General features: G+C 67.0%; 58 protein-coding genes, 4 tRNA genes and 2 pseudogenes (2 of these 64 cut by a window edge). 45 read left to right on the top strand and 19 right to left on the bottom strand.

The genetic code is table 11. From position 1 onward, the window contains the following. The 4 genes from LA521A_RS11205 to asnS all read right to left on the bottom strand — a co-directional run. A protein-coding gene (locus tag LA521A_RS11205; RefSeq protein WP_281778984.1) for an FMN-binding negative transcriptional regulator crosses the window boundary here: on the bottom strand, positions 1-289 show its beginning. The gene continues 347 nt to the left of window position 1, outside the view; 289 of the gene's 636 nt are visible here — the first part of the coding sequence; the start codon lies at positions 287-289; its stop codon lies off the left edge, out of view. 9 nt (positions 290-298) lie between these two features. Beyond that, on the bottom strand, positions 299-607 hold the full coding sequence (locus LA521A_RS11200) for a hypothetical protein (protein ID WP_281778983.1): 309 nt from the start codon (positions 605-607) through the stop codon (positions 299-301). Continuing rightward, complete coding sequence (locus tag LA521A_RS11195) at positions 604-909, bottom strand: hypothetical protein (protein ID WP_281778982.1); 306 nt, start codon at positions 907-909, stop codon at positions 604-606. Before LA521A_RS11195 ends, LA521A_RS11200 begins: the two co-directional genes overlap by 4 nt. A gap of 93 nt (positions 910-1002) precedes the next feature. Next, the gene (asnS, locus tag LA521A_RS11190; RefSeq protein WP_281778981.1) at positions 1003-2397 is read right to left on the bottom strand and encodes an asparagine--tRNA ligase; all 1395 of its coding nucleotides are present in this window, start codon (positions 2395-2397) and stop codon (positions 1003-1005) included. A gap of 118 nt (positions 2398-2515) precedes the next feature. Between asnS and LA521A_RS11185 the strand changes: the two genes are divergently transcribed. Both LA521A_RS11185 and LA521A_RS11180 read left to right on the top strand, forming a co-directional pair. Next, positions 2516-2854 carry a HesB/IscA family protein gene (locus tag LA521A_RS11185; protein ID WP_281778980.1) on the top strand — a complete coding sequence of 113 codons (339 nt, stop codon included), beginning with the start codon at positions 2516-2518 and terminating at the stop codon, positions 2852-2854. 137 nt (positions 2855-2991) lie between these two features. After that, the gene (locus LA521A_RS11180; RefSeq protein ID WP_281778979.1) at positions 2992-4548 is read left to right on the top strand and encodes a fumarate hydratase; all 1557 of its coding nucleotides are present in this window, start codon (positions 2992-2994) and stop codon (positions 4546-4548) included. Positions 4549-4967: 419 nt separating this feature from the next. On the opposite strand, the gene LA521A_RS11175 is transcribed toward LA521A_RS11180, so the two are convergent. From LA521A_RS11175 to LA521A_RS11160, 4 genes are all read right to left on the bottom strand, one after another. Further along, positions 4968-5918 carry a patatin-like phospholipase family protein gene (locus LA521A_RS11175; RefSeq protein ID WP_281778978.1) on the bottom strand — a complete coding sequence of 317 codons (951 nt, stop codon included), beginning with the start codon at positions 5916-5918 and terminating at the stop codon, positions 4968-4970. Between the two features lie 102 nt (positions 5919-6020). Continuing rightward, complete coding sequence (locus LA521A_RS11170) at positions 6021-7136, bottom strand: sterol desaturase family protein (protein ID WP_281778977.1); 1116 nt, start codon at positions 7134-7136, stop codon at positions 6021-6023. 42 nt (positions 7137-7178) lie between these two features. Continuing rightward, entirely contained in the window at positions 7179-8357 is a 1179-nt protein-coding gene (locus LA521A_RS11165; RefSeq protein WP_425494509.1) for a phospholipase A, read from the bottom strand. Positions 8358-8436: 79 nt separating this feature from the next. After that, on the bottom strand, positions 8437-8922 hold the full coding sequence (locus tag LA521A_RS11160) for a DUF456 domain-containing protein (RefSeq protein ID WP_281778976.1): 486 nt from the start codon (positions 8920-8922) through the stop codon (positions 8437-8439). 216 nt (positions 8923-9138) lie between these two features. Between LA521A_RS11160 and LA521A_RS11155 the strand changes: the two genes are divergently transcribed. Next, a complete protein-coding gene (locus LA521A_RS11155; protein WP_115841680.1) occupies positions 9139-9348 on the top strand; it encodes a cold-shock protein in 210 nt (69 codons plus the stop codon). A 201-nt stretch (positions 9349-9549) separates the two neighbouring features. On the opposite strand, the gene LA521A_RS11150 is transcribed toward LA521A_RS11155, so the two are convergent. Both LA521A_RS11150 and LA521A_RS11145 read right to left on the bottom strand, forming a co-directional pair. Continuing rightward, positions 9550-10035 (bottom strand): glycine zipper 2TM domain-containing protein, encoded by a 486-nt coding sequence (locus tag LA521A_RS11150; protein WP_281778975.1) that lies wholly within the window; start codon positions 10033-10035, stop codon positions 9550-9552. Between the two features lie 160 nt (positions 10036-10195). After that, positions 10196-10630, bottom strand: a complete 435-nt coding sequence (locus LA521A_RS11145) for a hypothetical protein (protein WP_281778974.1) — start codon at positions 10628-10630, stop codon at positions 10196-10198. Positions 10631-10709: 79 nt separating this feature from the next. Here LA521A_RS11145 and LA521A_RS11140 point away from each other — a divergent pair, with 79 nt between their 5' ends. Further along, positions 10710-11567, top strand: a complete 858-nt coding sequence (locus LA521A_RS11140; protein WP_281778973.1) for a tRNA threonylcarbamoyladenosine dehydratase — start codon at positions 10710-10712, stop codon at positions 11565-11567. Here the strand turns inward: LA521A_RS11140 and LA521A_RS11135 are convergent. Further along, entirely contained in the window at positions 11564-12331 is a 768-nt protein-coding gene (locus LA521A_RS11135; RefSeq protein ID WP_281778972.1) for a TatD family hydrolase, read from the bottom strand. The genes LA521A_RS11140 and LA521A_RS11135 overlap by 4 nt on opposite strands. A gap of 3 nt (positions 12332-12334) precedes the next feature. Then, a complete protein-coding gene (locus tag LA521A_RS11130; RefSeq protein WP_281778971.1) occupies positions 12335-12547 on the bottom strand; it encodes a DUF6116 family protein in 213 nt (70 codons plus the stop codon). 200 nt (positions 12548-12747) lie between these two features. On the opposite strand from LA521A_RS11130, the gene LA521A_RS11125 reads away from it, so the two are divergent. From LA521A_RS11125 to asnB, 6 genes are all read left to right on the top strand, one after another. Continuing rightward, on the top strand, positions 12748-13518 hold the full coding sequence (locus tag LA521A_RS11125) for a glycine zipper 2TM domain-containing protein (RefSeq protein ID WP_425494596.1): 771 nt from the start codon (positions 12748-12750) through the stop codon (positions 13516-13518). Positions 13519-13691: 173 nt separating this feature from the next. Continuing rightward, positions 13692-14855: an acyl-CoA dehydrogenase family protein gene (locus LA521A_RS11120; protein WP_281778969.1), complete on the top strand. Its 1164-nt coding sequence runs from the start codon at positions 13692-13694 to the stop codon at positions 14853-14855. Between the two features lie 13 nt (positions 14856-14868). After that, positions 14869-15426 carry a GNAT family N-acetyltransferase gene (locus LA521A_RS11115; RefSeq protein WP_281778968.1) on the top strand — a complete coding sequence of 186 codons (558 nt, stop codon included), beginning with the start codon at positions 14869-14871 and terminating at the stop codon, positions 15424-15426. Continuing rightward, complete coding sequence (locus tag LA521A_RS11110; protein WP_281778967.1) at positions 15423-16064, top strand: glutathione S-transferase family protein; 642 nt, start codon at positions 15423-15425, stop codon at positions 16062-16064. The genes LA521A_RS11115 and LA521A_RS11110 overlap by 4 nt, the downstream gene beginning before the upstream one ends. A 49-nt stretch (positions 16065-16113) precedes the next feature. Further along, positions 16114-18381 carry a thiamine pyrophosphate-dependent enzyme gene (locus LA521A_RS11105; protein ID WP_281778966.1) on the top strand — a complete coding sequence of 756 codons (2268 nt, stop codon included), beginning with the start codon at positions 16114-16116 and terminating at the stop codon, positions 18379-18381. A 3-nt stretch (positions 18382-18384) separates the two neighbouring features. After that, a complete protein-coding gene (gene asnB, locus LA521A_RS11100) occupies positions 18385-20328 on the top strand; it encodes an asparagine synthase (glutamine-hydrolyzing) (RefSeq protein ID WP_281778965.1) in 1944 nt (647 codons plus the stop codon). Between the two features lie 102 nt (positions 20329-20430). On the opposite strand, the gene ygfZ is transcribed toward asnB, so the two are convergent. Further along, positions 20431-21300: a CAF17-like 4Fe-4S cluster assembly/insertion protein YgfZ gene (gene ygfZ, locus LA521A_RS11095; protein ID WP_425494508.1), complete on the bottom strand. Its 870-nt coding sequence runs from the start codon at positions 21298-21300 to the stop codon at positions 20431-20433. Between the two features lie 30 nt (positions 21301-21330). Between ygfZ and LA521A_RS11090 the strand changes: the two genes are divergently transcribed. The 33 genes and pseudogenes from LA521A_RS11090 to LA521A_RS10935 all read left to right on the top strand — a co-directional run bounded on the left by LA521A_RS11090 (position 21331) and on the right by LA521A_RS10935 (position 49651). Beyond that, a complete protein-coding gene (locus LA521A_RS11090) occupies positions 21331-21486 on the top strand; it encodes a DUF1674 domain-containing protein (protein ID WP_206860848.1) in 156 nt (51 codons plus the stop codon). A gap of 88 nt (positions 21487-21574) precedes the next feature. After that, positions 21575-21982, top strand: coding sequence for a succinate dehydrogenase, cytochrome b556 subunit (gene sdhC / locus LA521A_RS11085; RefSeq protein ID WP_281778963.1), 408 nt, complete (start codon positions 21575-21577; stop codon positions 21980-21982). Continuing rightward, on the top strand, positions 21979-22377 hold the full coding sequence (gene sdhD / locus LA521A_RS11080; RefSeq protein WP_281778962.1) for a succinate dehydrogenase, hydrophobic membrane anchor protein: 399 nt from the start codon (positions 21979-21981) through the stop codon (positions 22375-22377). Before sdhC ends, sdhD begins: the two co-directional genes overlap by 4 nt. A gap of 4 nt (positions 22378-22381) precedes the next feature. Then, positions 22382-24172, top strand: coding sequence for a succinate dehydrogenase flavoprotein subunit (gene sdhA, locus LA521A_RS11075; RefSeq protein ID WP_281778961.1), 1791 nt, complete (start codon positions 22382-22384; stop codon positions 24170-24172). Positions 24173-24187: 15 nt separating this feature from the next. Continuing rightward, the gene (locus LA521A_RS11070; RefSeq protein ID WP_281778960.1) at positions 24188-24970 is read left to right on the top strand and encodes a succinate dehydrogenase iron-sulfur subunit; all 783 of its coding nucleotides are present in this window, start codon (positions 24188-24190) and stop codon (positions 24968-24970) included. Between the two features lie 69 nt (positions 24971-25039). After that, positions 25040-25471 (top strand): MAPEG family protein, encoded by a 432-nt coding sequence (locus LA521A_RS11065; RefSeq protein WP_281778959.1) that lies wholly within the window; start codon positions 25040-25042, stop codon positions 25469-25471. Continuing rightward, entirely contained in the window at positions 25468-25722 is a 255-nt protein-coding gene (locus tag LA521A_RS11060) for an FAD assembly factor SdhE (protein WP_281778958.1), read from the top strand. The genes LA521A_RS11065 and LA521A_RS11060 overlap by 4 nt, the downstream gene beginning before the upstream one ends. Then, positions 25673-26122 (top strand): protein YgfX, encoded by a 450-nt coding sequence (locus LA521A_RS11055; protein WP_281778957.1) that lies wholly within the window; start codon positions 25673-25675, stop codon positions 26120-26122. Before LA521A_RS11060 ends, LA521A_RS11055 begins: the two co-directional genes overlap by 50 nt. Before the next feature lie 6 nt (positions 26123-26128). Continuing rightward, positions 26129-27373: a lipoprotein-releasing ABC transporter permease subunit gene (locus LA521A_RS11050; protein WP_281778956.1), complete on the top strand. Its 1245-nt coding sequence runs from the start codon at positions 26129-26131 to the stop codon at positions 27371-27373. Further along, the gene (lolD, locus tag LA521A_RS11045; protein ID WP_281778955.1) at positions 27366-28088 is read left to right on the top strand and encodes a lipoprotein-releasing ABC transporter ATP-binding protein LolD; all 723 of its coding nucleotides are present in this window, start codon (positions 27366-27368) and stop codon (positions 28086-28088) included. The genes LA521A_RS11050 and lolD overlap by 8 nt, the downstream gene beginning before the upstream one ends. A gap of 3 nt (positions 28089-28091) precedes the next feature. Continuing rightward, positions 28092-30594 (top strand): annotated as a pseudogene (locus LA521A_RS11040) (DNA internalization-related competence protein ComEC/Rec2); the annotation flags it as partial. Continuing rightward, positions 30488-31123: a MotA/TolQ/ExbB proton channel family protein gene (locus LA521A_RS11035; protein WP_281778953.1), complete on the top strand. Its 636-nt coding sequence runs from the start codon at positions 30488-30490 to the stop codon at positions 31121-31123. The pseudogene LA521A_RS11040 and the gene LA521A_RS11035, both read left to right, overlap by 107 nt. A gap of 13 nt (positions 31124-31136) precedes the next feature. After that, entirely contained in the window at positions 31137-31580 is a 444-nt protein-coding gene (locus tag LA521A_RS11030) for an ExbD/TolR family protein (protein ID WP_281778952.1), read from the top strand. Further along, positions 31577-33325: a lipid A export permease/ATP-binding protein MsbA gene (gene msbA / locus LA521A_RS11025; RefSeq protein ID WP_281778951.1), complete on the top strand. Its 1749-nt coding sequence runs from the start codon at positions 31577-31579 to the stop codon at positions 33323-33325. The genes LA521A_RS11030 and msbA overlap by 4 nt, the downstream gene beginning before the upstream one ends. Before the next feature lie 67 nt (positions 33326-33392). After that, entirely contained in the window at positions 33393-34436 is a 1044-nt protein-coding gene (lpxK, locus tag LA521A_RS11020; protein WP_281778950.1) for a tetraacyldisaccharide 4'-kinase, read from the top strand. Further along, complete coding sequence (gene kdsB, locus LA521A_RS11015) at positions 34433-35212, top strand: 3-deoxy-manno-octulosonate cytidylyltransferase (RefSeq protein ID WP_281778949.1); 780 nt, start codon at positions 34433-34435, stop codon at positions 35210-35212. The genes lpxK and kdsB overlap by 4 nt, the downstream gene beginning before the upstream one ends. Next, positions 35205-35699 (top strand): low molecular weight protein-tyrosine-phosphatase, encoded by a 495-nt coding sequence (locus LA521A_RS11010; protein ID WP_281778948.1) that lies wholly within the window; start codon positions 35205-35207, stop codon positions 35697-35699. Before kdsB ends, LA521A_RS11010 begins: the two co-directional genes overlap by 8 nt. Positions 35700-35897: 198 nt before the next feature. After that, positions 35898-37802, top strand: coding sequence for an excinuclease ABC subunit UvrC (gene uvrC / locus LA521A_RS11005; RefSeq protein ID WP_281778947.1), 1905 nt, complete (start codon positions 35898-35900; stop codon positions 37800-37802). Then, on the top strand, positions 37799-38365 hold the full coding sequence (gene pgsA / locus LA521A_RS11000; protein WP_281778946.1) for a CDP-diacylglycerol--glycerol-3-phosphate 3-phosphatidyltransferase: 567 nt from the start codon (positions 37799-37801) through the stop codon (positions 38363-38365). Before uvrC ends, pgsA begins: the two co-directional genes overlap by 4 nt. 152 nt (positions 38366-38517) lie before the next feature. After that, positions 38518-38593, top strand: a tRNA-Gly gene (locus LA521A_RS10995). Positions 38594-38695: 102 nt separating this feature from the next. Then, positions 38696-38769, top strand: a tRNA-Cys gene (locus LA521A_RS10990). Between the two features lie 95 nt (positions 38770-38864). Beyond that, positions 38865-38951 (top strand) — tRNA-Leu (locus tag LA521A_RS10985). A 189-nt stretch (positions 38952-39140) separates the two neighbouring features. After that, the gene (locus tag LA521A_RS10980; protein ID WP_281778945.1) at positions 39141-39737 is read left to right on the top strand and encodes a hypothetical protein; all 597 of its coding nucleotides are present in this window, start codon (positions 39141-39143) and stop codon (positions 39735-39737) included. Continuing rightward, positions 39662-40657 (top strand): tyrosine-protein phosphatase, encoded by a 996-nt coding sequence (locus LA521A_RS10975; RefSeq protein WP_281778944.1) that lies wholly within the window; start codon positions 39662-39664, stop codon positions 40655-40657. Before LA521A_RS10980 ends, LA521A_RS10975 begins: the two co-directional genes overlap by 76 nt. Before the next feature lie 113 nt (positions 40658-40770). Continuing rightward, the gene (locus tag LA521A_RS10970) at positions 40771-41427 is read left to right on the top strand and encodes a polysaccharide biosynthesis/export family protein (RefSeq protein ID WP_425494595.1); all 657 of its coding nucleotides are present in this window, start codon (positions 40771-40773) and stop codon (positions 41425-41427) included. Then, positions 41409-42803: pseudogene (locus LA521A_RS19025) on the top strand (GumC family protein); the annotation flags it as partial. The gene LA521A_RS10970 and the pseudogene LA521A_RS19025, both read left to right, overlap by 19 nt. 9 nt (positions 42804-42812) lie before the next feature. Beyond that, positions 42813-43571: a CpsD/CapB family tyrosine-protein kinase gene (locus LA521A_RS19020; RefSeq protein WP_425494594.1), complete on the top strand. Its 759-nt coding sequence runs from the start codon at positions 42813-42815 to the stop codon at positions 43569-43571. Positions 43572-43797: 226 nt separating this feature from the next. Then, positions 43798-44757 (top strand): hypothetical protein, encoded by a 960-nt coding sequence (locus tag LA521A_RS10960; protein WP_281778941.1) that lies wholly within the window; start codon positions 43798-43800, stop codon positions 44755-44757. Between the two features lie 58 nt (positions 44758-44815). After that, positions 44816-45196, top strand: a complete 381-nt coding sequence (locus tag LA521A_RS10955; RefSeq protein WP_281778940.1) for a hypothetical protein — start codon at positions 44816-44818, stop codon at positions 45194-45196. A 17-nt stretch (positions 45197-45213) separates the two neighbouring features. After that, positions 45214-45966 carry a hypothetical protein gene (locus tag LA521A_RS10950; RefSeq protein WP_281778939.1) on the top strand — a complete coding sequence of 251 codons (753 nt, stop codon included), beginning with the start codon at positions 45214-45216 and terminating at the stop codon, positions 45964-45966. After that, positions 45903-46583, top strand: a complete 681-nt coding sequence (locus LA521A_RS10945) for an O-antigen ligase family protein (RefSeq protein WP_281778938.1) — start codon at positions 45903-45905, stop codon at positions 46581-46583. The genes LA521A_RS10950 and LA521A_RS10945 overlap by 64 nt, the downstream gene beginning before the upstream one ends. A gap of 60 nt (positions 46584-46643) precedes the next feature. Continuing rightward, positions 46644-48023, top strand: coding sequence for an undecaprenyl-phosphate glucose phosphotransferase (locus tag LA521A_RS10940; RefSeq protein WP_281778937.1), 1380 nt, complete (start codon positions 46644-46646; stop codon positions 48021-48023). Positions 48024-48376: 353 nt separating this feature from the next. Then, positions 48377-49651, top strand: a complete 1275-nt coding sequence (locus LA521A_RS10935; RefSeq protein ID WP_281778936.1) for a nucleotide sugar dehydrogenase — start codon at positions 48377-48379, stop codon at positions 49649-49651. Between the two features lie 4 nt (positions 49652-49655). Here the strand turns inward: LA521A_RS10935 and arsC are convergent, their stop codons facing one another. After that, the gene (gene arsC, locus LA521A_RS10930; protein ID WP_281778935.1) at positions 49656-50009 is read right to left on the bottom strand and encodes an arsenate reductase (glutaredoxin); all 354 of its coding nucleotides are present in this window, start codon (positions 50007-50009) and stop codon (positions 49656-49658) included. A gap of 66 nt (positions 50010-50075) precedes the next feature. Continuing rightward, positions 50076-50150, bottom strand: a tRNA-Val gene (locus LA521A_RS10925). Between the two features lie 164 nt (positions 50151-50314). Here LA521A_RS10925 and LA521A_RS10920 point away from each other — a divergent pair. After that, positions 50315-50926 (top strand): response regulator transcription factor, encoded by a 612-nt coding sequence (locus LA521A_RS10920; RefSeq protein ID WP_281778934.1) that lies wholly within the window; start codon positions 50315-50317, stop codon positions 50924-50926. A 13-nt stretch (positions 50927-50939) separates the two neighbouring features. On the opposite strand, the gene LA521A_RS10915 is transcribed toward LA521A_RS10920, so the two are convergent. The 3 genes from LA521A_RS10915 to LA521A_RS10905 form a co-directional block, all read right to left on the bottom strand. Beyond that, on the bottom strand, positions 50940-51794 hold the full coding sequence (locus LA521A_RS10915) for a tetratricopeptide repeat protein (RefSeq protein WP_281778933.1): 855 nt from the start codon (positions 51792-51794) through the stop codon (positions 50940-50942). A 276-nt stretch (positions 51795-52070) separates the two neighbouring features. Then, a complete protein-coding gene (locus tag LA521A_RS10910; protein WP_281778932.1) occupies positions 52071-52697 on the bottom strand; it encodes a TetR/AcrR family transcriptional regulator in 627 nt (208 codons plus the stop codon). Positions 52698-52725: 28 nt separating this feature from the next. Beyond that, positions 52726-52983 carry an acyl-CoA-binding protein gene (locus LA521A_RS10905; protein ID WP_281778931.1) on the bottom strand — a complete coding sequence of 86 codons (258 nt, stop codon included), beginning with the start codon at positions 52981-52983 and terminating at the stop codon, positions 52726-52728. A gap of 155 nt (positions 52984-53138) precedes the next feature. Between LA521A_RS10905 and LA521A_RS10900 the strand changes: the two genes are divergently transcribed. Continuing rightward, on the top strand, positions 53139-55133 hold the full coding sequence (locus LA521A_RS10900) for an SDR family oxidoreductase (RefSeq protein ID WP_281778930.1): 1995 nt from the start codon (positions 53139-53141) through the stop codon (positions 55131-55133). Positions 55134-55296: 163 nt separating this feature from the next. Here the strand turns inward: LA521A_RS10900 and LA521A_RS10895 are convergent, their stop codons facing one another. Beyond that, positions 55297-55682 carry the 3' portion of a restriction endonuclease gene (locus LA521A_RS10895; protein WP_281778929.1) on the bottom strand. It continues 595 nt past the right edge of the window, so 386 of the gene's 981 nt are visible here — the last part of the coding sequence; its start codon lies beyond the right edge, outside the window; its stop codon occupies positions 55297-55299.

The raw sequence follows: 55682 nt of genomic DNA, 5'->3' as shown, positions 1-55682 counted from the left end.
TCGGCACGCGCGCGGCTTCTTCCTTGTCGGGATACCAGCCCGGCGACACGTAGGCGTGCGGGCCGTGGAAGATCGCCAGCGCGGGGCCGGCATGCGTCGCCTGCGGATTGGGGCGCGCCCAGTGGCCGATCAGTTCGACGTCGTTCCCGTGGCGTCGATACAGCACGGGGAGGTGGCTGACGGTGGGCTCGCCGTCGCGCACCGTGACCAGGGTGATGAAGCGGTCGCGTTGCGCCAACCGGTCCAGCGCTTCGAGATCGTGTTCGGCGAAGGCGCGGGGCAGGTACATGGCGGTCCGTCAGTGGCGCGAGGGAAGTTGCTGGACCATCTGCGGGCGCAGCACGTCGAGGCTTTCGCCGCTGGGCGGCATGAGTTCATCCAGCACGAAGCCGCGATTGCGCGCGTCGTCGTCGTCGAGGCCGTCCAGCGCGACGAACTCCGCGTCCATCAATGCCGCGCGGGCGCTGTCCTCGCTGTCGTACGGCTGGCTGATGCCATCGCTGTCGAGCACTTCGGCGGTGCCGGCTTCCAGCACGCGCAGGCGCGCCCAGATCAGCGTGCGGCCGATCGTCGCGATCCACCACTGGTCGTTGACGTTGTCGTTCATCCGATCACCACCGCGAGGATCCAGAGCAGGGCGGCGCAGACCAGGCCGCCGATGATGGTCAGCAGCGAGATCCGCGCAGGAGTCGCCAGACCGTTGAGGTTGCCGTCGTTCGCCGACAGATACCCGCGACGCAGCAGCCAGCCCCACGCCGAAGGCCGCGCGAACGCACCATCGCCCAGCTGCGACTGCAACTGCGGATGGCGGTCGCGGATGTGCACCAGCGACAGCGGCCAGAAGATCACGAACGCGCAGAAGCCGGCGATGGCGATGGCGACGAAGAGCAGGGAGAAGAAAAGGATCATGGACTGCCGTGATTCGTGATTCGTAATTCGCGATTCGAAAGGCGGGGTGTGCGGTTACGAATGCGCCATCCGGATCGCGAATCACCGTTTCGATCAGAACTCCGCATGCCCCGGCGCACGCGGGTACGGGATCGCGTCGCGGATGTTGGAAAGGCCGCACACGTAGACCACCAGGCGTTCGAAACCCAGGCCAAAACCGGCGTGCGGCACCGTGCCGTAGCGCCGGAAATCGCGGTACCAGCCGTAGTGCGCCGGATCCAGGCCGAACTGCGCCATGCGCGCGTCGAGCATGTCCAGGCGCTCTTCGCGCTGGCTGCCGCCGATGATCTCGCCGATGCCCGGCGCCAGCACGTCCATCGCGGCGACGGTCTTGCCGTCGTCGTTCAGGCGCATGTAGAAGGCCTTGATGTGCTCGGGGTAGTTGGTGACCACGACGGGGCGGCCGACGTGCTCTTCCGTAAGCCAGCGCTCGTGCTCGGTCTGCAGGTCCAGGCCCCATTCGACCGGGAAGTCGAACTTCCTGTCCGCCTTCTGCAGCAGCTTGATCGCGTCGGTGTATTCGATGCGCTCGAACGGCGCGTTGACGAACGACTCCAGGCGCGTGATCGCGTCCTTCTGCACGCGTTCGGCGATGAAGGCCATGTCGTCCCCGCGCTCGGCAAGCACGGCGCGGAACATGTACTTGAGGAATTCCTCGGCCACGCGCGCGTCCTCGGCGAGGTCGGCGAACGCGATTTCCGGCTCGATCATCCAGAACTCGGCCAGGTGGCGCGTGGTGTTGCTGTTCTCGGCGCGGAAGGTCGGACCGAAGGTGTAGACCTTGCTCAGCGACAGCGCGTAGGCCTCGACGTTGAGCTGGCCCGACACGGTCAGGAAGGTTTCCTTGCCGAAGAAGTCGCGGCTGAAGTCGATGTCGCCCTTCTCGTCGCGCGGCAGGTTCGCCATGTCCAGCGTGGACACGCGGAACATCTGGCCGGCGCCCTCGGCGTCGGAGGTCGTCACGATCGGCGTGGAGATCCAGTAGAAGCCGTTCTCGTGGAAGTAGCGGTGCGCGGCCTTGGCCAGGCAGTCGCGGATGCGCGTGACGGCGCCGAACAGGTTGGTGCGCGGGCGCAGGTGGGCGACTTCGCGCAGGAATTCCGGCGTCATCGGCTTGGGCTGGATCGGGTAGGTCAGCGGGTCCTCGACCCAGCCGACCACTTCCACCGCGCTGGCCTGGATCTCGAACGACTGGCCCTTGCCCTGCGAGGCGACGAGGGTGCCGGTGGCGATCACCGCGCAGCTGGTGGTGAGGCGCTTGACCTCGTCGAAATTGGCCAGGCTGTCGTTCGCAACGACCTGGATCGGCGCGAAGCACGACCCATCGGTCACGTGGATGAAGGCGAGCCCGGCCGTGCCGCGCACCGTGCGCACCCAGCCACGGACCGTGACTTCGCCACCCGCCGGGATCTTGCCCGCGAGCGCCTGTTCGACGCTGACCACCGTCATGCCTTGAATCCTTGCCGCTTCGGGCCAATGTGGGGAAAGGCCGGAGTTTACCGAACGTCCGGCATCGCGTCGCTATAATCCCTTGTCGTAACTCATTGATGTCAGCCCGGAGTTGTCCATGGCCGTCACCCTTGCCCCCGCCGCCCTCGAGCGCGTCCAGCGCTATCTCGTCGAATCCCCCGACGCGATCGGCCTGCGCTTCGGCGTGACCCGCACGGGGTGTTCGGGCTGGCAGTACAAGGCCGATCTGGCGCGCTCGCAGGGCGCCGACGACACGATTTTCGAGCAGGAAGGCGTGCGCATTTATGTCGACGCGCTCAGCCTGCCGCTGGTGGACGGCACCCAGATCGACCTGGTGAAGCAGCGCCTGGGCGAGCAGTTCCTCTTCCGCAACCCGAACGTTACCGCCGAATGCGGCTGCGGCGAGAGCTTCACGACCAAGGCCGACGCGGCCTGATCGCACATCGCGGGCCGCCGGACGCAGCGTTCCGGCCGCGCAGCCCGCGCCGGCAAAGCCTCAGCGGGGCCCGCCCGGGCCCGACCGGCTAGAATGGCGGTTCCGCCGCCCGCACGCCCGCCGAGAGCACGCCCGCCGTGAGCAACACCGCAAGCCAGCCGTTCGTCGCCAGCCAGCCCGTCTCGATCCGCCAGGAAGACCTGATCCAGTCGATCGCCGACGGCCTGCAGTACATCAGCTACTACCACCCGGTCGATTACATCAAGAACCTCGCCAAAGCGTACGAGCGCGAGGAATCGCCGGCGGCGAAGGACGCCATCGCCCAGATCCTGATCAACTCGCGCATGTGCGCCGAGGGCCATCGCCCGATCTGCCAGGACACGGGCATCGTCACGGTGTTCCTCGAAGTCGGCATGAACGTGCGCTGGGACGACGCGACGATGTCGGTCGAGGACATGGTCCACGAAGGCGTGCGCCGCGCGTACAACCATCCGGACAACAAGCTGCGCGCGTCGGTGCTCGCCGACCCCGCCGGCAAGCGCACCAACACGAAGGACAACACGCCGGGCGTGGTCAACGTGAAGATCGTGCCGGGCAACCGCGTCGACGTGATCGTCGCGGCGAAGGGCGGCGGTTCGGAGGCCAAGTCGAAGTTCGCGATGCTCAACCCGTCCGACTCCATCGTCGACTGGGTGCTCAAGACCGTGCCGACGATGGGCGCTGGCTGGTGCCCGCCGGGCATGCTCGGCATCGGCATCGGCGGCACCGCCGAGAAGGCGATGCTGCTTGCGAAGGAATCGCTGATGGAGCCGATCGACATCACCGAACTGCAGGCGCGTGGCCCCGGCAATCGCGCCGAGGAACTGCGCCTGGAGCTGTACGAGAAGGTCAACGCGCTCGGCATCGGCGCGCAGGGCCTGGGCGGCCTGACCACGGTGCTCGACATCAAGGTCAAGGATTACCCGACCCATGCGGCGAACCTGCCGGTGGCGATGATCCCGAACTGCGCCGCGACGCGCCACGCGCATTTCACGCTCGACGGGAGCGGCCCGGTGATGCTCGATGCGCCGTCGCTCGCCGACTGGCCGGAGCTGACCTACGACGCGTCGAAGGGCCGTCGCGTCAACCTCGATACGCTGACGAAGGACGACGTCGCCAGCTGGAAGCCGGGCGAAGTGCTGCTGCTCAACGGCAAGCTGCTGACCGGTCGCGACGCCGCGCACAAGCGCATGGTCGACATGCTCAACAAGGGCGAGCCGCTGCCGGTCGACCTGCGCGGGCGTTTCATCTACTACGTCGGCCCGGTCGATCCGGTGCGCGACGAGGTCGTCGGCCCTGCCGGTCCGACCACCGCCACGCGCATGGACAAGTTCACCGAGCAGGTGCTCGCGCAGACCGGCCTGTTGGGCATGGTCGGCAAGGCCGAGCGCGGCCCGGCGGCGATCGACGCCATCCGCAAGCACCAATCGGCCTACCTGATGGCGGTCGGCGGCGCGGCGTACCTGGTGTCGAAGGCGATCAAGGCGGCGAAGGTGGTCGGCTTCGCGGACCTCGGCATGGAAGCGATCTACGAATTCGAAGTGCAGGACATGCCGGTGACGGTCGCCGTGGATTCGACCGGCGAGTCGGTGCACAAGACGGGTCCGCGCGAGTGGCAGGCGCGGATCGGGAAGATTCCGGTGGTGGTGGAGTAAGCGCCACACATCGCGCTGTCGCTGGGTGAGGCAGTGAGCCCCTCTCCCTCCGGGAGAGGGGTTGGGGTGAGGGGCGGGGCGTGCGAGCCGGTTGGCGCTCGCGGTGTCAGGCCCTGTAGTTGCAAGCCGACCAGCAGAATGAAAATGGGTTCCAGCTTTCGCTGGATGACGGCGTGGCGTGACAGCCGGCCGTGCCGAGGTTTAGCCCCTCTCCCTCCGGGAGAGGGGTTGGGGTGAGGGTCGGTTCGTGCGAGCCGGTTGGCGCTCGCGGTGTCAGGCTCTGTAGTTGCGAGCCGACCAGCAGAATGAAAATGGGTTCCAGCTTTCGCTGGAATGACGGTGTACTTGGGCAGGGCGGCGTGTGCCCGCCTGGGTCCCGGCTTTCGCCGGGATGACGGTTCATTCCGTGATACGCCTGCTCACACCCGCGCCACCAGCCCCGCCAGCGTCTTGCGCGTCTCCTCGTGCAGCAGGTAATCCGTCGCCATCGCCTCCAGCGCCGCGATGTTGGTTTCGCTGACGTCGTCCAGGTCGTCCAGACCGGTCATCAGTTCCGCCTGCAGGCGGAAGTAGCCGTCGCCGATGAGGTGCCGTGCGATGTAGTCCACCGCATCGGTGTTGCCGTCGAACAGCACGTCGATGATCGGGATCGCCCATTCGATCGCGCCCCATTCCTGCGCGGATTTCAGATCGATCGGGCGGCTGCGTTCACCGGTGCCGACGGACAGCACCACGAGGTTCTGCGCGCTGTCGACACGTGCGTCCTTGCGCATGGCTTCGGCGATCGCGCACGCGGTGGGATTGTTGGCGACCACGCCGCCATCGATCATCGCCCGCGCACGGCCTTCCACCGTCATCGCGTGCGCCGGGAAATACGTCGGCGCGGCGGACGACGCGCGGCAGACTTCCCACATCCGCAGCTCCGCGTGCTCGGGCTTGAAGCTTTTGAACACGATCGGCTTGCGCGCGATGGTGTCGTAACTGGTGATCAGCAGCGGGATCTTCGACTGGCCCAGCCGCGTGTCGCCGAACACGGCCTGGAGCACTTCCTCCAGACCCTTCCCGTCGTAGCGCGGCGCCGAGACGCCCTGCGTGAACAGGCGCCCCGCGCGCGACCACAGCCGCTGCGCCATGCCGGGAAAGATCATGTGCCGGTGCTGCCGGTACAGCTGGGCGAGTTGCGTCGGCGAGAGCCCGACGGCGAGCCCGCAGCCGACGATGGCCCCGGTCGAACTGCCCGCGAGCAGGTCGAACGACTTCAGCAGCCCCGGCTTGCTAGCGCGAACCAGCGCGTCCTCGACGCCGGCCAGCCAGAGGCAGCTGACCAGGCCGCGGATGCCGCCTCCGTCGAGCGAAAGGATGCGTCGCATGTCCATCGTGGCGTCTCCGTCCGGATGAGCTCCATGGGAAGGCCATGATGGAACAGCCGCATCGCGCAGATTGCGACGCCGGCCACGCTGCCGCGCAGCGGTTTACGCGACGTGGTCGTCGAAGGTCTTGCGCGAACGAAACGGCATCAGGTGCTGGCGCACGATGCCGCGGGGCACCGTCTCGAGCTTCATCACCCCGTATTCCGACGGCCATGCATGGTCCGGCGGCAGCTTGAACGTGCCCATCAGCATGTCCACCAGCGGCAGGTGGATCGCGTAGTTCACGTCGATGTAATCGGCATGCCGCGCGTGGTGCCAGTGGTGGTAACGCGGCAGCACCATCACGTACTCCAGCCATCCGAAGCGCAGCCCGACGTTCGCGTGCGCGAGCACCGCCTGCAGGCCGACCAGGATCACGTACGCGTTCACCGCCGACTGCGAGAACCCCAACACCAGCAGCGGCAGCATGACGGCGCTGCGCGTCAGCAGGATCTCCACCAGATGGATGCGCGAACCGGCCAGCCAGTCCATCTCGCGGCTGGAGTGGTGCACCGCGTGAAAGCGCCAGAGCCAGGGCGTGTTGTGGTACGCCCGATGCAGCAGCGCCTGCGCGAGGTCCGCCACGAATACCGCCAGCAGGAACTGCACCCACGTAGGCATCGACTGGATCAGCACCTTCAGCGCGGGAAACGCGGTGAGCGCCGCCACCGTCGAGGTCGATGCCGTCACCAGGATCAGGATGAACTGCACGAGCACGTGGCTCATGAAGAAATACGCCAGGTCGGTGCGCCAGCCCGCACGCAGTGGCGAGATCGCGCGCTGCCCGAGGTAACGCTCCAGCGGCACGAACACCAGCGCGGAGAAGAACAGCGAAATGACGAACCAGTCAAGCCCGAGCGAGTAGGGCGTCTTGCCGATCGCATCGAACGTCACGTTCGTCCCGCCCAACAGCACCGCGACCGTGGCGCTTCCCACGCCGATGAGCGCCACGCGCTTGTTGCGATCGCGCAGGATCGCGACGGTGCCCATGCAGAACGCCGCCACCAGTCCGGCCAGCAGCAGGTGGCGCGCGAACTGTTCGGTGTAGGCGGTGCGGAACTCCTTGCTGGTGAGCAGCTCGGGGAAGTGGAAGCACAGCACCGCGAACAGGCTCAGCAACCCGACCAGCGCGGCGGAGTAGGCGAAGAAGGAACGGTGGCGGCGGGTGGTGGCGATCATGGACGTCCTGTCGGGTTGGGCCGCATGGAGGATAACCGCTGGTCAGTACCACTCCAGGAGCGAAACTCCCAGGCCGATGTAGGTCGCCCGGTGGTTGTAGTCGATCAGGCTCTCGCCGTAGCCGTCGAAGATCTGCACGTGGCCGCGCAGGCTGTTGTGGATCGGGAAGCCCCAGTCGAGCTGCACCGCGCCGTGCGAGCGGTCGCCGCCGCGCAGCGAATGCCGGCCCATGATCGAGAACTGGTGCCGCCCGCGCACGTACACCAGCGTCGCGTCGCCGCGACCGACGAAATCCTCGATGTCCCGGTTGTTGTCGTCGCTGGCGCTTTCCTTGACGCGCCACCACGGGCGCACGGTCAGCGCCCAGTTCTCGCGGTCCAGTCCGATCATGCCGATCACGCGGTTCCAGCTGCGCGACAGCGGATCGGCGCGGCCGTTGGACTGGTGGTTCACGCCGATGCCGAGCAGGCGTCCGTTCCATCCGCCCAGGTGGTAGTTGTTGCGGAAAGTCAGCATGACTTCCGGTTCGTAATTGGTTTCTCGGAACGGGCGCGAGGTGTCCGGGCTGTAGACCTGCCAGCGGGACGACTGCGTGTAGGCCATCCACAGGTCGCCGTTGTCGCCGAAGATGTTCTCCCACGCCTTGGTCTTGAAGCTGAGCTGGAACTTCGCTTCGAGGTCGTCGATTTCCAGCGGCGTGGCGACCGTGTTGTTGGGATTGGGCGAGGAGGGCGTCTGGTTGGCGTTACTGCTCCAGAACGCCGGCAGCAGGTACATCGGCTTGTACGCGCGGAAATTCCACGTGCCGAGTTTGGAGTCCTTCGCCACTTCCCAGCGGCTGTCGAGCAGCGATCCCTTGCCGGCGTTCGCGATCGCCCGGTCCAGCGTGTCCTCCATCGGGTACACGTCGCTCGCCGGCGCCGGTGCCTCCTGCGGAACGGGAACGACCTCTTCGGCGAGTTCGAGGTTCTTCTGGATCGCCTTGGCTTCCTTCGCGGCGATGTCCGCGCCGCGGGTGTCGCGTGCCGCGCGGCCGAGGGCGGCGTCGTAACAGGCGAGACGTTCGACGTCCGAGCCGATGGAGACGCAGGCTTCCGGCGTCGCCGGAGCCGGGGCTTGCTGTGCGAGTGCCGACAGCGGCGCCATGGCGACCAGCGCCAGCGCGGCACGAGAGGCGAGGAAAAGCGGAACGCGCGGGACTTCGTGCCTGTGGGAGGGCATGGGGAGCTCGCTAGTTATAGAAGGGGGGGGCGCAAAGCCAGTGTCGCATCGCAACACGGGACGGTCGTGAAGTGTGCGGCTAGAGGAACCAGGCCAGCGCGAACAGGCCGAGCATCGCGAAGGCGAGCCCCAGCTTGAGGACCACGCCGAGGACGATCCCGAGCCACGTGCCGAAGCCGACCTTGGTCGCCTTCCTTACCTCGCGGCCGTGAATCAGTTCGCCGGCGAGCGCGCCCAGGAACGGCCCGGTGAACAGCCCGATCGGCCCGAAGAACAGGCCCCCGAACGTGCCGACCATCGCCCCGGCGATGGCGAGCCGGCTCGCGCCCACGCGCTTGGCGCCGACGGCGGTGGCGAAGAAGTCGATGACGACCGACAAGGCCGTCAGCAGGCCGAGCACCACCAGCGGAAACCAGCCGACCTGCTGGAAGTCCCCGGCCCAGGCGGCCAGCAGCATGCCGGCGAAAACCAGGGGCAGCCCGGGGAGGGCGGGGAGGACCGTTCCGGCGATGCCGACCAGGATCAGGACCCCCGCGAGGACGTACCAAAGCACCTGCAAATCCATTCGTTTATACCCCTTGCCGACGTCCACTTTGCACGGATTGCATTTTCACCCAGCGCGGGTTACGTTGCGGGCGCTGTGTTTGCCAGGGCCATTGTGAATCGTGGCCCGATGCGGTTGATCATCGATCCGCTACATCGTTGCACCTCGCTTCCTCCTTGCAACCAGCACGTGGTGCGCCACGTTTTCAACCAGCAACGTTTCAAGGAGTAAGTGCCAATGTCAGGTCGTGAAACTGGTACCGTCAAGTGGTTCAACGATGCTAAGGGCTTCGGCTTCATCAGCCGCGAGAACGGTGAAGATGTGTTCGTGCACTTCCGTGCCATCCAGACGCAGGGCTTCAAGAGCCTGAAGGAAGGCCAGAAGGTTACCTTCACCGTCGTGCAGGGCCAGAAGGGCCTGCAGGCCGACGCCGTCCAGCCGCTCTGATCATCGAGCGCTGCAGTCGCGACCTGTCGCGACAGGCATGAAAAACCCGGCTCCGGCCGGGTTTTTCTTTTTCCGCCTTCGGTAATCGGGCGCCGGTTATTACGCGCGTATCGAATCGAACGGAAATCTGCCTGCAGCATTTGTGCAAAGAAAACGGCCCGCACGCGCGGGCCGTTTCGATTTTGCATTTACCCGTAGGTATTACTGCGCGTGCACCTTGCCGTCATACACGCGGACGTACGAGCCTTCGCGCACGTTGCCGAGGTCGCGCTGGGTGACCACGGTGGTGCGGCCATCGTTCATGCGGACATAGACGTTGTACGAGGCGCCGGTCGTGTTCTTCTGGATCGCGTTGCCCGCGACCGCGCCGCCCACCGCGCCGGCCGCCGTGGCGATGTTCTGGTTGCCCTTGCTGCCTCCGGTGTGGCGGGAGATTTCGTGGCCGGCGACCGCGCCGACGATGCCGCCGAGCACCGCGCCGGTGGCGCTGGGAGCGCTGCTGCCGGTGGTGACCTGTTCGATGCGGGTCACGGTGCCGCAGTCGTAGCACTGGGCGGGAGCGGAGCTGTAACCGCCGCCGCCGTAACTGGGCGACGTGCTGTAGCCCGGCGACGAGGTGGCGCAGCCGGCGAGTGCGATCGTGGCGGCAGCGGCGACACCGAGCAGACGGACGTTCTGGATCTTCATGCGCGACTCCTTTCTGGAGGTTGGGATGGCCAGGCCGCCTTCGGCCCGTCGCCATGGCGCAGACGCTAGACGCGGCGCGGTGAACCAAGGGTCAATGTCGGCACTTCACGCTACGTCGCTTTCCGGATCGTTCAGTGAGCGTCGCGCGAACGCAACGCCGTCAACGGAAATCCTGGTGACATCCCTTGCACGACTCGCCGATGTCCGCGACCGTCGTGCTTACACCGGCGCAGTTGAGCGGCGGACTGGCCACGGCGGCATCCAGTCGAGCCCGCATGCGGCTGGCGTGCTGCGCGAAGCGCTGATCGTCGGCGAGGTCGGGGAACGCCGGCTCCAGGTCGTCGGCCATGATGCGCAACGCCTTGAGGTTGGGCAGCACGTCGGTCGCGGCGCAACGGTTCTGCTCGACCTTCTTCTTCAGCTGGTTCAGATGCCAGCCCTGCACGTGCATCACGCTTTCGTGGAAGTGGTCCTTGCGCGCGTCGATCGCGCGCATCGCCATCACCGTGGCGACCACGCCGACCACCAGGCCGAGCAGGAACAGGAACAGGTAACGCGACGCGTGACTGCGCGAACCGCTGGGCTGGGTATTCATGCCTGGCCTCCGTTGAAAACCGCGGCACCATACCATGCGGCCACGGGGCCTCCGTGCGCGCGGCGATTACAATGTCGCGATGAGCACGATTGCCGCAGTCCCGCAGACCATTCCCGAACACACGCTCGATCCGGCCTGGCTGGAGCGTTTCGCCGGCGTGGATCGCCTGTACGGGACAGGCACGGTCGCGCACCTTGCGGGCTGCCGCGTGGCGGTGATCGGCATGGGCGGCGTGGGCTCGTGGGTGGCCGAAGCGCTGGCACGAACGGGCGTCGGGCACCTGACGCTGATCGACGCCGACGATCTGTGCGTATCGAACACGAACCGCCAGCTACCGGCGCTGGCCGGGCAATACGGCCGGGTGAAAGTGGAGGCGATGGCCGAACGCAGCCGCGCCATCAATCCGCAGATCACGGTGGAAGCCATCGCCAGTTTCGTCACGCCGTCGAACCTGGAGGAAATGCTCGATCGCGGTTTCGACCTGGTGATCGACGCCTGCGACAGCTTCCGCACCAAGGTCGTCATGGCCGCCTGGTGTCGACGCCGCAAGTTGCCGCTGATCGTGGTCGGTTCGGCGGGCGGCCGCACGGATGTGACGCTGGTGCGCGTGCGCGATCTCTCGCGCACCGAGCACGACGCGATGCTCGCGCTGGTACGCAAGAAGCTGCGCAGCGAATTCAATTTCCCGAAGAACGCCGACCGGTACTTCGGCATCTCGGCGATCTACTCGCTGGAGAACGTCAAGTACCCGCAGCCCGACGGCACGGTGTGCGGCATCCGGCCGCAGGTGTCGGGCGACGCCGCGCTGAAGCTCGACTGCGGCGCCGGGCTCGGCGCGGCCACGCACATTACCGGCACGTTCGCGTTCGCCGCGGTGGGGCGCGCGCTGGAACTGCTGCTCAAGCGCAAGGGCACTGCGAAGGCGCAGGGCGCTTAGCCGAGCGCGAACAGCCGCTCGGCATTGGCCGTCGTCGCGCGCGCCACTTCGTCCGGATCGACGCCGCGCAACCCGGCGATCGTGTGCAGCACGCGCGTCATGTTCGCCGGCTCGTTGCGCTGGCCGCGGTGGTCGGCGTCGGGCTGGTCCGGCGCGTCGGTTTCCAGCACCAGGAAGTCCAGCGGCATGCTTGCGGCGAGCTTTCGCAGGCGGTTGGCGCGCTCGTAGGTCACCGGCCCGCCGAGGCCCAGCAGGAAACCCTGCTTCCACAATTGCTGCGCCTGTTCCTGGCTGCCGGAAAAGCTGTGCACCACGCCGCGCAGCCCGCCGATGCGACGAATGGAAGCGATCACCGCATCCACCGCGCGACGGGCGTGCACGACGACCGGCAGGTCGAATTCGCGCGCGATCTTCAGCTGGCCGTCGAACACCTGCTGCTGGCGTTGGGGATCGAGCCCCTCCACGAAGTAGTCCAGCCCGCATTCGCCGATGGCCACGGGCCGCTCGCGCTCGATCCAGTCGCGCAGTTCGTCCAGGTGCGCGTCCTCGTGGCGGTCCAGCAGCAGCGGATGCATGCCGTACGCCGCGTACAGGCCGTCGTCGCCCGCGCAGACCTCGCGCAGCTTCGGCCAGGTGGCGGCGTCGATCGCCGGCACGATCTGCCGCGTGACGCCCGCCGCGCGCGCGCGCGCGATCACCTCATCGCGGTCCCGGTCGAACTCGTCGACGTCGAGGTGGCAATGGGTGTCGACCAGCCGATGCATGCGTCAGCGCTGCGCCGGTGGGGGCAGAGGATCCTTGCGCTTCTTCCAGCTCGCCAGCAGCAGCGTGCCCATGCCCAGCAGCAGTTCGTCGGCCAGCGGAATGAAGTCGGGGATCAGGAGGTCGGCGAAGAACAGCGCCCCGGTGATCAGGAACAGCCGGGGGAAGCTGAGCCGGGACAGGAAGCCGAGGATCGGCGCGGTAAGTGGGGAAGGCATGGCAGATCCTGTTTGACCGTGGTCCCAGAGACGACAACAAGCGTGCCTAAACCAGTTCACAGTTTCGACAGCTTGATGTTAAAAAATCGGCGGCCGTTCAGGTTCCCAGTGCTCGAATGGCGCCATCCAACAACGCGGGCACGTCCCGCCGCAGAGGCCCTGAGATGAACAAGAACATGCTCGCCGTTGCCCTGGCTTCGCTGCTCGTCGGCGGTGTCGCAGTGGCCGCATTCAACAGCTTCAGCAACAAGGGCACCACCCCGGCCACGACGGCCGAGGGCCAGCTCCTGCCGGGCCAGGACGGCGACGCCGTCGCCGACGGCGCCATCGACGCCAACAAGGTCGAGTACGCCGACGTCACCAACGTCAAGTCCATCACCGAGAAGGAAAAGCTGTACGCGACGGTGATCGGTTCGGATGCCATCCGCGAGACCAGCACCACCTCCACCCCGCGCGAAGTCTGCGAGGACGTGGTCGTGCAGGAGCGCGCCCCGGAACGCGACGGCAACGTCGGCGGCACCGTGGCCGGCGCCGTGATCGGCGGCCTGCTCGGCAACCAGGTCGGCGGCGGTAACGGCAAGAAGGCCGCGACGGTCGGCGGCGCGGTGGCCGGTGGCTTCATCGGCAACCAGATCGACAAGCGCCACGTCGGCGGCAAGGTCACCAGCCGCACCGAACGCCAGTGCCACACCGTTGCTTCGACCTCCGAGTCCTCGCGTGTCGTCGGCTACAACGTGACCTACCGCAATCCGGATGGCACGACCGGCACCATGCGCACCGACAGCAAGCCGGGCAGCCGCATCCTGCTGGGCGACGAAGACAAGGTCGTCGGTTACGACGTGACCTACCGCTACAACGGAAGCGAACAGACCATCCGCATGGACGAGCGTCCGGTCGCCGGCCGACTGCCGGTCATCGACGGCCAGGTCGTCACGCAGACCGCGTCCGCTTCGGCGCCGACCCGCGGCTGAGCCTTGCCGAGCCGGTAGCGCTCACATCCAACGCAGCACCCCGCGGGGCCGGAGCGATCCGGCCCCGTTTTTCTTTTTGCGGCGAAAACCCCGTCGCTGCAAGCGTTTACGCGGCCTTACCCGGGCCGCGAGGCCCCCGTACAATGGCGGTCTTCCCTCAAGTCGAGTGCGCCATGGCCCTGCATCCGTACGACCTTTACGACGTTCGCTCGCTGCTCACCGAAGAAGAGCGCGCCGTACAGGACACGGTGGCCCGGTTCACGGACGAACGCGTGATCCCGATCATCGGCGATGCCTTCGACCAGGGGCGCTTTCCGAAGGAACTGGTCGGCGAGATCGCCGAACTCGGCCTGCTGGGCTCCTCGCTGCCCGAAAAGTACGGCTGCGCCGGCCTCAACGCCGTCAGCTACGGCCTGATCTGCCAGGAACTGGAGCGCGGCGACAGTGGCATCCGCAGCTTCGTCAGCGTGCAGTCCTCGCTGTGCATGTACCCGATCTACGCCTACGGCAGCGAAGAGCAGCGCCAGCGCTGGCTGCCTGACATGGCCGCCGGCAAGGTCATCGGCTGCTTCGGCCTGACCGAGCCGCACGGCGGTTCCGATCCGGCCAACATGAAGACCAACGCGCGCCGCGACGGCGGCGACTGGATCCTCAACGGCTCCAAGATGTGGATCACCAACGGCAACCTGGCCGACATCGCCATCGTGTGGGCGCAGACCGACGAAGGCATCCAGGGCTTCATCGTCGAGAAGGGCATGCCGGGTTTCGCCGCGCAGGAAATCAAGCACAAGATGAGCCTGCGCGCGTCGGTCACCAGCTCGCTGTTCTTCGACAACGTGCGTGTGCCCGATGCGAACCGCCTGCCGAACGTGAAGGGCCTCAAGGGCCCGCTGGGCTGCCTGACGCAGGCGCGCTACGGCATCACGTGGGGCCCGATCGGCGCCGCCATCGCGTGCCTGGACGAAGTGCTGGGTTACACGAAGGAACGCATCCTGTTCGACCGCCCTGTCGCGGCGACGCAGAGCGCGCAGATCAAGATGGCCGAGATGGCGCGCCGCATCACGCTCGCGCAGCTGCTGGTCGTGCAGCTGGGCCGCCTGAAGGACGCCGGCACGATGCAGCCGGCGCAGGTCTCGCTGGCGAAGTGGAACAACTGCCGCATGGCCATCGACATCGCGCGCGAGTGCCGCGACCTGCTCGGCGGCGCGGGCATCACGACCGAGCACGCGGCCATCCGCCACGCGCTGAACCTGGAATCGGTCATCACCTACGAAGGCACGGAAACCGTGCACCAGCTGGTGATCGGCCGCGAGCTCACCGGCATCAACGCGTTCTGATCCGGAGCCGGCGATGAAGCTGGGTCCGACACTGGAAACGCAACGCCTGATCCTCCGCCCGCCACAGGCGGAGGATTTCGAGGCATGGGCTGCGTTCAAGGCCGACGAGGAAACCTGCCGCCACATCGGCGGTACCGAACCGCGTCCCGCCGCGTGGCGCAGCTTCGCCGCGATGATCGGCGTGTGGCACCTGAAGGGTTTCGCGATGTTCTCGGTGATCGAGAAGGCGAGCGGGCAATGGGTCGGCCGTGTCGGCCCTTGGCAGCCGGAAGGCTGGCCGGGCACTGAGGTGGGCTGGAGCATCGTGCGCGATCGCTGGGGCCGCGGTTACGGGCCGGAAGCGGCGATCGTCACCATCGACTGGGCCTTCGACGCGCTCGGCTGGGACGAGGTGATCCACACCATCGCCCCGGAAAACACCAACTCGAAAGTCGTCGCCGCCAAGCTCGGTTCGACGCTGCTGCGCATGGGTCGGCTGCCGGCGCCATTCGACACGAAGGACATCGAAGTCTGGGGGCAGTCGCGCGAACAGTGGTTCGCCCGACGCGAACGCGAGGGAGTGAAGCGATGATCACCGTCTACGGCTATTCCAGTTCCGGCAACTGCCACAAGCTGCGCCTGCTGCTCACCCAGCTGGAACGCGAGTTCAAGTGGGTCGAGGTCGACAGCACCGCCGGCGCGACGCGCACGCCCGAGTACCTCGCGAAGAACCCCAACGGCAAGGTGCCGATGATCGAAACCGACGACGGTCGCGTCCTGACCGAGTCGAACGCGATCCTGTGCTGGCTCGCCGAAGGCACGCCGTTCTGGGCCGGCGACGCGTTCGCCCGCGCGCAGGTGCTGAGCTGGTTGTTCTTCGAGCAGTACAGCCACGAACCGTACATTGCGGTGGCGCGCTTCATCCGCGGCTGGACGCAGCTGGATTCGCCGCGCCGCGCATCGCTGCCGCAGCTGCGCGAACGCGGCAACCAGGCGCTGGCCGTCATGGAGCAGCACCTGAAGTCGAACGCGTGGTTCAGCGGCGAAGCCTACGGCATCGCCGACATCGCGCTGTTCGCCTACACCGCCGTCGCCGACGAAGGCGGTTTCGACCTGTCCGCCTATCCCGGCGTGCAGGCGTGGATCGAACGCGTGCGCCAGACTCCGCATTTCGTCGCGATGCCCGCACCTCCGATCGAAGTCCAGTCGCGCCTCGCGCTGCGGGACTGATCCGCCATCACGAACACCCCGCGTCCCCGACGCGGACACCGGAATCGCCATGTCCCTGATCCCCAATCCCATCCCCGCGCGCATGAAAGGCCTCAACCGGGCCGAGATCTGCGACGTCAACTTCGTCGAATTCGTGAAGGCGTGGGACGGTCGCGTCAACGCGCGTCCCGCCGCCGACGCGCCGATCCTCGCCGGCAGCGAGCTCGATGCGCAGGGCTTCCGCGAACTGTTCGAATCGCAGCTGATCAGCCGTCACCTCGACCTGATGGCGCGCGTGCTGCGCGTGCAGAACAAGGTCTTCTACACCATCGGTTCCAGCGGGCACGAAGGCAACGCGATGGTCGCGCGCCTGACGCGCCATACCGATCCGGCGTTCCTGCATTACCGCTCCGGCGGCTTCATGGCCGAGCGCTTCCGCAAGTTGCCGGGCATGGATCCGGTGATGGACTCCGCCCTGAGTTTCGCCGCGAGCGCGGAAGATCCCGCGTCCGGCGGCCGCCACAAGGTGTGGGGCAGCAAGCCGTTGTGGGTGCTGCCGCAGACTTCGACGATCGCCTCGCACCTGCCGAAGGCGCTGGGCACGGCGGTCGCGATCGAAGCAGGCAAGCGCCTCAACCATGCGCTGCCGATTCCCGCCGACAGCATCGCGATCTGCTCCTTCGGCGACGCATCGGCCAACCACGCCACCGCGCAGACGGCCTTCAACGCCGCCGCGTGGACCGCCTACCAGAAGTTGCCCGCACCGGTGCTGTTCGTGTGCGAGGACAACGGCATCGGCATCTCGGTGAAGACGCCGGGCGGCTGGATCGCCAACCGCTTCCGCAACATGGACGGGCTGGATTACTTCGCCGCCGACGGCCTGGACCTGGCGAACGGTTACGCCGACGTGCAGCGCGCCGTCGAGCATTGCCGCACCACGCGCCGCCCGACGTTCCTGCACCTGCGTACCACGCGCATCATGGGCCACGCCGGCACCGACTTCGAAATCGAATGGCGTTCGATCGAGGAACTGTGCGCGGTGGAAGCGACCGATCCGCTGCTGCGTTCGGCGGCGATCGCGCTGGAATCGGGCCTGATGTCGAAGGACGACGTGCTGGCGCTTTACGAAGCCACGCGCAAGAAGTGTTTTGCAGCGGCCGAGGAAGCCGATCGCCGCCCGAAGCTCGACAAGCTCGAGGACGTGATCGCGCCGCTCGCACCGTATACGCCGGCGAAAGTGCAGGCCGAAGCGCAGCGCGCCGATTACGCGCAGCGGCGCGTCGAAGTGTTCGGCAGCGAAGCGAAACTGCCGGAAAACCAGCCGCCGCGGCATCTGGCCATCCAGATCAACAACGCGCTGCACGACATCTTCGCCAAGTACCCCGACACGCTGCTGTTCGGCGAGGACGTCGCGCAGAAGGGCGGCGTCTACACGGTGACCAAGGGGCTGCAGAAGGCCTTCGGCCCGCGCCGCGTGTTCAACACGCTGCTCGACGAGACGATGATCCTGGGCATGGCGCAGGGCTTCGCCAATGTCGGCATGCTGCCGATCCCGGAAATCCAGTACCTCGCGTACTTCCACAACGCCTGCGACCAGATCCGCGGCGAAGCGGCGTCGCTGCAGTTCTTCAGCAACAACCAGTACGCGAACCCGATGGTCGTGCGTATCGCCGGCCTAGGCTACCAGCGCGGTTTCGGCGGGCATTTCCACAACGACAATTCGATCACGGCGCTGCGCGACATCCCGGGCCTCGTCGTCGGCTGCCCGTCGCGCGGCGACGATGCGGCGACGATGCTGCGCACGCTCACCGCGCTGGCGAAGGTCGACGGACGCGTCAGCGTGTTCCTCGAACCCATCGCGCTGTACATGACGAAGGACCTGTACGAGCCCGGCGACGGCCAGTGGCTCACCTCCTATCCGAAGCCCGACGAGGCGATGACGCTCGGCGAAGGCCGTGTGTACGGCGAAGGCAACGACGACCTGGTGATCTTCACCTACGGCAACGGCGTGCCGATGAGCCTGCGCGCGGCGCGGGCGATCGAAGCCAGGCACGGCTGGAAGGCGCGCGTCGTCGACCTGCGCTGGCTCGTGCCGCTCAACGAGCGTTACATCCGCGAACAGGCGAAGACGGCCAAGCGCATCCTCATCGTCGACGAAGGCCGGCACAGTGCCGGCGTGGGCGAGGGCGTGCTCACCGCGATCGCCGAGGGCGGCTACGGTTCGCGTCCGTTCCAGCGCGTGGTGGGCGTGGACACGTACACGCCGCTCGCGGGCGCGGCATTCCTGGTGATTCCGTCGGACGACGACATCGTCGCCGCAGCGGATCGACTGGCCTGACGCATGTGCGGACTCGCCGGCCTGCTGCGCCCGACCGCGGACCTCGATGCCGCGCGCCTGGATGCGCTCGCCGGCGCCATGGGCGATGCGCTCCAGCATCGCGGGCCCGATGACCGTGGGGTGTGGGTCGACGACACCGCGGGCATCGCGCTCGCGCATCGACGGCTGAGCATCCTCGACCTGTCGCCGCTCGGCCATCAGCCGATGGCGTCGGAGAACCACCGATTCGTCGCGGTCTACAACGGCGAGATCTACAACTTCGCCGAACTGCGCGAAGTGCTGGTCGCGCGCGGGCATGCGTTCCGCGGCCACTCCGACACCGAGGTGCTGCTCGCCGCGGTGGTGGAGTGGGGCGTGGAGGACGCCGTTTCGCGCTGCAACGGCATGTTCGCGCTCGCGCTGTGGGATCGCCAGGAGCGCTGCCTGTGGCTCGCGCGCGATCGCGTGGGCAAGAAGCCGCTGTATTACGGCTGGGCCGGCGACACGTTCGTGTTCGGTTCCGAATTGAAGGCGTTGTGGCGCCATCCCGAGTTCGACAACGGCGTCGATCCGGATGCGCTCGCGTTGCTGCTGCGGCTGGATTACATCCCGGCGCCGCATGCGATCCACGTCGATACCTTCAAGCTGCTTCCCGGCTCGCTGCTGCGCATCGACGCGGCGACCGTGGCGCGTGGTCCCGGCGGGCACGACGCGCATCGCGACCAGCGACGCTACTGGGATCCCCGCGAGCGCATGCGCGCCGCGCTCGCACAACCGTTCACGGGCGACGTGCTCGAAGCGGAAAACCGCCTGGACGAGGTGCTGCGCGATGCCGTCGCGCTGCGCATGGTCGCCGACGTCCCGGTCGGCGTGTTCCTCTCCGGCGGTACGGATTCGTCCGTCGTCACCGCGCTGATGCAGTCGCAGAGCCGGCATCCGGTGCGCAGTTTCACGATCGGCTTCGAGCGCTCGCACCACGACGAGGCGCATCTCGCGCGCGAAGTCGCCGAGCATCTGCATACGCAGCACACCGAGTTGTACGTCAGCGGCGCGGACGCCCTGGGCGTCGTGCCGACGTTGCCGGCCATGTTCGACGAGCCGTTCGCCGATGCCTCGCAGGTGCCGACCGCGCTGGTCGCACGCCTCGCGCGCACGGCGGTGACGGTCGCGCTGTCGGGCGATGGCGGCGACGAACTGTTCTTCGGCTACAAGCGCTACGAGCGCGCACTGCGCAACTGGCGATGGCACAGCCGCGTGCCCGGTGTCCTGCGGCATGCCCTCGCGCGCAGCGCGAAGACGCATGGCGAGGCGTCGCGCACGGGCGGTTTCGCCGCGCTGGCGGCGGAAATGGGCGCGCGCGGCATCGGCGACGTGTACCGGCAACGCGTGATGCGCTGGCGGGATCCGGAGGCGGTCGTGCCCGGCGCGAAATTGCCGGACACCTTCTACGACCAGCCCGACCCGCTGCGCGGCGCGGGCACGCCGGCCGACGCGATGATGCTCGCCGACTTCAGCGTCTACCTGCCTGAAGACCTGCTGTGCAAGGTCGATCGCACCAGCATGGCCGTGAGCCTGGAGGCGAGGGCGCCGCTGCTGGACTGGCGCGTGGCGGAGTTCGCGTGGTCGCTGCCGCTGGACTTCAAACGGCATCCGTCGGGAAACAAGCACCTGCTCAAGCGCGTGCTGCGGCGGTATCTGCCCGATTCGATGGTCGATCGCGGCAAGCGCGGGTTCGGTGCGCCGGTAAGCGACTGGCTCAAGGGCGATCTGCGCGAGTGGGCGACGGCGTTGCTCGATCCGTCGCGCCTGCGTGCCGAAGGGCACCTGGACGCGGCTGCGGTCGATGCGCTTTGGAAGCAGTTCCTCGACGGCGAACGCAAATGGCACACGCATCTTTGGAACGTGTTGATGTTCCAGGCGTGGCATGAGCACTGGCAGGCGCAGCGGCGCGCAATCTGCGCGGCCTGATCGTCCTTGTAGCCCGGGTCAAGCCGATGGCCGCGCCCGGGGAGCCGTGCCGATCACTGCACGACCCGGGTGCGCTTGGCTTACCCGGGCTACAGTGCTCGGCTAGCGCGCCAGACCGTCGCGTAACGCGCGTTCGGTGACTGGTGCGCCGTTGACTTCAAGCACTACCGCGTCGCGCTCCAGCGGCATCACGGCCAACGCCCGATGGCGCGCCCCATCGAAACCGGTCGCAACCAGCTTGCCCATCGCAACGGAACCGGCCGTCACGTCCTGGCCCGCTTCCAACGCCGCGTCGGCTTCAAGCAACACCAGCCCGCGTTTCGCCTGCCCGAGGAAATGCGTGCGCGCGACGATTTCCTGGCCCGGATAGCAGCCCTTCTTCACGCTGAAGGCACGCAGGCGATCGAGCGACAGCTGCTGCGGCGTCCAATGCTCGACCTGGGACGGCGGCAGTCGCGGCAGGCCATGTTCGAGGTCGTACGCATGCCACGCGGCGGCGGCGGCCTCGTCGGGCGGCACCGTCGTGCGCGAGAGCGTCAAGGTACGGGGCGCATCGATCGAGCCGACGTCGAGCTCGAAGCCCGCGTCCTCGTCGCCGGTGAAGGTCGCGCCGGAGGCCGCCACCGGCGCGCCGAACCGCCCATTGGCGCAAACGTCTTCGCGCAGCTGGATCCGTACCTTGCTGCGGAAGACGAACCGCTGCAGCGCGCCTGCGAGCGCCGCGGCATCCGCGTCGGGCAGCACCAGCCAGACGGCCTCATCGGACCGCTTGAGCAAAGCGAACAGCGCGATCACGCGACCTTTGGGCGTCAGCCAGCCGCTCCACTGCCACTGGCCGGGCTCCAGCAGCGCCACGTCGTTCATGAACTGCGCCTGCGCGAAGGCGGCCGCATCGCGACCTTCGAGCGTGATCAGGCGGTGGCCGGGCAGGGCGAAAACCGTGTCCGCCATGGGCTGCGGGTTGTCATGCATGGGGGGCGGGACTTAACATTTGGCGCTGTGATGATAGGCCAAACCCCTCCCGGCACACTGCCGCCGCCTCCGGAACCGGAGCCGTCCAAGGACGACACGCAGGCAAAGGAACACGGCGGGCGCGAAGGGCCGGAACCGACCCGCTACGGCGACTGGGAAAAGAACGGCCGCTGCATCGACTTCTGACGCGACCGCCCGGCCTTCATCACTGACACCGCTGCACACGCCTTCCCGCCACGCGGCCCCGCCGCCCAGCCGAGAGACCGCCACGCTCATGGCGAACGAACCACGCGTCCGCGAACGCCCCCTGTCACCGCACCTCCAGGTTTATCGCTGGCAGGTCCAGATGGTGACGTCGATCCTCCACCGCGCGACCGGCATCGTCCTCGTCGTGGGCAGCCTCATCGTCACCTGGGGCCTGCTCGCGCTGGCCGCGGGCCCGGACGCCTGGTCGACCTTCACCGGCTTCACCCGTTCGGCGATCGGCTTCCTGATCCTGTTCGGCTGGAGCTGGGCGCTGGCGTACCACCTGCTCAACGGCATCCGCCATCTCGTGCAGGACGCCGGCTACGCGTACCGGATCGAATCCTTCGTGCGCAACAGCTGGTTCTCCATCTTCGGCAGCCTCGTGCTGACGGTCCTGATCTGGGTGATCGCGATGATGCAGCGGGGTGCAGCATGATCAAGCCGCACAAGCCGCACCTGCGCAATCCGCTGAAGAACGCCCGCGGCCTGGGCTCGGCGAAGGATGGCACGGGCCACTTCATCGTCCAGCGCGTCACCGCGATCGCGCTGGTCTTCCTGGCGATCTACGCCGTCGGCCTGATCATCTCGATGATCGGCGACGACTACGCGACCGTGCGCGCCACCGTCGCGCATCCGTGCCACGCGATCCTGCTGACCGCCTTCAGCATCGCCACGTTCTGGCACGCCAAGCTCGGCGTGCAGGTGATCATCGAGGACTACGTGCACACGCCGTTCTCGGCGACCGCGCTGCACCTTCTGAACATCTTCGTGTGCGCACTCGCAGGCATCGCCAGCGTGCTCGCCATCGTCCGCATCGCGCTGGGAGCCTGACGCCGTGCCCGCTTACAAGATCCACGAACACACCTTCGACATGGTGGTGGTCGGTGCCGGCGGCGCCGGCCTGCGCGCCACCTTCGGCCTGGCCCAGAAGGGCCTGAAGACGGCCTGCATCACCAAGGTCTTCCCGACGCGCTCGCACACCGTCGCGGCGCAGGGCGGCGTGGCCGCCGCGCTGGCGAACATGGGCGAGGACGACTGGCGTTACCACTTCTTCGACACCGTGAAGGGTTCGGACTGGCTGGGCGACCAGGACGCCATCGAATACATGTGCCGCGAGGCCATCCCGGCCATCATCGAACTGGAGCACTACGGCGTTCCGTTCTCGCGTACCGACGACGGCCGCATCTACCAGCGCCCGTTCGGCGGCATGACCACGCGTTACGGCGAAGGTCCGCCGGCGCAGCGCACCTGCGCCGCGGCCGACCGCACCGGCCACGCGATCCTGCACACGCTCTACCAGCAGTCGCTCGCGCACGACGCGCAGTTCTTCATCGAATACTTCGCGCTCGACCTGATCATGGACGCCAACGGCGCCTGCCGTGGCGTGCTCGCGGTCGACATGGCCGAAGGCACGCTGCACCTGTTCAAGGCGCAGGGCACTGTGCTGGCGACGGGCGGTTACGGCCGCGCCTACTTCTCGGCGACCTCCGCCCATACCTGCACCGGCGACGGCGGCGGCATGGTGCTGCGCGCTGGTCTTGCGATGCAGGACATGGAATTCGTGCAGTTCCACCCGACCGGCATCTACGGCGCGGGCTGCCTGATCACCGAAGGCGTGCGCGGCGAAGGCGGCATCCTGCGCAACAGCAACGGCGAGCGCTTCATGGAGCGCTACGCGCCGAGCGTGAAGGATCTCGCCCCGCGCGACATGGTCAGCCGCGCGATGACGATGGAAATCCGCGAAGGCCGCGGCGTCGGCGACCACAAGGACCACATCCTGCTCGACCTGACCCACCTGGGTCCGGAAGTCATCCACGAGAAGCTGCCGGGCATCGCTGAATCGGCACGCATCTTCGCCAACGTGGACGTCGAGAAGCAGCCGATCCCGGTGATTCCGACCGTGCACTACAACATGGGCGGCATCCCGACCAACTACCACGGCGAAGTGGTGCAGCTGAAGAACGGCAATCCGGACGAAGTCGTGCCGGGCCTGTACGCCATCGGGGAAGCTGCGTGCGTGTCGGTGCATGGCGCCAACCGCCTGGGCTCCAACTCGCTGCTCGACCTGGTGGTGTTCGGCCGCGCCGTCGCCAACCGCGCGGCGGAAACCGTCAAGCGCGACGGCAAGCAGGCGACGCTCGCCTCCGACGCGTGCGACCAGGCGCTGGCGCGCCTGGACAAGCTGCGCAACGCCAACGGCGGCACGCCGACGGCGGTCATCCGCGACAAGATGCAGCGCACGATGCAGGCCGACGCCGCGGTGTTCCGCACCGGCGAGACCCTGCGCGACGGCGTGAGCAAGATGCGCGAGATCCACGCCTCGTACGCCGACGTGAAGGTGAGCGACCGTTCGCTGATCTGGAATTCGGATCTGATCGAGACCTACGAGCTGTCGAACCTGCTGGACCAGGCGCTGGTGACGATCGTGTCGGCCGAGAACCGCACCGAGTCGCGTGGTGCGCACGCCCGCGAGGACTTCCCGGACCGCGACGACGCGAACTGGCAGAAGCACACGCTGTGCTCGGTCGACGAGCGCGGCCAGACCCAGATCGACTACCGCCCGGTGCACATGTACACGTTGAGCGACGACGTGTCCGTGGTGCCGCCGAAGAAGCGCGTGTACTGACCGGAGCGAGCAACCGTGGCCGAATTTACCCTCCCGAAGAACTCGCAGATCCAGAAGGGCCGCCACTGGCCGGCGCAGGGCGCCAAGCAGTCGCGCACCTTCAAGGTCTACCGCTGGAACCCCGACGACGGCATGAACCCGCGCGTGGACACCTACGAGGTGGACATGGCGACGTGCGGTCCGATGGTTCTGGACGCGCTGATCAAGATCAAGAACGAGATCGACCCGACGCTGACGTTCCGTCGCTCGTGCCGCGAAGGCATCTGTGGTTCGTGCGCGATGAACATCGACGGCACGAACACGCTGGCCTGCACCAAGGCCATCGAGGACTGCAGCGCCGGCGACGTGCCGATCTACCCGCTGCCGCACATGCCGGTGGTGAAGGACCTGGTGCCGGACCTGACGCACTTCTACGCGCAGTACGCGTCGATCCGTCCGTGGCTGCGCACGCAGAGCCCGTCGCCGTCCGACCGCGAGCGCCTGCAGTCGCCGGAAGATCGCAAGAAGCTCGACGGCCTGTACGAGTGCATCCTGTGCGCGTGCTGCTCGACCAGCTGCCCGAGCTACTGGTGGAACGGCGACCGTTACCTCGGTCCGGCGATCCTGCTGCAGGCCTACCGCTGGATCGTCGACTCGCGCGACGAAGACACCGGCGAGCGCCTGGACGATCTGGAAGACCCGTTCAAGTTGTACCGCTGCCACACCATCATGAACTGCGCACGTACCTGCCCGAAGGGTCTGAACCCTGCGCAGGCCATCGGCGAGATCAAGAAGCTGATGCTGGCGCGCCGCGCCTGATTGCCTGGCGGTAAAGTCGATACGGAAGAAGGCGCACGCAAGTGCGCCTTTTTTCCTCCGGAGCGATGCATGAATGACCTGGACACCCGATTGATCTTCATGCCCGCCGTGGCGATGGTCGCGCTGACCTTCGCGGTGTGGTGGCGCATGTATTTCGTGCGCATCGGCCAGATGAAGCGCGAACGCATCCACCCGCAGGCGGTGGCAACCTCGGCGCAGTCCGCCGCGCGCCTGACCGACAGCGGGCCGGCGGACAACTTCCGCAATCTGTTCGAGCTGCCGGTGCTGTTCTACGTGGCGCTCGTGGTCGCCGCGCTGACCCAGCAGGTGAACGCCGCGACGCTCGGGCTCGCCTGGGCCTTCGTGCTGTTGCGAGTCGTGCATAGCGCGATCCACTGCACCTACAACAAGGTCATGCACCGCTTCTACGCGTACGTGGCCGGCGGCATGGTGCTGTGGCTGCTCTGGGGCGCGATCGCCTTCGGCTGGTGGCGCGCATGAGCGAGGATCTGGAGCGCGAGCTCAGCCGCCTGCGCTGGCGCAGCCGACGCGGCATGCGGGAACTCGACCGTCTTTTCGAGCGGTATCTTGACCGTGCATGGCGGCAAGCTCCGGAGGCGGAACGGGTGGTTTTCCTACGCCTGCTCGAAGTCGAGGACGATAAGCTCTGGCACTGGTTCATGGGACACGACACGCCCGCCGATGCCGAACTCGCCCAGCTCGTCGACACCATCCGCACCCTGCCGCCTTGAGTGGCGGCCATCGCGCTGGCTCGCGTTCGCGTTGTTGCTGCTGGGGCTTCTTGCGGCGCTGAGCGTGCTGGCCAGCGAGATGCCGTTGATCGTCTCGGTTCCCGTTTCGTTGCTCGCGGCGGGGGAGGGGCTGCGGCTCGCGCGCCGTGAGATGCGACGTCCCGGCCGCGACGTGGTGGTCGCCTCCGACGGTCGCGCCGCGCTCGATGGCGCGCCCGTCGACGACATGCGGGTGCACTGGCGCGGCCCTTGGGCGTTCGCGCGGTTTCGCGATGCCGACGGGCGCTTGGGCCGCCTGGCCTGGTGGCCCGACGCATTGCCCGCGCGGGATCGCCGTGAACTGCGGCTGGCCATTCCGGTCATACAGGCTGCGCATTCACGGCCACCAATGGCATCCTAGCCCGCTATGTTCAAACCCATCCCCGTCGCCATCGGCCTGCGCTACCTGCGCGCCAAACGCCGAAACGGCTTCATCTCCTTCATTTCGCTGGCCTCCATCGCGGGTATCGCGCTGGGCGTCACGGCGCTGATCACCACCCTGGCGGTGATGAGCGGCTTCCAGCGCGAAATCCGCGACCGCATGTTGCAGATGGCCGCACACGCGACCGTCAGCGCCTACGGCGAACCGCTCACCGACTGGCAGACCGCGGTCCACCAGGCCATCGCCGACAAACGCGTGGCCGGTGCGGCGCCCTACATCGAGAAGGAAGCGCTGCTTTCGGGCGCGCGCAACCAGCCGGCGCTGGTCCGCGGCGTGCTGCCGGACCAGGAAGGCAAGGTTTCGGTGCTGGCCGAGAAGATGGTGCAGGGCAAACTCGATTCGCTCGCGCCCGGCAGCTTCAACATCGTGCTCGGCAAGGAACTGGCGCTGTGGCTCGGCGTCGGCGTCGGCGACAGCGTGGTGATGACCACGACCGACTTCCGCAGCACGCCCCTGGGGGCCGTGCCGCAACTCAAGCGCTTCACGGTGAGCGGCATCTTCGAGGCCGGCTACAACGACTTCGACAAGGGCCTGGCCGTCACCAACATGCACGACATGCAGCGCCTGCTGCGCATGGGCGACGGCGTGACCGGCGTGCGTCTGCGCCTGCACGACATGGACCAGGCGTGGGACGTGGCGCGCGATCTCGCGGTGTCCCTGGGCGGCCCGTTCCGCGTCAGCGACTGGACCAGCGAGAACGCCAACATGTTCCGCGCGCTGAAGATGGAAAAGACGATCATGGCGATCCTGCTGTCGCTGATCATCGCCATGGGCGCGTTCAACCTGGTCAGCTCGCAGGTAATGCTGGTGACCGACAAGCAGGCCGACATCGCGATTCTGCGCACGCTAGGCCTCACGCCGCGCGGCGTCATGCAGGTGTTCGTGGTCCAGGGCACGTTGATCGGGGTTATCGGTACGGTCATCGGCGTGATCGGCGGCATCGTGCTCACGCTCAACCTCGAACACATCCTCAAGGCCATCGAGGCCGTGGTCGGCGTGCAATTGCTGCCGGAAGATGTCTATTACATCACGGGTCTGCCGACGGACCTGCAGGCCAGCGACGTGACGATCATCGCCATCGTCGCCCTCGTCATGGCGTTCTTCGCCACCATCTACCCCGCCTGGCGCGCCGCGCGTACGGCCCCGGCGGAGGCGCTGCGCTATGAGTGACACCATGCAGTCGATCAAGCACCAGGGCGAGGCCATCCGCGCCGAAGGCCTTGCGATGACCTACGCCGAAGGCAAGCTGCGGACGCCCGTTTTCGAGGGGCTCGATCTTGCGGTGCAGTCGGGGGAAACCGTCGCCATCCTCGGCGCGTCGGGTGCCGGCAAGAGCACGCTGCTGCATCTGCTCGGCGGCCTGGACACACCGACCTCGGGCGAGGTGTTCGTCGCGGGGCAGAAGATGAGTTCGCTCTCCGACGCCGCTCGCGGTGCGCTGCGCAACCAGTCGCTCGGCTTCGTCTACCAGTTCCATCACCTGCTGCCGGAATTCACCGCGCTGGAGAACGTCATGTTGCCGGTGCTGCTCTCCGGCGCGCAGGTTCCCGATGCGAACAAGCGCGCGAAGGCGCTGCTCGAATCGGTAGGACTGGGGCATCGCCTCGACCACAAGCCCGGCGAGCTTTCGGGCGGCGAACGCCAGCGTGCGGCCGTTGCGCGTGCGCTGGTCAATCGGCCCGCGTGCGTGCTCGGTGACGAGCCCACCGGCAATCTCGATGAGAAAACCGCCGAAACCGTGTTCGAACTGATGCTCGCGCTCAATCGCGAACAGCACACGGCGCTGGTGCTGGTGACCCACGACCGCCGCCTCGCGCGTCGACTCGATCGCGTGCTCGAACTGCACGAAGGCAAGCTGCGCCAACTCGCTCCGGACGAGGTGTAGTCCGTGGCGACAGCGGCAGGGACGCCGCCTTTCGGAATCGCCGCCGCACTGAGTCTTCTTGCGGGCCTCTGCGCCTGCCTCTGGTCGCCGTGGCTTCTGCCGTGGTGGGCGTCGCTGGTTCTGCTGATCGTCGCTGCCGTCTGCTTGTGGCGCGCAATCACGCACTCGCTGCAACCGCGCATGCTACTGGCGGGATGGTGGCTCGCAGGACTGGCGCTCGCCGGCCTGCATGCGGGGCATGCGCTGACGCTCCAACTGCCTTCCGAGCCGGCGCGCCACGACGCCGTCGTTACGGGACGCATTCTTGATCTCCCCGAACACGAGCCGCGCCGGTCGCGGTTCCTGTTCCGCGTGGATGACGAGGCGTCCGATCCGCGCCTGCGTGGGCGCGATCTACGTCTGGCGTGGTACGAAGACGATGCCGCGCGGCGAAGCACGTTGAAGCCGGGACAGCGGTGGCGTTTCGACGTGCGGCTGCGCGCTCCGCGTGGATTGCGGAATCCCGGCGGCGCGGACGCGGAAAAGTTCGCGATGGCACAACGCATCGCCGCGATGGGCTACGTGCGCTCGCCGGAAACCGCCTACCTGCTTGCGCCGGCGCATGGCATAGACGCTTGGCGCGATGGCATGTCCGACCGGATCGCGACCAGCGTGCATCGGCCATCCTCGCGCTTCATCCGCGCGTTGGCGCTCGGTGACGTGCGCGGCCTCGATGACGCCGACTGGACCGTGCTGCGCGCGAACGGGGTCACGCACCTCATCGCGATCTCGGGCTTCCACGTCGGTCTCGTCGCCGGCTTTTTCGCGCTGCTGGTGCGCGCTGGCTGGTGGCTGTGGCCCACGTTGGCGCGCCGCGTGCCGGCGCCGATCGCGGCCGCCGCGGGCAGCGTCGTCGGCGCCGGGCTGTACACGGCGGTCGCGGGATTCGCGCTGCCGACCGTCCGCACCGCGCTGATGATCGCCATCGTCGCCGGCCTGCGCGGGCTCCGGAGGCGCCTGTCCGCGGCGCAATGCCTTGCGTTGGCGGCCTTCGCGATGCTGCTGGTGGATCCCCTGTCCGCGCTGTCGGCGGGTTTCTGGCTCAGCTTCGCAGGCGTTGCGTGGCTGCTGTGGTGCATGCCGGATAGCGGCGGTAACGCCGTGCGCGACTTCCTTTCCGCGCAGGGCGTCGCGTCGCTCGGCCTGCTGCCGGTGGCGGCGATCCTGTTCGGGCAGGCGTCGCTCGCCGGTCCGTTGGCGAACCTCGTCGCCGTTCCGTGGTGGAGCCTCGCCGTGGTGCCGCTGGCTCTGGTTGGCCTGGGGCTGGAATCGCTGCATGTCGGAGCCGGTGAGTGGGCGTGGGGACTGGCCGCATGGTGCTTCGATGTGAGCTGGCCACTGTTCGAGTGGCTCGCGACGAGCGCCCTGTCGTTGTGGTGGCTGCCGGAGCCGCGCTGGTTCGCGCTGCCGCTCGCGCTGATCGGTGCGTTCTGGTTGCTGTTGCCCCGCGGCGTGCCGGCAAAGACGCTCGCCGCGTTGCTCTGGCTGCCGCTGTTGTGGCCGGACCGTCGCATCCCGACCCCGGGCGAAGCCGAGCTGATGGTCATTGACGTGGGGCAGGGGCAGTCGGTGCTCGTGCGCACCGCGCGTCACGCGCTGCTGGTCGACATGGGCCCGGCCGTGCAGGATGGCTTCGATGCGGGCGAGCGCGCCGTGATTCCCGTACTGCATGCCTTGGGCGTCCCGCGCCTCGACGCGGCCGTCGTCAGCCACGGCGACAACGATCACGCGGGCGGGTGGCCTGCGGTCGCAGCCTTCTATCCGGTGCCGGCGCTGTTCGCGCCCGAGGGCGTGCGCCTGCCCGGAAGTCGGCCCTGCCTGGCGGGCGAGGCGTGGACCTGGGACGGCGTCCGGTTCCGGTTTTTGCATCCGCCGCTCGATTTCCCTTATCTGGGCAACGAGTCCAGCTGCGTGCTGCGGATCGAGGCCGCCGGACGTGCCGCGCTGATTGCCGGCGACATCGGCGAGGTGATCGAGCGCCGCCTCGCACGCGAACATCCCGGCGGCGTCCGCGCCGACGTCGTGCTCGTCGCGCACCATGGCAGCGGCGGTTCGTCCGATCCGGCTTTCGTCGCGGCGAGCGGCGCCACGCAGGCGCTGGTGTCGTCGGGGCACGGCAACCGGTTCGGCCATCCGCGGCCGTTCGTGGTCGAGCGCTGGCGCCACGCCGGGGCGCAGGTGCATGACACGGCCGACGAAGGCGCCCTGCGCGTGCGGCTCGAACGTCGCGGGATACACGTGGAAGCGCGACGCCAGGCACATCCGCGCTTGTGGGACGCGGCGCGGCGCGGGGACTCGCGTTCGGCTGGGCTATCCTATCGGGAAGATCGAGACGGCCGAGGGCCGGAGGGGTAGTTCGCGTGCTGGAACTGGTCAAGGCCGGCGGTTGGCCGATGATTCCGCTGTTGTTGCTGTCGGTGTTGGCCCTGACGCTGATCGTCGAGCGCGCCTGGACGCTGCGGCGCAGCGCCGTCCTGCCGCCGAACCTGGGCAAGGAAGTCCGCACCTGGGCGGGCAGCGGCAAGCTGGACCCGGCCCACATCGAATCCCTGCGCCGCACCTCGCCGCTGGGCGAGCTGCTCGCCGCTGCGCTCGACGTCCGCCTGCGCCCCCGCGACCAGATCCGCGAGCGCATCGAAGACGTCGGTCGCCATCTCGTCCACAAGATGGAGCGCTACCTGAACACGCTCGGCACCATCGCCGCAGCGGGCCCGCTGCTCGGGCTGTTCGGCACCGTCGTTGGCATGATCCAGATGTTCCTGGGCATCCTCGACCACGGCATCGGCGATGTGAACCAGCTTGCCGGCGGCATCGGCAAGGCGCTGGTGTGCACGGCTACCGGCATGATCGTCGCGATCCCGGCGCTGGCCGCACACCGCTGGTTCCGCGGCCGCATCTCCGAATACATCGTCGCGATGGAGCACGAGGCCATCGCGCTGATGGACACGCTCGATACGCGCCCGGCCACCGCCGTCCGCGCGCCGCAGGCCGCCTGAGGCACGCCACACGATGCGTATCCGCGACCACCGCGCAGACGACGAGCCGCACATCGATCTGGTGCCGCTCATCGACGTGATCCTGGTGTTGATCATCTTCTTCGTCGTCACCGCCACGTTCGACGCCCGCTCGGTGCTGAAGCTCGAGCTGCCGCGCGCGACCGGCGAGGCGGCCACGGATCCGGCGAAGGCGCTGATCGTGCTGGTGAATGCCGACGGCCGCTATTTCGTCGACGATCGCGAAGTGCTGCGCAGCGATGTCGAATCGCTCAAGAGCACGATCGCGGAGGTCGCCGGCAACGATCGCGACCGCCCGGTGATGCTGCGCGCCGACGCCCGCACGCCGTACCAGGCCGTCGTCACCGTGTACGACGCGCTCGGCCAGCTGGGTTTCCGCAAGGTGATGAACGCCACCGCGCCGCAGACCCGTGAAGCCGCCGCGGAGGCATCGCGGTGAGGGACGAGGTGTCGCCCTGGACGATCTACCGGCGCCTGCTGCATTTCGTCAGACCGTATCGCCTGGTGCTGGTCGTGGCGCTGGTGGGCATGTTGATCGAGGCCGCCGCGGCCGGTGCGTTCGCGAAGCTGATGAAGCCGATGGTCGACCTGACCTTCGTCAGCCGCAACCCGAACGTCGGCCTCATGCTGCCGTTGGCGATCGTCGGCATCTTCGTCGCGCGCGGCATCGCCGGTTACCTCACCGACACCTTCATGGCGCGCGCCGGTCGAAGCATCGCGCGCGACCTGCGCGTGCAGGTGCTCGGCAAATACCTGCGACTGCCGGGCCTGCGGTTCGATACCGAGCCCGTGTCGTCGATGCTCACGCGCCTGGGCTCGGACAGCGACCAAGTCGCTCAGGCCGCCATCGACGCCGCCAAGGTGATGCTCCAGCAGGCGTTGCAGGTGCTGGTGATGGTCGGCGTGATGATCTACACCAGCTGGCGCGTGACGCTGGCGGTGCTGTTGCTGGGGCCGCTGCTCGCCTGGACGATGGACACGGTGGGGCGTCGTTATCGCCGCATCGGCCACCGCATCCAGGAGAGCGGGGCGCAGCTGTTGCAGTCGGCCGACCAGGCGCTGTCGAACCACCAGGAAGTGAAGGTCTACGGCGCGCAGGCCACCGAGCTGTCGCGTTACACCGGACAGGCGAACCACCATCTGCGCCTGAGCCTGAAGGTCGAATCCACGCGCAGCATCTCTTCGGCGATGGTGCAGCTGATGGGCGCGATCGGGTTGGCGCTGCTGCTGTTCTTCGCCGGACGCGAGGCGATGCAGGGCCGCCTGACCGCCGGCGATTTCGTGAGCCTGATGGTGTCGATGCTCGCCGTGATCCCCGCGCTGAAGCAGCTCACCAATGTGCAGGGCATGCTGCAGCGTGGCGTGGCCTCGGCCGAGCGCCTGTTCGACGTGATCGACACGCCGGACGAAATCGACACCGGGACGCGTCCGCTCGATCGCGCGCAGGGCCTGCTCGAATTCCGCCATGTCACCGCGCGTTACCCCGGCCAGGCCGAGCCCGCGCTTTCGGACATCACGTTCGAGGCGCGCCCTGGCACGGTCACGGCGATCGTCGGTCGCTCGGGCAGCGGCAAGTCCACGCTGATCAAGTTGATCCCGCGTTTCTATGACGTCGAGTCCGGGCAGATCCTGCTCGACGGCCATCCGCTGCAGGATTACCGCCTGGCCGATCTCCGCCGTCAGGTGGCGCTGGTCGGGCAGCAGGTGATGCTGTTCGACGGCACGGTCGCGGCGAATGTCGCGTTCGGCGAGATGCAGTCGGCCGACCCCGCGGCGCTCGAGCGCGCGGTGCGCGGCGCGAACGCGATGGAGTTCGTCGAACGCCTTCCGCAAGGCCTGCAGACCGACATCGGCGCGAAGGGCGGCCGGTTGTCGGGTGGCCAGCGGCAACGCCTGGCGATCGCGCGCGCCATGCTGAAGGACGCGCCGATCCTGATCCTCGACGAAGCCACCGCGGCGCTCGACACCGAATCCGAACGCCTCGTGCAGGGCGCGCTCGACACCTTGATGCCCAACCGCACCACGCTGGTGATCGCGCATCGCCTGTCGACCATTGAACACGCCGATCAGGTGCTGGTGCTCGACCAGGGCCGCATCGTCGAGCGCGGCACGCATTCGCAACTGCTCGCGATGGGCGGGCTGTACGCGCACCTGCATCGCATGCAGTTCCGCGAGGCCGAATGAAGCGACTGGCGGGTGCAGGATCGATGGTGAAGACGCGTTCGAGGCAGCGCGGGAAGAGGGAGGCACGGTGAGCAAGGGCCCGGTGAATCCCCCGGCGTACTGGTACGGCGACCTGCCGGTGCCGTTCGGTGCGCGCCTGTTGTCGGGCGTCTATGGCGCGATCAGCAGCCTGCGTCGCAATGCGTATCGAAAGGGCTGGTTCAAGCGCCGCCATCCCGGCGTGCCGGTGGTGGTGGTGGGCAACCTCACCGCCGGTGGCGCGGGCAAGACGCCGCTGACGATCGCGCTGGTCGAGCGGCTGCGTGCCGAAGGCTGGAACCCTGGCGTCGCCAGCCGCGGTTACGGGCGCGACGACGCCGGCACCGCGCGCTGGGTCGACACGAAGAGCGACGCCGCGCAGGCCGGCGACGAACCGGTACTCATCGCGCAGCGCACCGGCGCGCCCGTGCGCGTGGACAAGGATCGTGCGGCCGCGGCGAGGGCCTTGGCGCAGGCCGGCTGCGACCTGGTCATCTGCGACGACGGCCTGCAGCATTACCGGCTCGCACGCGACATCGAGATCGAAGTGGTCGACGGCCGCCGACGTTACGGCAACGGCCGCCTGCTGCCCGCAGGCCCGTTGCGCGAAATGCCGGAGCGTGCCCAGGGCTGCGACTTCCGCGTGGTGAACGTGGGCACCGGCGGCGCCGACACGGGTTTCGGCGAATGGGCGATGCGCCTGGCGGCCGATGCCGCCGATCCCATGCTGGGCGGGCGCCCGCGCAAGCTGGGTTCGTTCTCCGGGCAGCGCGTGCACGCGGTCGCCGGCATCGGCGATCCCGAGCGCTTCTTCGCGACGCTGCGCGAGTTCGGCATCGCCGTCGTGCCGCACGCGTTTTCCGACCATCACCAGTACCAGGCCAGCGACTTCGATTTCGGCAGCCGCGAACTTCCCGTGCTGATGACCGAAAAGGACGCGGTGAAATGCGCGGCCTTCGCCGACGAGCGCTTCTTCTCCGTGCCCATCCGCGGGGAATTGCCTGAAGCGTTCTGGGTCAGCCTGCTGGATCGCGTGGCCGCGAAGGCGCGGCAGTATCGCGACGGCCGTTCGCCAGGAGCGACAACCCCATGAACACCACCGCGCCCGAATTCGTCGTCGCCATTCCGGCCCGTTACGCGGCCAGCCGCCTTCCGGGCAAGCCGTTGCGCCTGCTCGGCGGCGAGCCGTTGGTGCTGCACGTCGCCCGACGCGCCCTTGCCGCCGGCGCGCGTGAGGTCTGGATCGCCACGGACGACGAGCGCATCGCCAGCGCCCTGAAAAGCGCCGACGTACGCATCGCGATGACCTCGCCCGACCACGCGTCCGGCACCGATCGCCTCGCCGAATGCGCGCGCATCGCCGGCTGGAGCGACGACACCGTCGTGGTGAACCTGCAGGGCGATGAACCGTTTGCGCCGGCCTCGGGCATCCGCTCGGTCGCCGCACTCATGGGCGCGTGCGATACGGAGATGGCGACGCTGGCCGCACCGGTGACGGACGTGGAGACGTTGTTCGATCCGAACGCCGTGAAACTCGTACGCTCCGACGCCGGCCTCGCGCTGTATTTCAGCCGCGCGCCGATTCCCTGGCCGCGCGACGCGTTCGCCCGCGATCGCAGCCAGATGCCCGACGGCGGGCCGTGGCTGCGCCACATCGGCATCTACGGCTATCGCGCCGGTTTCCTGCAGCGATTCACGACGTTGCCGGCGGGCCAGCTGGAGCGCATCGAATCGCTCGAGCAACTGCGCGTGCTGGAGGCCGGCTACCGGATCGCCGTGGGCATCACGCCCGAGCCGTTCCCGCCCGGTGTGGACACCGCCGAGGATCTCGCGCGCGCCGAAGCCTGGATCGCCGCGGGCCATGGCTGAGCCCGTTCGCCTGCTCGTCGTCTGCCTCGGCAACATTTGCCGCTCGCCCGTCGCGGAGGGCGTGTTGCGCGCCCGGATCGCCACGTCGACGCTCGCCGGCCAGGTGGAGCTGGATTCGGCCGGGACCGGCGACTGGCATGTCGGGGAGCCGCCGGACCGCCGCGCGATCGCGAACGCGGCCAGCCATGGCATCGACATCAGCGGCCTCCGGGCGCGGCAGCTTTCGGACGCCGATTACCGGACGTTCGACTGGTTGCTCTGCGCCGATCGCGCCAACCTGCGGGACGTCCGCGCCCGCGCCCCGGCCGACGCGCATGCGCGCATCGCGCTGCTCCTGGACTGGGCTGGCGTCCAGGACGAAGGCGAGATCCCCGATCCGTACACCGGCGGGGCCGCGCAGTTCGAGCACGTCTACCAGCTGCTCGATCGCGCCGCCGACGGGGCCATCGCCCGGCTGCGGCGCGAATACCCCGCGCGACTGGCCTGAACGGCCGGCTGCTGCACCCGACGGGACACGTTGCGAACGGCCCGTCGCCTTGCCCTGACGCATAATCGGCCCCATTCCTGAGCCGATGTTCATGACCGCAATTCCCGCCATCGCCCCGTTCCGCGCCGTTGGCCCAAGCCGCCGCGCACACGCCCGCGACGCATGCGCCTGCGACACGCCGGCCGGACCCATGCATTCATGAGCATCGCGGCCGCACCGGCCTTCGACGGCAAGGCCTTCGTCAAGCATCTGAGCACCGCCCCCGGCGTCTACCGGATGATCGCGGCGGACGACGCCGTGCTTTACGTCGGCAAGGCCGGGGCGCTCAAGAACCGCGTTTCGAGCTACTTCAACGCGACGCCCAAGTCGGCCCGCATCATGGCCATGCTGGCGCAGACCGCGCGCATGGAAGTCACGGTGACGCGCACCGAGGCCGAAGCGCTGATCCTGGAAAACCAGCTGATCAAGTCGCTGAAGCCGCGCTACAACGTGCTGCTGCGCGACGACAAGAGTTACCCGTACGTGCTGATGACGCAGGAAGCGTGGCCACGCATCGCGATGCATCGCGGGCCGCGTGCGATCCCGGGTCGCTATTTCGGCCCGTATGCGAGCGTCGGCGCCGTGCGCGACACGCTCAACCTCATGCACAAGCTGTTCAAGCTGCGCAGTTGCGAGGACAGCGTGTTCCGCAACCGTTCGCGGCCGTGCCTGCAGCACCAGATCGGTCGTTGCAGCGCGCCGTGCGTGGGCCTGGTGGCCGCGCGCGACTACGCCGAAAGCGTGCGCCGTTCGGGTCTGTTTCTTGAAGGTCGCAGCGACGAGCTCAGCGAGGAACTCGCCAAATCGATGGAAGCGGCGAGCGTTCGGCTCGACTTCGAGGAGGCCGCGCGGCTGCGCGATCTGCTGCAGTCGATCCGGAGCCTGCAGGCGCGTCAGTACGTCGACGGTCGCGCCGCGGACCTCGACGTGCTCGCCATTGCGATGCATGGCGTGACCGCGTGCGTGCTGCTGCTGGCCTTCCGCGATGGTCGCAATCTCGGCACGCGCGCGTTTTTCCCGAAGACCAACGGCAGCGAGAACGCGGAAGAAGTGCTCGCCGCCTTCGTGTCGCAGTACTACGGCGAACAGACGCCGCCGCGCGAGATCGTGCTCGACCGCGACATTCCCGATCGCGACCTGATCGAACACGCGCTATCGAGCACGTCGGACCGCCGCGTGCAGATCAAGTGCAACGTGCGCGCCGAACGGGCGGGCTACGTCGATCTCGCGCGTCGCAATGCGGAGCTCGCGCTCGCCGCCGAACGCACCAGCCACGCCGCACAACACGCGCGTGCGGAAGGCCTGCGTGAGCTGCTTGGCCTCGACGCGCTGCCTTCGCGCATCGAGTGTTTCGACATCAGCCACACCATGGGCGAGGCGACGGTCGCTTCGTGCGTCGTGTTCGACGCGCAAGGTCCCGTGCGCGGCCAGTACCGGCGCTTCAACATCGCCGGCATCGAGCCGGGCGACGACTACGCGGCGATGCACCAGGCGATCGAACGCCGCTTCCGTCGCGCGATGGAGGAGGGCGGCGTGACGCCCGATATCCTGCTCATCGACGGTGGCGCGGGGCAGGTGGCGCAGGCGAGGGCGGTGCTGGACGACCTCGGCGTCGAGGGCGTCGCCCTGGTGGGTGTCGCAAAGGGGCCTGAGCGCCGGCCGGGCGAGGAGGAACTGCTGCTTCCCGACGGACGGACGGTTCGGCCCGGTGCGGAATCCCCGGCGCTCCAGCTCGTGCAGCAGGTTCGCGACGAAGCGCACCGTTTCGCGATCACCGGCCATCGCGGCCGCCGCCAGAAGGCGCGCAACACGAGCCGGCTGGAGGACATCGCCGGCATCGGCCCGCGCCGTCGCGCTAACCTGTTGCGGCATTTCGGCGGGCTCGGCGGCCTGAAGGCGGCGGGCGTGGAGGAAATCGCGCGCGTGGACGGCATCAACGACGCGCTCGCCGAGCGCATCTATGCGACCCTTCATGGGCTGGATGTGCCGGACAAGCCCACCGAACGGCAGCCCACCCCCTCGGGCACGACAGAACCGACCGGCAACGCGCGGAGCGAAGGATGAAGTTGACCGTACCCACCATGCTGACCCTGCTGCGGATCATGCTGATCCCGGTGCTGGTGCTGGTCTTCTATCTGCCCTACAACTGGACTAACTTCGCGGCCGCCCTCATCTTCGCGTTCGCGTCGATCACCGACTGGCTCGATGGCTGGATCGCACGCCGCTACAACCAGTTTTCCGCGTTCGGCGCGTTCCTCGATCCCGTCGCCGACAAGCTGATGGTCGCCATCGCACTACTGCTCACGGTGCAGAAGCATCCGACCGTGTGGATGGCGCTCTGGGCGGCGGTGATCATCGGCCGCGAAATCGCGGTGTCCGCGCTGCGCGAGTGGATGGCCGAACTCGGCCAGCGCGCCACGGTGAAAGTCGCGACGATCGGCAAGATCAAGACGATCGTGCAGATGGTGGCGCTGGTGTGCCTGCTGTATCAGGAGCCGCTGCTGGGCGTGAACATTTTCGTGATCGGTGAATGGCTGCTGGCTGCTGCGGCATTGCTGACGCTGTGGTCGGGTTTTGCTTACCTTCGAGCAGCGTGGCCGGTATTGCGCGAAGACGCGCGTTCATAGAGAATATGCGCATCGCGAACGCAGACGCGTTCGACGATCCGACCGGAGATGGCAGCCAGGTCGGCGGTTCGGGAAGTCCGGTGACGGGAGTTCCCACGGAGTGAAAAGGGTGTTGACACTTTTCAATCCATGCCTAAAATGTCGCTTCCTCAGCGGGAATAGCTCAGTTGGTAGAGCACGACCTTGCCAAGGTCGGGGTCGCGAGTTCGAGTCTCGTTTCCCGCTCCAGTTTCTGACAAGGCCCCGTTCGCGGGGCCTTGTTGTTTCAGGTCCCTGTGCGTGAACGGGGCTGGAATATGAAAGAATCCGGTCCACAGGATTCGAGTCACCGGCCTGGTGGCAGAGTGGTTATGCAGCGGACTGCAAATCCGCGTACGCCGGTTCAATTCCGACCCAGGCCTCCAGAAAGACGAGCCCGACCGAAAGGTCGGGCTTTTTCTTTGGCGCGTCGCGCTCGCGGCGCGCGCATCGCCGTCGCGTAAGCTACACACGCGCTCCAGCCCGGATGGCGGAACAGGTAGACGCAGCAGACTTAAAATCTGCCACCCGCAAGGGTGTCCCGGTTCGATCCCGGGTCCGGGCACCATCGATCACGCGATGTCAGGAATTTCCGATTCGAATCGGACTATTCCCATGGCCTATCGCCGGTGCGCTTCCTACCATCTCCGCATCGCAGACGGATTCGCCGCTTGCGTGTCCGCGCCGCCGGAATGCCGGCGGTTTCCCATCCGATGATCCGGCGCTCCTGACCAGGTGTGCCGAGCACGCGTTGCCGATGCTCACACTCCTTCGTACCCGTCGCCGTCGTGCAGAACTCGAGTCTGCTGCCCGTTATCTCGGCCCCATCCGTCGCCAGATCCGTACCACGCCGCTGACGCCGCCGCCGGCTCCGTGGCACGTCTCGGGCGTGTTTGCGGTGCCGCAGGTGGAGGCGATCGGATTCGATCGCGACAGCGAACTGCTGCTGGTGATCTCACGCGACAGCCTCGGCGTCATCGACTGCGCGAGCGGCGAGACGATCGCGCGGAAGGGCAGTACGCAGCAGGACGCCCGCGGGATGCATCTGCTGAAAGCAAAGGGCATCGGTCCGCTCGAGCACGTCGACGTCGGTATCGCCGGCCGCCTGGGCGGCGGACTGCCACGCGTGACCGAAGACGGGTGGTCGCTTGAACTCGTCACGCTGGAATGGCCGACGCAGGACGTATTGCTCGTCGCGCCCGGTCGTGCGCTGTTCGTGTGCCACGAAGACGAAGACGCCAGGTTCACCCGCATCGACAGTCATCCGGAAGTGCATGCGTGCGGCTTCTCGTTCTCCGGGCGCAGCCTGGTCATCGCGGCGGGCGACGAACTGACGATCTATCACCGCGACTGACGAACGGCCGGCAGTCGTTTGATACTTTCTCGCGCGCGGTGAAATTCGCGGCGGATGCGTCGCTAGACTCCGGCGCCACCTTCCCGGCCTGCGCGATGTACGACCTGCACTGCCATCTTCTTCCTGCCATCGACGACGGCCCGGTGAATCTCGCCACCGCGCTCGAGATGGCGCGCATGGCAGTCGCCGACGGCATTACGACCGTCGCCTGCACGCCGCATATCTATCCGGGTGTGTACGACAACGATGCGGTCGGGATCCGCAGCGCGATCGCGCGTTTCCAGATCGAACTGGAAGCCCGCGACATCGAACTCGTCCTGGTGGAAGGCGCGGATGTCCATCTGGCGCCCAACCTGATCGACGGCATCCGCGCCGGACGCATCGCCACGCTCGCCGGCTCACGCTATCTGCTGCTGGAACCGCCGCATCATGTCGCGCCGCCGCGGTTCGAAGAGTCGGTCTTCGAGCTGATGACGCAGGGCATCGTGCCGGTGATCACGCATCCGGAACGCCTGAGCTGGGTGGATTCGCATTTCGACGTTTTCACGCGCCTCGCCGCACGAGGCGCGTGGATGCAGATCACGGCGGGTTCGTTGACAGGCCGCTTCGGTTCGCGGCCGCGCAATGCGGCCGAGCGTTTCGTCGGCGACGGCATGTGCATGATCCTCGCGACCGACGCGCACCATCCGCGACGACGCCCGCCACTGCTCGCCGAGGCCCGTGATGCTGCGGCGCGCATCGTCGGAGACGGCGAGGCCACGCACATGGTGCTGACGCGTCCGCTGGGCATCGTGAAGGATGTTCCTCCGTCCAGCTTGCCTCCCGCATTGTCGTTCGATGGCGATCGCGCGCAGTCGCGTGACCGCGATGCGACCGGCGGCCTGATATCGCGATTCCTAGGACGCTGGTCGCGCGCTTAAGAAAGAGTCTGATGCTCGCCGTGGTCGGCGCGTTCCCGGTGGCCCCGATAATAGTCGGCTGCCTTTGCCAGTTCGGGTGTCGTGTGTTGAGTGTTCTGTTTCGGATCGGTCTCGTGCCATGCCTGCTTTTGCTATCCGCCTGCGCAGCGCATCACGCCGAAGGTGAAGCGCAGTCGCTTCCGGAGGCCGATCCTGTGACCGAGGCGCTCGGGCGCAGCGAATACCGCATCGGTCCGAGCGACCTTCTGGCGGTCACCGTGTTCCAGGTGCAGGACCTCAATCGCGAGGTGCGCGTGAACAATGCAGGGCAGGTGTCCTTGCCGCTCATCGGCGGCGTCGATGTGGCCGGCCGCACCGTGGGCGAAGCGGAACACGAGATCGCAGCGCGCTACCAGGGGCGCTATCTGCAGAATCCGCAGGTGAGCGTCTTCGTCAAGGAGTTTTCCAGCCAGCGCGTGACGGTCAGCGGCGCGGTCAAGAAGCCGGGCATCTATCCGATGAGCTCGCGGCTGACGTTGTTGCAATCGATCGCGCTGGCGGAAGGTTTCAACGAGGTGGGAAGCCTGCGCAACGTGCTCGTGTTCCGCAATGTCGACGGCAAGCGGCAGTACGCCAGGTTCGACGTTTCCGCCATCAACCGCGGCGAGGATCAGGATCCCCAGATCTACGGCGACGATCTGATCGTCGTCGACACCTCCGCCGGCAAGACGACCTTGAGAACGCTGGTGCAGCTTGCGCCCTTCGTGGCGGTGTGGAGGGCTTACCGATGAACGCATTCGCAGAGCCGGGCGTCGCCACCGAGCAGCAAGACGACGATCAGATCAACCTGGTCGAGTACTGGAACGTCCTGCGTCGTCGCTGGCGTCTGCTGGTCGGTACCGCCGTTGCCACGGTTTTCATCGCCCTGGTGTTCACGTTGCTCGCCACGCCGTCGTACCGCGCCGCAACCACGCTGCAGATCGAGCGGGACACGATCAAGGTCGTCGCGTTCGAAGGTCTGGAGCCGAGCGAATCGCCGCTCGATCGCGACTTCTACCAGACACAGTACGAGCTTCTGAAGAGCCGGTCGCTCGCCCGTCGCGTCATCGAAGACCTGAAGCTCGTCGGCGATCCGGCGTACGCGAAGTACGTCGAGTCGGCAGACGAGGACGCCGAAAGACGCAGCGACGGCAAGGCCGTCCCGGAGGGCACCCTTCGACAGCTTCGCGAAGAAGCGTTGGTGGACCCCGTCCTCGAATCGCTCGGCATCGAGCCGGTGCGCAACTCGCGCCTGGTTCGGGTGAACTTCGATTCGCCGGATCCGCAGATGGCGGCGAAGGTCGCCAATGCCTATGCCGCAGGCTTTGTCGCCAGCAACCTGGAGCGACGGTTCCAGGCCTCTTCTTACGCCAAGAAGTACCTGGAAGAGCGGCTCGCGCAGCTGAAGGACAAGCTGGAGGATTCCGAGAAGCAGGTGGTGGCGTTCTCGGAGCAGGAGCAGATCGTTTCCGTCAGCGACGACAAACCCTCGCTCGATGCGCAGAGCCTTGGCGATCTCAACACTGCGCTTGCGACCGCGCAGGCGGCCCGGATGAAGGCTGAGGCGTTGTGGCGCGGTGCCAACCAGGGCGATGGCATGGCGCTTCCGCAGGTGGTCGCGAATCCGCTGATCCAGAAGTTGCGCGAGCAGAAGGCGGGGATGGAAGCGACGTACCAGAACTCGCTGGCGACGTTCAAACCCGATTATCCGAACATGGTGCAGCTGCACCAGCAGATCGCCGAGGCCAACCGGCAGATCGGAGCGGAAGTGGCGAACATCCGGCAGGCCGTGCGCATCGACTACGAGGCGGCGCTGGCCCAGGAGAACCTGCTCAAGTCGCGCATCGCCGCGCTGAAAGGCGACGTGCTCAACCTGCAGGGCCGTTCGATCCAGTACAACATCCTCAAACGGGAAGCCGAGAAGAACCGACAGCTCTACGACGCGTTGCTGCAGCGCTACAAGGAGATCGGCGTCGCGGGTGGCATCGGTGCGAACAACATCTCCGTGATCGACGTGGCGACGCCGCCGATGAAGGCGAATTCGCCGCGAAGGTTGCTGAACCTGGCGATCGGGATGGTGCTTGGCGTCCTGCTGGGTGTGCTCGTGGTGTTCGTCGTGCACTACCTCGACAACACGATGCGGGATCCCAAGTCGCTGGAGGAAGCGGCAGGGCTGGCGGTCCTGGGTGCGATTCCGCGTCTGGGCGAGAACGAAACAGCGCAACAGGCTGCGTCCGATCTGCGGTCGCCTTTCTCCGAGGCGTACCGCTCGGTGCGGACGGCATTGCAGTTCGCAACGGTGCGCGGCCTTCCCGGAACGTTGCTCATCACGTCTGCCGGGCCGTCGGAGGGCAAGAGCACGACCGCGCTCGAACTCGCGCAGAACATCTCGCAACTCGGAAAACGCGTGCTGCTGGTGGACGCGGATCTGCGCGGCGCATCGGTGCACAAGACCACCGGGCTCCCGTCCGCGAAGGGCCTGTCCAACCTGCTTTCGGGCGCATGCACCCTGGACGAGGTCGTTCAGTCCTGGCGCAACGGTGCCCTCGATGTGATCACCTCGGGTCCGCTTCCACCGAATCCGCCGGAACTGCTCGGCGGTGCCGCACTGCCGAAGTTGCTGAGCGACCTGCGCCGAAGCTACGACGTGGTGATCCTCGATGGACCGCCGGTGCTTGGCCTGGCCGATGCGCCGTTGCTCGCGAACCATGCCGAGGCAACGATGCTGGTAGTGGCGGCACAGGCGACGCGGGTGGAATCCCTGCAGGCAGCCATCCGTCGCCTCCAGTTCTCGCGTGCGCGGTTGATCGGCGCGTTGCTCACCCGCTTCAGCATGGTTGGCGGAGATGAGTATTACGGCTATGGATACGGCGCCCATGCGTCGAAGGCGAAATAGCGGGCCGGTGCCAAAGGTGTCGCTCGGCCGGCTACTCGTCGGCACGGCAGCCGCCGCCATGCTGGGTTGCTGTGGCTGGTGGCTCCTGCGTGTCGACACGGAGTATGGCCCGCCGCTAGGGCCGGACCGCGTTCTGGCTGGCGCCCAGAGAAGCGGCCTTCCGGCGATGGCGACTGGAGCCCGGGAGGCGCTTCACAGCCGTCCCATTGATGGAAGTGCGTACCGCATGCTCGGTCAGGTGGCCGCAAACGACGGGGCGGGCGAGCGCGCCATAGAGCTTTACCGGGTTGCCGTGCGGCGAGATCCCCGCGACTGGCAGGCGCACGCCTTTCTCATGGACACCGCGTTCCGGCGAGGCGCGCGCGGGGAGGGGGTGCGCCACCTCGACGCGATCCTCCGTGTAAATCCTGATCTGGCGAAGCCGCTTCTCGAACAACTCGTCACCGACTTCGGCGACGCCCGACTTCGGCAGGCAGCGATCGATGCAGTCGTCGGTGAGCCGCCTTGGGCTGGACAGATGTGGGCCGCGCTTCGCGGTCCGAAGGCCGATGCCGGGATCACGGCCAGATTCATCCAAGAGTTGTCGGCGCGTAGGCCACTCACCACAGCCGAGCGCTCGACGTTGATCGACGCGCTATTGCGGGCGGGCAGCGCGACGGATGCCCGAGCGGTATGGGTGGCATCGCTGGCATCGCCGTTGCGTCGGCTCGCCGGCACCGTGTACGACGGTGATTTCGAGGAGATGGAGCCGGTCACCGGAGCGTTCGCGTGGACGTGGGATGCCGGCCCCGGCGTGGACGTGACGCTGGAGACCGGCGCGGCGGCATCGGGACGGCAGTTCCTCCGCATCGCCTTCAGTGGGCGCGCCACAACGCTGCGCGCACCATCGCAACGACTCGCGCTCGTTCCCGGCGCGTACACGCTGAGCGCAGCGTTCGACGATCAGACGGACGCCTCGCGACCGTTCGAACTTGAACTTTCGTGCACGACAGGCGGTGGACTGACGCGAATGGAACTCTCCGGCGCCAGCGAAACGTGGCAACGCGTCAGCACGTCATTCGACGTGCCGGCGAATTGCACGCAGCAGGCGCTTCGGCTTACGCAGCGTTCGCGCTCGATTGCGGACACGCTGGTGTCTGGCTTGCTTCGTCTTGACGACGTGCAGATAAGAAAAACTCTTCAATGATTGTGCGTATGGGTTAATCAACCGCCGGGATAATTCGGGCTTCAACCAACGGAGCACGATGATGAAGAAATGGATCGCCTGTCTGATGATGGTGTGCGTGATCGGGAATGCCGCGGCGCAATCGACGACGCGCGGAACTTCGGACGACAAGAACCATCCGAAGTGCGAAGGACACGATTGCCGGAACCAGGCTTCCGATGGTTCCAGCAAGGGCAAGGCGAAGGGCACGCAGAACTCCGGCAACGCTAACGGTACGACGAAGGCCGGCAAGCCCGGCAAGGCAGCGAAAGTCGGCAAGGCGGGCGCAGCCCATGCGGCTGGTGGTGGGATTGCAGCGGGCGTTGGTGTGGCAGCCGGCGTCGGCGCCATCGCGATCGGTGCGGCGGCGGGCGGCGGCGGCCACCACGGTGCCGAACGCGCCAAGCCTTCCAGTCCGTAACCAGCCCTCGACACTCGATGCGCCCGACGTTCGCTGACGTCGGGCGTGAGGCCTCGGTGCGTTCGATGACTCCCCGAAGCGTGATCACCGGCAACCGCATGCCGGAACTCGCCATCGGTTTTCTGCTGGTCATGGCGTTGGTCTTCGGCGGCGGATCTCGCGGCGCAGGCGATGTCATCGTGGTATTCGCCGCGATGCCGGTACTGTTGCTGGCCTGCATACGCTGGTCGTGGAAGGCACAGGACTTACTGCAGCGGTTGACGATGCTGCTCCTGATCGCAGTGGTGTCGTGGCACCTCGTCCAACTGGTTCCGTTTCCCTCGGATTGGATCGGCCGGTTGCCGATGCGCTCCGCAATCCTGTCCGATCTTCATGCCGCCGGCGTCAAGACTTCCGGCCTGCCGGCGACGCTCGACGCGTGGGCAACCGTACGTTCGCTGGTGCAATGGCTCGTCTTTTGCGCGATGGTCGCGCTGTTATCCACTGTTGGCAACAACGCCAGATACCGACTCCTCAAGCTGTGCGTGCTCCTTGGCTGCGTGCTCGGGCTGATCGGCTATGCGCAGGCGGCGGCTGGTCGGCATTCGATACTGCGCATGTACGATTACCATCACGCCATCGGCGCGATCGGAACGTTCGCGAATCGCAACCACTTCGCATCGCTGATGGCGATGCTGGCACGCTGTCGCTTGCACTGGCTACGCATGTGTCGTCGACGCGGCGCACGGAGGCGGCGCTGTGGTACGGCGCTACAGTCCTATTGCTCGTAGCCGCTGGACTGAGCTTTTCGCGTACCGGGTTCCTCCTGGCGTGCGCGGCGGCCACCGCGGTGATGCTGCTTCTTGTGAGACGTGTACGGCTTGCTGCCATCGGCATGACATTCGCCTGCTTCGCCAGCGCATGCATGGTCTGGGCGTACGCGTGGACCGGGCTCAGCGCTCGCCTCGAACTGGATCCGCTCAAGGACCTGCGCTGGCAGTACCTTGAGTACGGCTGGGAGGCCGCCAAAGCGTACTGGCCATGGGGTAGCGGTCCGGGGACCTTCCGTTACGCGTACGCCCCATTCGAGCCGCTCACGAAGACCGGCGCGGTCTACGCATTGCACGCACACGATGAGTTCCTGGAACTTCTCGTCGAGTGGGGCGCATTCGGCGTCTTCTTCGTGGCCGCGGCACTGGCGCTGTTCGTTATCGCGATAAGAAACAAACTGATTGTTGCGCGCGACAGACCGCCAATAATGGTTGGTTCTGTTGTTGCCGTCACGGTTCCCATGTTGCACTCGCTCGTCGACTATCCGCTTCGCACGTACGCCGTGATGGCCGTGCTGGCGGTGCCGCTGTCCCTGCTGCTGTCCGGGACGCGCGGTAACTGCGGCGGGGAGGCGTGAGCCATGCTTCCGGTCCCGATCCGCAGGCCCTATGAGATAGAGAGTCTGCCGCAGACGCGCATGTCCGCGCTCCTATCGATCCTGCTGCGGCTGGGCGACATGGTGGTGCTCGCTGCTGCTGCGGTATTGGCGTACCGTCTGCGGTTTGGCTCGCTCAGCATGCCGATCGAGTTCGAGCGGGCAATCGCGCGAGGTTTGCTGTTCACGATGATCGTGCTCGGCTCGTCTTCATGCTATAGCGGCTGGCGCGCCAAGCACTGGACCCGGCATGGATTCCGTCTGCTTGCGTTGTGGGTAATGGTCTTCGTTCTGGGCGTGCTTTACGTCGCCCTTCTGAAGGTGCCTGGCGTAACGTCGCGCCTCTGGTGGGCTTACTGGTGCTTCGGTACTGTCGTGGCGTCGGTCGCGCTGCGTGTCGTATGTCGCGCGGTGAACCGCTACGCCGTGTCGCACGGCCACGACGTGTGCCGGGCGGTCGTCGTCGGCGACGCTGCGGCGGCTTCGCGCGTCGCGCAGCAGCTTCGATCCTGCGGCGCCCACCTCGTCGAACTGCGCGGGTGGTTCTCGGTGATGCCGGATGCTCGTGAGGCGATCGCGGGCGTCGCGCATCTTGGCGCAATGGACACCATGCGCGCGTACGTGGCGTCGAACGGTATCCGGCAGGTGTGGATCGCACCCGGCGATGCAAGTGCGCCCTGGCTAACCAGCGTTCTGGGTTCGCTCGAGCACTCCACCGCGGACATCAAGTACGTCCCGAATGTCTGCGAACGCGAGATCTTCAACGGTTCGGTCGAGCTGTTGAACGAGCTGCCGGTCATCAATCTGCGCGCCAGCCCATTGAATGGCGAAGCCCGCGTGATCAAGGGAGTGGAAGATCGCGTACTCGCGCTCCTTATCCTGTTGGTCGTCGGGCCACTGATGGCGCTGATCGCGTCCGGCGTAAAACTAAGTTCACCCGGGCCGGTCCTGTTCAAGCAGAAGCGACACGGACTCGATGGAAAAACCATCGAAGTGTGGAAGTTCCGGAGCATGCGACTCCATGCAGAAAGCCACGGCGAGGTCACCCAGGCAACTCGCGAGGACCCGCGCGTGACGCGTTTTGGCCGCCTCTTAAGGCGAACGAGCCTGGACGAGCTCCCGCAGTTCTTCAACGTCCTGGAGGGAACGATGTCCATCGTCGGTCCGCGTCCGCACGCGATCGAGCACAACAATTACTACAAGAGCGTCGTCCAGAACTACATGCAGCGACATCGCATGAAGCCGGGCATCACCGGCTGGGCGCAAGTGAATGGTTTGCGCGGGGAAACGGACACGCTGGAGAAGATGAGCCGGCGCGTCGACTACGACCTTTACTACATACAGAACTGGTCGGTGTTGTTTGACTTGAGGATCATCGTCATGACCTTGGCGAAGGGGTTCGTTGGAGCGGGCGCCTACTAGGGCCAGCGACCTCGACGGAAACTAAGCAGGGCTCGTTTGAATGTTCCGTGCGGCTAAGAACTTGTCATTCCTTTCGCTCAGTACGATGCTCGCGCGATAGGTACGAGGCATCATTCACTCGGCGCAACTACCGCGCGCTAATCAGTCTCTATAGTGCGGGTGGTCGGGAGTCTGACCGGCCGGCGGTCGTCACGTCGTCGGTGCGCAGCGGCTAGTGCCTTCCGCGGCGCCGACAGGGGAGGCGGCTGAGACTATCCCGTCCTGCACGTTCGGCCGCGCCTTTCCATTCAGTCGATTATCATGGAAGCCGGCCGCCGGGCCTGCATTGTCATCCCGCTAAAGAGGGGCATCGGATGGATTTGAAGGGCCGCTGCGTTGCCGTCATTGGCATGGGGTACGTTGGGCTCCCACTCGCTGTAGAGTTCGGTAGGCTAATTGATACGCTTGGCTATGATATCGACGCGCGACGCGTCGCCGAGCTCGAGGTCGGCGACGACTCGAATAGCGAACTGGCTTGTGCGGATATCGCGGGAGCACCGCGACTACGGTTTACATCGGATACGGCGCAGCTCCGCGCCTGCAACGTCTTCATCGTCACCGTCCCCACCCCCGTAGACGAGCACAAGCGACCCGATTTCCGTCCCCTGATCGACGCCAGCCGCACCATCGGCGGGGTGCTCAAGAAGGGCGACACGGTGATCTATGAGTCCACCGTGTATCCGGGCGCGACGGAGGAGATCTGCGTGCCGGAACTGGAGCGCGTCTCCGGTCTCACGTTCAATCAGGACTTCTTCGTCGGCTACAGCCCCGAGCGGATCAACCCCGGCGACAAGCAGCGCAAGCTGGTCGACATTCCGAAGGTGACGTCCGGGTCCACGCCGGAAGCCGCCGAGTTCGTCGATGCGCTGTACCGCAGCATCATCAAGGCCGGCACGCACAAGGCGTCCAGCATCCGGGTGGCCGAAGCATCCAAGGTCATCGAGAACACCCAGCGCGACGCCAACATCGCGCTGGTGAACGAGTTCGCGCTGATCTTCCAGCGCCTGGGCATCGACACGACCGAGGTGCTGGAAGCGGCCGGAACCAAGTGGAATTTCCTGCCGTTCCGGCCGGGGCTGGTGGGTGGGCACTGCATCGGCGTGGACCCGTACTACCTCATCCAGAAGGCGCAGGCGGCAGGGTATTACCCCGACATCCTGCTGGCGTGCCGGCGTATCAATGACGCGATGGGCGAGCACGTCGCGACCGATGTGGTGAAGCTCATGATCCAGCGCGATATCGCGGTTGCCGGATCGCGCATCCTGATCCTCGGACTCACCTTCAAGGAAAACTGCGCCGACCTGCGCAACACGCGCGTGGCGGAACTCGCGCAGAAATTCGGCGAATACCGGGCGAAGGTGGACATCCACGACCCATGGGCCGATGCCGCTGAAGCGCGCGACGCGTACGGGATCGAACTGGTCTCCCAACCCGAGCACGGCGCGTACGATGCGGTGGTGCTGGCCGTCGCGCACGATCAGTTCCGGGCGATGGAGGCGGGCGGCGCACGGGCTTTCGGGAAGCCGCACGCGCTGCTTTACGACATCAAGAGCCTGTATCCGCGCGATGAGGTCGACGCGCGGCTGTAGCGGGTCAGGGGAGCAGTTCCAGCACGCGCTCGGGCGGCCGGCCGATGACGGCCCGGCCGCCGTGCACGAAGATCGGTCGCTCTATCAGGCGCGGATGCGTGCTCATCGCGTCGATCAACGCCGACTCCGGCAACGATTCGTCCGCCAGGCCGAGCGCCTTGTAGTCCTCCTCACCGCTACGCAGCAGCTGGCGCGCGGGCAGGCGCAACGCATCGAGCAGGGCTTGGATGTCGGCCGGAGAGGGCGGGGAATCCAGGTAGGCCACGATCTCCGGCTCGATGCCGCGTTCGTGAAGCAGTTCGAGCGCGCCCCGCGACTTCGAGCAGCGCCGATTGTGGTACAGCCGCGTTCCGTTCATCTGACCCTCCGTGAATGCCGGGACGGAAAAGCAAAAGGCCGGCTTTCGCCGGCCTTTGCCTGAAACTGGTGGGCGGTACAAGTTTCGAACTTGTGACCCCTGCCGTGTGAAAGCAGTGCTCTACCGCTGAGCTAACCGCCCGTAAGGGCTGCGCAGTATACAGCAAAGGGGCCGGAGTTTGGCAACACCCCGGCCGCCGAGTGGAGGGCTGAGCGGCGGAGACTCTTCCTCGCAACAATCAGAATATTCCGCTTACGCGCCCCCTTGCGGTCGGCGAAACTCGCCCGATGATCCGCACACTGCTTGTGGACGACCACGCGATCGTCCGAGAAGGCTTCAAACGCCTCTTCCATAACACTGGCCGCTACGAAGTGGTCGCCGAAGCCGCCGACGCCGCGCAGGCGCTGGAGATCGTCCGCATCCGTCCCATCGACGTGGCGGTCATCGACCTCAGCCTTGCGACAGCCGATGGCGGCCTGGTGCTGTTGCGCACGCTTGGCAGCAAGTTGCCGCAGGTTCGCCGCGTCGTGGTCAGCATGCACAGCGATCCCGGCGTGGTGCTCCGTGCGCTCGACGAGGGCGCCCACGGCTACGTCACCAAGACGGCGGCGATCGCCGAACTGGTGTCGGTCCTCGACCGGGTCATGAAGGGCGACGTGGCGCTGAGCAGCGACATCGGGCAGGCGGTAGAACGCCCGCGCGATTTCGGCCTGACGCCGCGCGAGCTGGAGACGCTCCGCGGCCTGCTGTCCGAGCTTCCGCCCAAGGCCATCGCGGCCGATCTGGGCATCAGCGTGAAGACGCTCTACCGGCATCGCACCAGCCTGATGGTGAAGCTCGGGGTGCGTACCTTGCCGGCGCTGGCGCGCGTCGCGCGCGAACGCGGGTATCTGGGGATGCTGCACCCAGAGCTTTGAGGCCGGGCGCCGGTCACTCCAACTGCGATGCCGCGTAGGCGGCGTCCAGCGCCTCCATGGCATCGAGCGGCTTGAGCCTGGCCGCTTTTTCGTATTCCGCGGCGGCGGCGTCTTCCTTCTTGTCGCCGTGCAGCAGCATCAGCACGTTGCCGTACTCGATGTGCGCGATCGGCGAGTCCGGGGTGAGCTTCAGCGCGGTCGCGATGTGCTTTTCCGCTTCCGCGGCCTTGGCTCCGTACGTCAGGCCGCCGATCATCGCGCCCACCTTGCCGATGATCTCCGCGTGGTAGAGCGCCATCGCGGTGTGGGCTTCGGCGTGCTTCGGGGCGAGGTCCAGCGTGGCCTCCAGGGCGCCCCTGACCTTGCCGGCGATGCCGGCCTTCAAGGCCTTCGCGATGCTGAGGCCCTGGCTGTATCGGCCCAGCGCGAACGCGTAACGGTAATGGCTGTTCGCCTCGTCCGGCAGCGCTCTCGTCGCGGCTTCGGCCAGCTTGGCGGCCTGTTCGAAACGCTTGAGCCGCTCGGCGTCGTCGTCCACCAGATAGGTCGCGTGGATGCCCAACGCTTTCACGGCCACCGATGCGCCCGTAGGCCCCAACGCCGCACCCGCCTCGTGCGCTGCTTTGAAGTCGCCGCGATGGAAGGCCCGCCAGGCGTCCTGTAGCTGCGCCGCCAATGCGTCGGCGTCCACGCCCTTGGGCGCGGCCTTGCCGGCGGAGGACAGCAGGACCGCCGCCCGCTTCGCGTCGGGGTACGGCTCGGCATCGCCAGCGTGCAGCTTCGGCCAGGCCTTCCGGAGGGCGTCGCCGGCGTACGTGAAGCCCTTGGCGTCGTGCGGAAAGGCGGCCCAACTGGACTTCGCGGCCATCGGCGGTGCCTCGTGCGGTCGATGGCGCAGCATCCCGCCTGCGCCCCGGGGCTGGCAAGGGGGCGGGCTAGGGTGATTGCTCGATCGCGACGGCGGACAGTCGGGTGGCAGCCCGGCCGGCCGCAGGAGACATCGATGATCCATCGAACCAGCCGCAGGACCACCCGCAGAACCACCGTGCGACACGTGTGGCTCGCGGGTCTGGGGCTTGCGGCCGTACTCGTGCGGCAGGTGCGCAACAAGGTTCCGCGCTGAGCGCAGGTCGCGCGGCGAGCGTCAGTCCAGGTACGCCCGCGTCAGCGTGTTGAGATGCACGCGTTCGGCATCGCGTAGGAACGGCGCCAGCAGCATCATCACCTGCACGATGCCGTCGCGGATGGCGGCGTGTTCGTCCTTGTCGCCGCGCGCGGCCGCGTAGTTCAGCCAGAACGTGGCGATGACCAGCACGTTGGTCGCGGTCGCGGCGAGTTCGTCCTTCGAGGCCCGCATGATCCCGGCCTGCACCAGTCCGCGCATCACCGTATGCGCCTGCTCGTTGGCGCGTCGCAGGATGCGCGCGAAGCGCAGCCGCAGGCGACGGTTCCGGCTGAGGATTTCCACCAGGTCGCGATGCAGGAAGCGGTAATCCCAGATGCATTCGAACACCAGGTGCAGCTGCAGCCAGATGTCCTCCAGTCCCGGCAACCGGCCCTGCGGCGCGGCGAGCGCGGCGTCCATGCGCTCCTCGAAGCGCGCGAACAGCTGCTCGATGATGTCGTCCTTGTTGCGGAAGTGGTAGTACAGGTTGCCCGGGCTGATCTCCAGCTCGTCGGCGATGTGGTTCGTGGTGACGTTCGGCTCGCCCAGGGCATTGAACATCGTCAATGCGCTGTCGAGGATGCGCTGGCGCGTCTGTTTCGCCATCGGTCGTGTTCGGCGGCTGCGGCGCGTGTCAGGCGCGCAGCTTCTTCACCAGGTCGACGTACTTCTGCTTGGCCTCGTCGCTGCACGTGCCCTTGAGCTTCGCCCACGCCTCGTACTTCGCGGTGCCGACGAAGTCGAAGAAGCCGGGCTTGGCTCCGGAGACATCGCCCTCGGAGCCCTGCTTGTACAGCGCGTACAGGCGCAGCAAGGTCTCGTTGTCCGGGCGCTCGGGCAGGGACTGGACGTCCTTGGCGGCTTGTTCGAAAGCGGACTGCAGGTCGGTCATGACGGCGCCCCTCCGGCGGCCCGGGATCGTGGCCGGAATTACCTCACGCACCCTCGGCGCGGGTCAATACGGCCGGGAATTGTGACGAGGCGGGGCCTCTGGCAACGTAGGCGGCAGGCGCCGCGCGGCGGCCAACGCAAGGTCGGGGAAAGGGCATGAGCTACTTCGTCACCGGTGCCACGGGTTTCATCGGCCGCCTCCTGGTCGATCGGCTGCTCCGCCAGCGCAAGGGCACCGTCTACGTGCTGGTGCGCAAGGATTCGCGGAAGAAGCTTGATGCCATCGCGAAGAAGATGGCGTGGGACATGAAGCGCGTCGTTCCGGTCGAAGGCGACATGACGCAGGAAAACTGCGGCGTTTCGGCATCGCAGGCACGTGCCCTGGCCGGAAAGGTGAAGCATTTCTTCCACCTCGCCGCGATCTACGACCTCACCGCCAAGCCCGACGCGCAACACATCGCGAACGTCGAAGGCACGCGCCACGCGCTCGACCTTGCCGCCGCGCTGAAGGCCGGCGTGTTCCACCACACCAGCTCGATCGCCGCCGCGGGCCTGTATCCGGGCGTGTTCCGAGAGGACATGTTCGCCGAGGCCGAGGGGCTGGACGATCCGTACCTTCGGACCAAACACGATTCCGAAGGCCTCGTGCGCCGCGAAACACGCGTGAAGTGGCGCATCTACCGCCCCGGCATGGTCGTCGGCCATTCGCAGACGGGCGAGATGGACAAGATCGACGGCCCGTATTTCTTCTTCACCTTCCTCAAGAAGCTGCGGCAGATGCTGCCGCCCTGGATGCCGATGCTTGGCCTGGAAGGCGGCCGCATCAACATCGTGCCGGTGGATTACGTCGTCGATGCGATGGACCACATCGCGCACAAGCCGCGGCTGGACGGGCATTGCTTCCATCTCACCGATCCGGAGCCGCTGCGCGTGGGCGAAGTGCTCAACACCTTCGCGCGCGCCGGGCATTCGCCGGAGATGACCATGCGCCTGGATGCACGCATGTTCGCCTTCATCCCCGGGAGCGTGCGCGGCGCCGTGGCGAACTTGCCGCCGGTGCGCCGGTTCATCGGCATGCTGCTGCGCGATTTCAAGATTCCCAAGCAGGTGATGAAGTTCCTCACCTATCCCACGCGGTTCGACAATCGCGAAGCCGAGCGCGCGCTCAAGGGCAGCGGCATCCAGGTGCCGCCGCTGGACAGCTACGCGTGGCGGCTGTGGGATTACTGGGAACGTCACCTCGACCCCGACCTGTTCGTCGATCGCAGCCTCAAGGGCAAGGTGCGCAACAAGGTCGTGGTGATCACCGGCGGTTCGTCGGGCATCGGACTGGCGACCGCGCAGCGTGTGGCCGAAGCCGGCGCGATCACGATCATCGTCGCGCGCGGCGAGGACGAGCTGTTCAAGGCCCGCGACGCGATGAACGCCGCCGGCGGCAAGGTGTTCGCCTACACCGCGGACTTGGCCGACATGGCCGATTGCGATCGCCTCGTGCAGACGGTGCTGGAGGAACACGGCCGCTGCGACGTGCTGGTCAACAACGCGGGCCGTTCGATCCGCCGTTCCATCGAGCTGAGCTACGACCGCTTCCACGACTTCGAACGGACGATGCAGCTGAACTATTTCGGCAGCCTGCGTCTGATCATGGGGTTCCTCCCCGGCATGACGCAGCGCCGGAAGGGCCACATCATCAACATCAGTTCGATCGGCGTGCTGGCCAACTCACCGCGTTTCTCGGCCTATGTCGCATCCAAAGCGGCGCTCGATGCGTGGAGCCGCTGCGCGCAGGGCGAGCTGTCGGGCAAGGGCATCAGCTTCACCACGATCAACATGCCGCTGGTGAAGACGCCGATGATCGCGCCGACGCGGATGTACGACAGCGTGCCGACGCTCACGCCCGACGAGGCGGCCGACATGGTCATCAAGGGCATCATCGAACGCCCGAGCCGCATCGCCACGCGCCTGGGCATCTTCGCCTCGGTCGTCAACGCGCTGGCGCCGAAGGCGTACGAGGTCATCATGAGCACGGCGTTCGAGCTGTTCCCCGATTCCGCCGCCGCACGCGGCGACAAGCAGGCGCTGAAGGGCGAGGTCGCGCCGAGCAGCGAACAGATCGCGTTCGCGGCGCTGATGCGGGGCGTGCACTGGTAGGTTTCGATCGACGAACCACCAGACCGTCGTCATCGCGGCGAAGGCCGGGATCCAGGTGAGGGCACATCCGCATCGTTGAGGGCTCTTGTAGCCCGGGTAAGCGCAGCGCACCCGGGTAGCGCGCCGCACACCCGGCGCGCATCATTCAGCCGCGACGAACGCCTCAATACGCCCGGCACTGCAGGAAGCGCACCTTCCGCTCGCTTCCCGCCGGCGGCTGCAGCTGCAGCCGCGAGGCGCGCAGTGCGTCGTAGCGGGCGAGCACGCCGCAGACTTCTTCCACCTGCAGCTGGTCGACGTCGGCACGCTGCTGGATCACCAGCGTCGAGCTGGTAGACCACAGCACGCGCTCGACCCACGGCAAGCCGGCGATCGCGTGGATCACTTCGCCGCGTTCGAACTGTTCGCGGTTCGGATCGGCCGGTGCCGCGAGCGAGGGGTCGGCGGCGGGCGCGTGCGGCGCGGCAGTCGGCGGCGCCGTGGGCTTCGTCGGCGCGGCCACGGGTGTTGTCGGCGTTACGGCGGTCAGAGACACGGGCGCATCATCGC

This window comes from Lysobacter auxotrophicus (assembly GCF_027924565.1).
Classification (GTDB): Bacteria; Pseudomonadota; Gammaproteobacteria; order Xanthomonadales; family Xanthomonadaceae; genus Lysobacter_J; species Lysobacter_J auxotrophicus.
Note: the sequence above shows the minus strand (reverse complement) of the source record. Positions and strands in the feature narration are given on the sequence as shown.

Coding starts and splice junctions, on each gene's coding strand:
- LA521A_RS11200 (WP_281778983.1), bottom strand. CDS start 607: ATGAACGACAACGTCAACGACCAGTGGTGGATCGCGACGATCGGCCGC.
- LA521A_RS11195 (WP_281778982.1), bottom strand. CDS start 909: ATGATCCTTTTCTTCTCCCTGCTCTTCGTCGCCATCGCCATCGCCGGC.
- asnS (WP_281778981.1), bottom strand. CDS start 2,397: ATGACGGTGGTCAGCGTCGAACAGGCGCTCGCGGGCAAGATCCCGGCG.
- LA521A_RS11185 (WP_281778980.1), top strand. CDS start 2,516: ATGGCCGTCACCCTTGCCCCCGCCGCCCTCGAGCGCGTCCAGCGCTAT.
- LA521A_RS11175 (WP_281778978.1), bottom strand. CDS start 5,918: ATGCGACGCATCCTTTCGCTCGACGGAGGCGGCATCCGCGGCCTGGTC.
- LA521A_RS11170 (WP_281778977.1), bottom strand. CDS start 7,136: ATGATCGCCACCACCCGCCGCCACCGTTCCTTCTTCGCCTACTCCGCC.
- LA521A_RS11165 (WP_425494509.1), bottom strand. CDS start 8,357: ATGCCCTCCCACAGGCACGAAGTCCCGCGCGTTCCGCTTTTCCTCGCC.
- LA521A_RS11160 (WP_281778976.1), bottom strand. CDS start 8,922: ATGGATTTGCAGGTGCTTTGGTACGTCCTCGCGGGGGTCCTGATCCTG.
- LA521A_RS11155 (WP_115841680.1), top strand. CDS start 9,139: ATGTCAGGTCGTGAAACTGGTACCGTCAAGTGGTTCAACGATGCTAAG.
- LA521A_RS11150 (WP_281778975.1), bottom strand. CDS start 10,035: ATGAAGATCCAGAACGTCCGTCTGCTCGGTGTCGCCGCTGCCGCCACG.
- LA521A_RS11145 (WP_281778974.1), bottom strand. CDS start 10,630: ATGAATACCCAGCCCAGCGGTTCGCGCAGTCACGCGTCGCGTTACCTG.
- LA521A_RS11140 (WP_281778973.1), top strand. CDS start 10,710: ATGAGCACGATTGCCGCAGTCCCGCAGACCATTCCCGAACACACGCTC.
- LA521A_RS11135 (WP_281778972.1), bottom strand. CDS start 12,331: ATGCATCGGCTGGTCGACACCCATTGCCACCTCGACGTCGACGAGTTC.
- LA521A_RS11130 (WP_281778971.1), bottom strand. CDS start 12,547: ATGCCTTCCCCACTTACCGCGCCGATCCTCGGCTTCCTGTCCCGGCTC.
- LA521A_RS11120 (WP_281778969.1), top strand. CDS start 13,692: ATGGCCCTGCATCCGTACGACCTTTACGACGTTCGCTCGCTGCTCACC.
- LA521A_RS11115 (WP_281778968.1), top strand. CDS start 14,869: ATGAAGCTGGGTCCGACACTGGAAACGCAACGCCTGATCCTCCGCCCG.
- LA521A_RS11110 (WP_281778967.1), top strand. CDS start 15,423: ATGATCACCGTCTACGGCTATTCCAGTTCCGGCAACTGCCACAAGCTG.
- LA521A_RS11105 (WP_281778966.1), top strand. CDS start 16,114: ATGTCCCTGATCCCCAATCCCATCCCCGCGCGCATGAAAGGCCTCAAC.
- asnB (WP_281778965.1), top strand. CDS start 18,385: ATGTGCGGACTCGCCGGCCTGCTGCGCCCGACCGCGGACCTCGATGCC.
- ygfZ (WP_425494508.1), bottom strand. CDS start 21,300: ATGCATGACAACCCGCAGCCCATGGCGGACACGGTTTTCGCCCTGCCC.
- LA521A_RS11090 (WP_206860848.1), top strand. CDS start 21,331: ATGATAGGCCAAACCCCTCCCGGCACACTGCCGCCGCCTCCGGAACCG.
- sdhC (WP_281778963.1), top strand. CDS start 21,575: ATGGCGAACGAACCACGCGTCCGCGAACGCCCCCTGTCACCGCACCTC.
- sdhD (WP_281778962.1), top strand. CDS start 21,979: ATGATCAAGCCGCACAAGCCGCACCTGCGCAATCCGCTGAAGAACGCC.
- LA521A_RS11065 (WP_281778959.1), top strand. CDS start 25,040: ATGAATGACCTGGACACCCGATTGATCTTCATGCCCGCCGTGGCGATG.
- LA521A_RS11060 (WP_281778958.1), top strand. CDS start 25,468: ATGAGCGAGGATCTGGAGCGCGAGCTCAGCCGCCTGCGCTGGCGCAGC.
- LA521A_RS11055 (WP_281778957.1), top strand. CDS start 25,673: ATGCCGAACTCGCCCAGCTCGTCGACACCATCCGCACCCTGCCGCCTT.
- LA521A_RS11050 (WP_281778956.1), top strand. CDS start 26,129: ATGTTCAAACCCATCCCCGTCGCCATCGGCCTGCGCTACCTGCGCGCC.
- lolD (WP_281778955.1), top strand. CDS start 27,366: ATGAGTGACACCATGCAGTCGATCAAGCACCAGGGCGAGGCCATCCGC.
- LA521A_RS11030 (WP_281778952.1), top strand. CDS start 31,137: ATGCGTATCCGCGACCACCGCGCAGACGACGAGCCGCACATCGATCTG.
- kdsB (WP_281778949.1), top strand. CDS start 34,433: ATGAACACCACCGCGCCCGAATTCGTCGTCGCCATTCCGGCCCGTTAC.
- LA521A_RS11010 (WP_281778948.1), top strand. CDS start 35,205: ATGGCTGAGCCCGTTCGCCTGCTCGTCGTCTGCCTCGGCAACATTTGC.
- uvrC (WP_281778947.1), top strand. CDS start 35,898: ATGAGCATCGCGGCCGCACCGGCCTTCGACGGCAAGGCCTTCGTCAAG.
- pgsA (WP_281778946.1), top strand. CDS start 37,799: ATGAAGTTGACCGTACCCACCATGCTGACCCTGCTGCGGATCATGCTG.
- LA521A_RS10980 (WP_281778945.1), top strand. CDS start 39,141: ATGCTCACACTCCTTCGTACCCGTCGCCGTCGTGCAGAACTCGAGTCT.
- LA521A_RS19020 (WP_425494594.1), top strand. CDS start 42,813: ATGCGGGATCCCAAGTCGCTGGAGGAAGCGGCAGGGCTGGCGGTCCTG.
- LA521A_RS10960 (WP_281778941.1), top strand. CDS start 43,798: ATGCTCGGTCAGGTGGCCGCAAACGACGGGGCGGGCGAGCGCGCCATA.
- LA521A_RS10955 (WP_281778940.1), top strand. CDS start 44,816: ATGATGAAGAAATGGATCGCCTGTCTGATGATGGTGTGCGTGATCGGG.
- LA521A_RS10950 (WP_281778939.1), top strand. CDS start 45,214: ATGCGCCCGACGTTCGCTGACGTCGGGCGTGAGGCCTCGGTGCGTTCG.
- LA521A_RS10940 (WP_281778937.1), top strand. CDS start 46,644: ATGTCCGCGCTCCTATCGATCCTGCTGCGGCTGGGCGACATGGTGGTG.
- LA521A_RS10935 (WP_281778936.1), top strand. CDS start 48,377: ATGGATTTGAAGGGCCGCTGCGTTGCCGTCATTGGCATGGGGTACGTT.
- arsC (WP_281778935.1), bottom strand. CDS start 50,009: ATGAACGGAACGCGGCTGTACCACAATCGGCGCTGCTCGAAGTCGCGG.
- LA521A_RS10915 (WP_281778933.1), bottom strand. CDS start 51,794: ATGGCCGCGAAGTCCAGTTGGGCCGCCTTTCCGCACGACGCCAAGGGC.
- LA521A_RS10910 (WP_281778932.1), bottom strand. CDS start 52,697: ATGGCGAAACAGACGCGCCAGCGCATCCTCGACAGCGCATTGACGATG.
- LA521A_RS10905 (WP_281778931.1), bottom strand. CDS start 52,983: ATGACCGACCTGCAGTCCGCTTTCGAACAAGCCGCCAAGGACGTCCAG.
- LA521A_RS10900 (WP_281778930.1), top strand. CDS start 53,139: ATGAGCTACTTCGTCACCGGTGCCACGGGTTTCATCGGCCGCCTCCTG.